The organism is Pseudomonas sp. PGPR N4, assembly GCF_059693665.1.
On the sequence record NZ_JCAUKV010000002.1, the window covers coordinates 171,994 to 229,664 of the forward strand.

Sequence of the window (57,671 nt, forward strand, 5' to 3'; positions counted from 1 at the left end):
ATTAACAGCTGGGGCAGGTAAGTCGGGGCTGCTTTGCAGCCCTTTTTTGCTGTGCCGCAGGCGGTTATTCCTTCGGCTCGTCCATCTTCAAGGTACCGTCCTCGAAGATATTGAGCTTCTGCCGTAGCTCACGCGGCTGCATCGGCGCCTCGCCGGCACCAGCGGGCGCTGCTGCACCTGGCGCTGCCGAGCCTGGCGCCGCGGGTGCGTCAGATGCCGGCGGTGCATCCGGAGTGCCCTGCTCGCCCTCGATATTGCGCTGGGCCTTCTTGGTCAGAACGATGATATCGATGCGCCGGTTGACCGGGTTGAACGGGTTCTTGCGATCGAACAGCGACGACGAGGCATAACCCACCACCCGCGCCACCTGATCATCCGGATAGCCACCCGCCACCAGCGCACGTCGCGCAGCGTTGGCACGGTTGGCCGACAGCTCCCAGTTGCCGTAGTCACCGCTGCCGGCATAGGCCTTGGCATCGGTGTGGCCGCTGACGCTGATCTTGTTCGGCACCGCCTTGATGGTGTCGGCCATGGCCAGCAGAATGTCCTCGAAGTACGGCTGCAAACGCGCGCTGCCGATGTCGAACATCGGCCGGTTCTCGGCATCCATGATCTGGATACGCAGGCCGTCCTGGGTGATCTCGAACAGGATCTGATCCTTGAACTTCTGCAGTTGCGGGTTTTCTTCGACCTTGTTCTGCAGCTCCTGCAAGAGCAGGTTCAGGCGTTCCTTTTCAACCTGCTCGGCCATGGTCTCGACCTGATCCTTGTCCAGCTGCACACTGGTGTCGGGCGTCGGCTCGGACTTCACCTCAGGGTTGATGGTCTTGTCCGGCGCCAGCTCCGGCGAGCCACCCAGGTCAATCACATAGGGCGTGCCGCTTTCGGAGAAGCCGATCGGGTCCTTGAAGTAGCCGGCGATGGCGATCTTCTGCTCTGGGGTGGCCGTCGACATCAGCCACAGCACCAGGAAGAACGCCATCATCGCCGTCGCGAAGTCGGCAAAGGCGATCTTCCAGGCGCCGCCATGGTGACCGCCGCCAAAGCGCTTGACGCGCTTGATGATTATCGGCTGATTGTTTTCCATGAATCAGCGACCGCGAACTGCTTGTTCCAGCTCGGCGAAGCTCGGACGGTGCTTGGGGTACAGCACCTTGCGCCCGAATTCCACGGCCAGTGACGGCGGCATGCCCGAGGCCGAAGCCACCAGCGACGCCTTGATCGACTCGTACAGATTGACCTCTTCCTTGGCATCGTGAGCCAGGCAGGTAGCCAGTGGGCCGAAGAAACCGTACGCAGCAAGAATACCGAAGAAGGTACCCACCAGCGCCGCACCTACGTGCATGCCGATGGCAGCCTGGTCGCCCTCACCCAACGAGGCCATGGTGACGACGATACCCAGTACCGCCGCAACGATACCGAAGCCAGGCATGCCGTCGGCGATCCCGGTGACCGCGTGCGAAGGGTGGTCGAGTTCTTCCTTGAGGCTCAGCAGCTCCATGTCGAACAGGCCTTCGAGCTCGTGCGGAGCCATGTTGCCGGTGGACATGATGCGCAGGTAGTCACAGATGAACGCAGTCATGCGCTCATCACCCAGCACTGCCGGGTACTTGGCGAAGATCGGGCTGGCCGAGGCGTCTTCGATATCGCCTTCGATCGCCATCATGCCTTCGCGGCGGCTCTTGTTGAGGATCTCGTAGACCAGGCCCAACACCTCCAGGTAGAAGGTATGGGTGAAGCGCGAGCCGAACATCTTCATCGACTTCTTGATCACGTGCATGGTCATGTAGCCAGGGTTGGCCTGCAGGAACGCGCCAAACGCAGCCCCGCCAATGATGAGCACTTCGAACGGCTGGATCAGCGCCGCAATCTTGCCGTGGGAAAGCACGTAGCCTGCGATCACGCTCGCGAAGACGACGATGATGCCGATAATTTTAGCCATAGGTTCAAAGCACTTGAAGTCGAGGTCAGGGTCGGGGACGGGAGCTTGAAAACTCTTCTTCTACTTATCGGCAGAACTGCGCCAGACTATAGCCACTCCAAGTGAAAAGCCAGTTCGGACTGATGTCAAAATGCCAATTGAAACCAAGGTACCAAGTCAGACGCCACGCACTTTAGACCGCTGGATAAAACTGCTGGATGACGTGCGCCTGCCCGTGCCCAAGGAAAGCCACGACCGGGTACTGGCGGCCATCAATGACAACCGTCGGTCATTGCGCGACATCGCCGAACTGATGCAGGACAGCCCCGCCTTGGTGCTGTCGGTCATGCGTGAGGCCAATCACTCGGCCAACGCCAGCCAGGCCGAGCCGGCCGAGAGCCTCGAAGTTGCCCTCAATCGCCTCGGACTTGAGCGCAGCGCACAGCTGCTGGCGCGCCTGCCGGCCTTGCCCGGCGATGACATTCCGCCGGTACTGCGCCAGTTTCTGTTGATCAGCCAGCATGCCGCGCAGCAGGCCAGTGGCCTGTTCGCCAGCCGCCTGGCGCGGCTGTGGCAGGAGATTCACTGGGGCAGCCTGCTGTTCCTGTCGCCGCTGTGGCCGATGGCCGTGACCTACCCCAAGCTGCTCGACACCTGGGAGCTGCGGGTTATCCACAAGGGCGAAAACGCTGCCGAGGTCGAGATCGAGCTGTTTGGCGTACGCCTGATGGAGCTGTGCCAGGCGGTCGCCCTGCACTGGCGCCTGCCGGAGTGGGTAACCCAGGGCTACCGCCTGCTTACCAGCGAACGCGAACAATTGGCTCAGGTATTCAACATTGCCCGCGAGACGGACAGCCTCGAGCAGCAGCATCGGCTGGATGAAGAACCAGGCCTGCGCCGCTGGTTCAACCAACCGGCCAACACCGTATTGCTGGCCAACGGCCTGGCACTGGCGGCGCAAGTCGGCTGGGACAACCCGCACCTGCTGCGCTGGCAACTGCTGACCGCGCTGTATTTGCAGACCTCGCTGGACGACGTCCAGCAGCAGGTTCACCAGCAAGCCGCAGCGAGTGCCCGCCATCACGCCCGCCACGCCCTGTTCCACCCGGCCGAAGCGTTGATCTGGCCATGGCAGCAGCGCCGTCCGCACCCGGACATGCTCACACCACCGCCGCCGCCTGCAGAAAACCTGGAGCGCTGGCGCTCGCTGTGCGCCGAAATGCTGGCCCAGCCCAGCCGCTTCAGCAATGCCGTGCACCTGGCTACCCACGCCCGCGATGCACTGCTCGCCTGCGGCATGCAGCGGGTACTGCTGCTGACCTACGACAAGGCTACTGATGCCTTGCGCGTGCAGCAGACTGCTGGCCTGCCCAAGGAAGCAGCTGCACTGAACCTGGCAGTCAAACAGAACAAACTGTTAAAACGCTTGACCAGTCAGGCCGGGCAATTGCGCCTGACGCCGGACAACCACGCCCAGTTCGCCGCCCTGCTGCCAGCGCCGATCAATGCCCTGTTCCCCAGCGAGCACCTGCTGCTGCGCTCGCTGGCGGTCAATGGCCAGGTGATCATGCTGCTGCTTGCCGATCAGGCGGGCCGCCCGCTGGCCGACGTCAGCGTGCAGGCACTGGGCAAGACCGCCCAGTGTATCGAGCGCGCTCTGGCTACCTTCGCCACCCGCAGTAGCTGAGCCTTACGCTACAATCGCCCCCTCGCGTTCCACCTGGAGACTGTGGATGACTGATTTTTCCGGCTTGCCGCTGGTTATCGAAGCGCAAGACCTGTTGCCACGCCTGGGTTCGCCCGCGCTGATCGTGGTCGACCTGACCAGCGCCAACCGCTATGGCAGCGGCCACGTACCCGGTGCGCGCTTCGTCGACCCCAAGCGTAGCCAGCTGGGCCAACCGCCGGCGCCTGGGCTACTGCCGGCGCGCGCCGACCTGGAAAAGCTGTTCGCCGAACTCGGCCATCGTGACGATGCCGTCTATGTGGTTTACGACGACGAAGGCGGTGGCTGGGCCGGGCGTTTCATCTGGCTGCTGGATGTCATCGGTCATGCGCAGTATCACTACCTCAACGGTGGTATCCAGGCCTGGCCGGCTGATCAGCTGTCGACCGAGACGCCCGCCAGCGCCACCGGCTCGGTCAGCCTGACCATAAACGACGAGCCGACCGCCACCCGCGAATACCTGCAGAGCCGCCTCGGCGCTGCCGACCTGGCCATCTGGGACGCTCGCGCGCCGGGTGAATATCGGGGCGAGAAAGTGCTCGCGGCCAAGGGCGGGCACATCCCCGGCGCCGTCAACTTTGAGTGGACCGCAGGCATGGACATGAATGACCACCTGCGCATCCGCAAGGACATGGCCGAGATCCTGCAAAATCTGGGTATCACTCCCGACAAGGAAGTGATCACCCATTGCCAGACCCATCACCGTTCAGGCTTTACCTATCTGGTGGCCAAGTCCCTCGGCTACCCCCGGGTCAAGGCGTACGCCGGCTCGTGGGGCGAATGGGGCAACCATCCGGACACGCCCGTAGAGGTTTAAGGAAATTCAATGAAATCGCGTTTGTTCATCATCAGTCAGTACCTGCTGCCGCACCATCTGCTGTCACGCCTGGCCGGTTGTGTTGCCGAGTGCCGCGCGCGCTGGTTCAAGAATGCCTTCACCGCCTGGTTCGCCAAGCGTTATCAGGTCGACATGTCCGAAGCGCTGGTCGAAGACCTCAGCGCCTATGAGCACTTCAACGCCTTCTTCACCCGCGCCCTGAAGCCAGGTGCGCGCCCGCTGGATGAAACTCCAGGGGCCATTCTGTGCCCGGCCGATGGTGCCGTCAGCCAACTCGGCCCGATCGAGCACGGCCGCATCTTCCAGGCCAAGGGCCATGGTTACAGCGCGCTGGAGCTGCTCGGCGGCGATCCGGCGCTGGCCGCACCGTTCATGGGCGGCGAGTTCGCCACCATCTACCTGTCGCCGAAGGACTACCACCGCGTGCACATGCCGCTGGCCGGCACCCTGCGCGAGATGGTCTACGTGCCAGGCCGGCTGTTCTCGGTCAACCAGACCACTGCCGAAAACGTACCGGAGCTGTTTGCCCGCAACGAGCGCGTGGTCTGCCTGTTCGATACCGAGCGCGGGCCGATGGCCGTGGTGCTGGTCGGGGCGATGATCGTGGCTTCGATCGAAACCGTCTGGGCCGGGCTGGTCACGCCGCCCAAGCGTGAGCTGAAGACCTTCCGCTACGACGAAGCCAGCCGCACACCGATCCACCTGGAAAAAGGCGCCGAACTGGGCCGTTTCAAGCTGGGCTCCACTGCCATCGTGCTGTTTGGCCCGGAGCAGGTGAAGTGGGCTGAAAGCCTCGGTGCCGGCTCTGCCGTGCGCATGGGTGAACTGCTGGCGGTACCGACCGCAGTCTGATCCGCCGCCTAATAAAAGGCCCCGCATGGCGCAAACCATGCGGGGCCTTTTAGTTTGTCGGAGCCGCAAAAGCGGCCCCTTACAGCCTCAGATCAGCCGCGAGCGTCGCGGTCGCGCAAGCCGAGCAGATACAGCACTCCATCCAGACCAAGGGTCGAGATCGCCTGTTTGGCCGACTGGCGCACCAGTGGTTTGGCGCGGAAGGCCACGCCCAGCCCTGCCAGCGACAGCATGGGCAGATCGTTGGCGCCGTCGCCTACAGCGATGGTTTGTGCCAGTTGCAGGCCTTCCTTGCTGGCCAGCTCCTGCAACAGGTCAGCTTTACGCTGGGCATCGACAATTGGCTCGATGGCCACGCCTGTGACCTTGCCGTCGACCACTTCCAGCTCGTTGGCGAACACATAGTCGATACCCAGCCGCGCCTGTACCTGCTTGGCGAAGTAGGTAAAGCCACCGGACAGGATGGCGGTCTTGTAACCCAGGCGCTTGAGCTCGGCGAACAGGTTTTCGGCGCCCTCGGTCAAGCGCAGCGATGCGCCGATCTCGTCCAGTACCTTAACGTCCAGGCCTTTGAGCAACGCCATGCGCTCCTTGAAGCTGGCGCGAAAATCCAGCTCGCCGCGCATGGCCCGCTCGGTAATGGCGGAAACCTGCTCGCCGACGCCGGCGGCCTTGGCCAGCTCGTCGATGACTTCGGCTTCGATCAGCGTCGAATCCATGTCGAACACCGCCAGCCGGCGGTTGCGGCGGAACAGGTCATCCTTCTGGAAGGCGATATCCACGGCCAGCTCTTCAGACAACGTGAAGAACGCGGCACGCAGGGCCTGAGCATCACTCGGCTCGCCGCGCACAGAAATCTCCAGACACGCTTTGCCGTGCTCGCTGTCGGCGTTCAGCGCCACCCGCGCCGACAGGCGTTCGATGCGCTCGATGGTCAGGCCATACTGGCTGATGATCGCACTGACCCGCTGCAGCTGCTCGGGGGTGACCTTGCGGCTGAGCAAGGTGACAATCTGCCGGGCGTCGCCCTGGCCATCGGCCCAGTGCTGGTAGTCAGCCTCGGAAATCGGTGTGTAGCGTGCCTGCAGATTGAGCTCGTGGGCCTTGCTCTGCACGCTGTGCAGCAACTGCGTGGCGACTTCGTTATCCGGGATATCGACGAGGATGCCGAACGACAAAGTGCCGTGCATCACGGCCAGGCCGATGTCGAGAATGTTCACACCGCCCTGGAGCAGGACGCCGGTGATGGCGGCAGTGAGACCTGGGCGGTCTTCACCGGTGATGTTGATCAGAACGATTTCGCGCACAACCTGGCTCCGACTTCGATGAAAAATGCGCATTCTACCGACTTTCGGTGACTATCGGGCGCCACTTGCACTTTGCCGACAAATGCCGGGTCGCTATACTGCGCAGCACTTTCTCGTCATAAAGAGCCGCGCTCTGTGAACCGGCCCACGCCAGTTAAATCCGATAACTTCTTCCTGATGCTGTTCCATGCTCTGCGCCAACGCCGCGTACCCTTGGCATTGCGTATCGCCAGCACCAATATTTTCCTGGTGGCCATGGCGCTGGTGATCTATGCCTGCGTGATGGGCCTGCAGTTCAAGCAGGCCATGCATGAGCAGGCGGACGCCCTGGGGCAGAGCCTGACCATCCAGACGGCCACCTCGGCGACCGAACTGCTGGTGTCCAACGACATCCTCAGCCTCAACGTGCTGCTGGGCAATCTGGTGAAGAACCCGCTGGTGGCCCACGCCGCCATCTACAGCGTCGACAACCGCATCCTCGCCGAGGCCGGTCAGCGCCCGAAAAATACCCTGCTGGGTGAAGCCGAAGGCCTGTACCAGACCAAGATCACCTTTCAGGACGTGACCGCCGGGCAACTGCGCATCAGCCTGGACATGAGCGAGTTCCAGCAACCGATGCTGATCAGCTTGCAGAGCATGGGTATTCTGGCGGGGATCCTGCTGGTCTTGGCCCTGACCCTGAGCCTGCGCCTGGGCCGCTACATCTCCACGCCGCTGCTGCAGCTGCGGGTCTGGCTGCGTGATCCCCACCCGTACACCCCGGCCATCGATCGTCAGGACGAGATCGGCGACCTTGCCCGTCAGTTGCATGCCCGCCTCGCGCCACCGCCGCCGCCTGAGCCGGAAGAAGAGGAAGAGCACGACGACGAGCATGACTTCGCCGACCTTGATCACGCCCCGGCAACCACCAGTGTCGCTGCCCGCAGCCGGGCTATTGCCCAGCAGGATGAGGAAGACGATGAAGCCTTTGCCGGCCTGATCGACGTCGAGCAAAGCAGCGCCAAGCCGGTTGTGGCCGCGCCCGTCTCGACCGAACCGCAGTACAGCGCCGTACTGGCCGTACAGCTGGGTTCGCAGGAGCAACTGCGCCGCCTGCCGCGCACGCGCCTGACCGAGCTGCTCGAACGTTATCGCGACTGCCTCGAGCAGGCTGCTTCGCTGTATGAAGGTGAAACCTTCACCCTGACCGACGGCAGCACCTTGCTGCTGTTCCACAGCCGCGAGACGGGTGAAGACTACCTGACCAATGCCATCTGCTGCGGCGAGCTGCTGCGCGCCCTGGGCCATGCCCTGCAGATCGAAGTGGCCGATAGCGGCATCACCTTGCAGCTGCAACTGGGGCTGACCGTGGGTGATGACCTGCAAGGACTCGAGCAGGTCGATCTGCTGATGACCGAAAAAGCCCAGGATGCCCTGGCCCTGTCGCAGCACAGCCGCAACCTGCTGTTGGTCGAGCGCAAGATCACCGATGATGCGCTGGTCCGCCAACGCGCCCGCATCCGCCCGATTGCCAGCCCTGAGGGTGCATGCTGTGTCGAGCGGTTGATGGAGCCGTACCCGTCGATGCTGGAGCGGCAACTGGCGCGCATGCACGAGCGCCGGGCCTGAGGATTGGTCCACCCTGTGGGAGCGGGTGAGCCCGCTCCCACAACCCGCACAAACAAAAAGGCCGCCCCCACAGATCTCTTCAGGGGCGGCCTTTGCAAGCGCCTCGATTCAAACTCAGAACCTGAACACTTCCATATCGGTACGCACCGGCGAAGCAATCGGGATCTTCGACTTCTCTGGGGTCTTCTTGACCTGCACCGGCGCCGCCGGCTTCTTGCGGGTTTCTTCAGCCAGGGCCGGCTGATTGGCCAGCGGCTTGACCGCGTTGCTCAACTGCTCGGCCAGCTTCTGCAACAACTGCCCTTGCGCCTGCACCTGGGAAGACTCGCTGCCCTCATGCGGTTGCTCAAGGTGCACTATGCGGTTGTCACGCACATTGCCGCGGCGATCCAGCAGGCGCCACTGTGCATCCAGAATGGCCGGCTGATCCTTGCCCGAATCCAGCCGAGTGATCGACAGCAGCACCTGCACGTCCGGCGCAAAACCACTGCTCGCCGGCGCCAGCACCACCCGTTGGCTGTCCAGACGCCAGGCCAGCTGGCGCACCAGCAGCTGGTCAATATCCGAAGACAGGCTGCCCGCCCAACGACCGTCCGTCGCCGAAGTCAGGCTGCCGTCTGCCTGGCGCTGCAAAAAGGTCTCGCGCTGCAGGTAGTCAGCCACCGAAACCGGGCCCAGCACCACAGCCATACCGGCACTCTGCGAAGGCTGGCCAGGTTCACCACTGTCCAGCTGATACAGGGCTACCGGCTGGTGCACACTGCACCCGCCCAGGCCCAGCAGGCCGGTCATCAACAGCGCAAATGGAAAGCGCGGAAATTTCATCATCCCATCCAGGTGGCAGCCATTCGGCATACCGCAGTGATACACATGTAGAGTCTTTGGGGCGCTCGGCCACGCCGGCGCCGCGAGCGCCTATCATCCGCGAAAAGGTCGTCCGACTCCAGTAGTTCCGCCGCGAACAACGCCGAAAGTGCCGGTTCAGACGACTCGCCTGGTTAGCTCGAAGCTTCCACCAGCAGCCCATCGACGCGCTGGAAGCCGCGGGGCAGCTTGCTGCCTCGCCGACCGCGTTCGCCCTTGTAATGCTCCAGATCATCTGGTTTGAGCGACAGGGTACGCTTGCCAGCCTGCAATACAAGGGTCGACCCCTCGCTGATGACGGCCAGGTCGGTGACGTACTCCTCGCGACTGGCAACCCGGTCGCCCGGTACGCCAATGATCTTGTTGCCCTTGCCCTTGCCCAGCTGCGGCAGGTCGGCGACCTTGAACACCAGCAAGCGGCCTTCGGTGGTCACCGCTGCCAGCCAGTCCTGCTCGCGGTTGCTCACCGGCCGCGGCGGGATCACCTTGGCGCCGTTGGGCAGGCTGAGCAAACCCTTGCCGGCCTTGTTCTTGGCCTGCAGGTCTTCGCCCTTGACCACGAAGCCGTAACCCGCGTCGGAGGCCACCACATACAGGGCGTCGTCCTCGGGCAGCAGCACGCACTCGAAGGTCGCCCCCGGCGGCGGTGTCAGCCGCCCGGTCAGCGGCTCGCCCTGGCCACGGGCCGAGGGCAACGTGTGCGCGGCCACCGAATAACTGCGCCCGGTGGAGTCGATCAGCACGGCAAACTGGTTGGAGCGCCCCGCCGCAGCGGCCTTGAAGCCGTCACCGGCTTTGTAGGAAAGCCCGGTGGCATCGATGTCATGGCCCTTGGCGCAACGCACCCAGCCTTTTTCCGAAAGCACCACGGTGACCGGCTCGGTCGGCATCAGCTCGTTTTCCGAGAGTGCCTTGGCTTCGCTGCGCTCGACAATTGGCGAGCGACGGTCGTCGCCATACTTCTCGGCATCTTTGATCAGCTCGCTGCGCACCAGCTTTTTCAGCTTGGCGTCGCTACCCAGCAGGGCTTGCAGCTTGGCCTGCTCTTTAAGCAGTTCGTCCTGCTCACCGCGGATTTTCATTTCTTCCAGGCGAGCCAGCTGGCGCAGGCGCGTCTCGAGGATGTATTCAGCCTGGATTTCGGTCAGCTCGAAGCGGGCAATCAACGCCTGCTTGGGGTGCTCTTCGGTACGGATGATGTGGATAACTTCATCCAGGTTGAGAAACGCCGTGAGCAAGCCGTCCAACAGGTGCAGGCGCCGCTCGACCTTGTCCAGGCGGTGCTGCAGGCGCCGGCGCACGGTGCCGACGCGGAACTGCAACCATTCCTGCAGCAACAGCCGCAGGTTTTTCAGTTGCGGCCGGCCGTCGAGGCCGATGATGTTGACGTTGACCCGGTAGCTGCTTTCCAGATCAGTGGTGGCGAACAGGTGCTGCATCAGCTCGTCGGCATCGACCCGATTGGAGCGCGGGATGATCACGATTCGGCATGGGTTCTCATGATCGGACTCGTCGCGCAGGTCAGCCACCATTGGCAGCTTCTTGGCCTGCATCTGCGCAGCGATCTGCTCGAGCACCTTGGCCCCGGAGACCTGGTGCGGCAAGGCGGTGACGACAATGTCGCCATCCTCGACGCGGTACACCGCACGCATGCGGATCGAGCCTTTGCCGCTCTCGTACATCTTCAAGATGTCGGCACGCGGCGTGATGATCTCGGCTTCGGTCGGATAGTCCGGGCCTTGAATGTGCTCGCAAAGCTGCTCGATGGTCGCTTTCGGCTCGTCGAGCAGGCGCACACAGGCGCTGGCGACTTCGCGCAGGTTGTGCGGCGGCACATCGGTGGCCATGCCCACAGCAATACCGGTGGTGCCGTTGAGGAGGATATTCGGCAGCCGCGCCGGCAGAACCGACGGCTCCTGCAGAGTGCCGTCGAAGTTGGGCACCCAGTCGACCGTGCCCTGGCCGACTTCGTCGAGCAGCACTTCGGAGTAGCGCGACAGGCGCGCCTCGGTATAACGCATGGCCGCGAACGACTTCGGATCGTCCGGCGCACCCCAGTTGCCCTGGCCGTCGACCAGGGTATAGCGGTAGCTGAACGGCTGCGCCATCAGCACCATGGCTTCATAGCAGGCCGAGTCGCCGTGCGGGTGGAACTTGCCGAGCACGTCGCCGACGGTACGCGCCGACTTCTTGTGCTTGGAATCGGCATCCAGACCCAACTCGCTCATGGCATAGACAATGCGCCGCTGCACAGGCTTGAGGCCGTCGCCGATATGCGGCAGGGCGCGGTCCATGATCACGTACATGGAGTAGTTGAGGTAGGCCTGTTCGGTGAAGTCAGCCAGGGAACGGCGCTCGACGCCGTCGAGACTGAGTTCCAGTGAGTCGCTCATGCGGGCCTCGTCATTTCAGGTTCTGGCGCAACAGCATGCTGCCGCCGCGCTGGGTAAATTCAAGTTGTTTGAGGGCGCTCATGCCGAGCAGCACGGTTGTGCCGTCAAGGCCGGGCACCACCAGGGCGCGTACGCCCTGCAGGCGGATATCACCCAGTTGCAGGCTGTCCAGACGGGTCCGGTAGCCTTCAGTGCGGCCATTGGCGGTACTCACCAGCACAGGCGCACCGCGTTGCAGCTCAAGGCCTTTGGCCAGCGACTCGGGGATGGCGACATCGGTCGCGCCGGTGTCGAGCATGAAGTGTGCGGTCTGGCCGTTAATTGCGCCGTCGGCGACGAAGTGGCCCTGACCATTGCTCAGTAAGCGAACTTCGATGAAACCGTCACCATGGGCCGACTCGGGTTGCGCATTGGGGTTGCGCTGCTGATCCTCCCAGACGCCAAAAAAGCGCGTGGCAAGAAACATCGCCGCCGCCCAAGCGAGAATCATCAGCACCCTGCCCGCGCGCTTGCCGGCCGGCTGGCTCATGGTTTGCCACTCCAGCCGCCTTGTGGCGCAGCAAAGCGCCAGACGATCGGCCGTACTTCGCCATCGCCGCGGGCGCCGTTGTTGTTGTCCACGCCAATCCAGGCGCCCTCGTTATCGATGATCAAGGCTTCGGCGACGCCAAACAGTTGGTCATAGCGGCGCGCCTCGGTCAGCGCATCGGCGGCAAACGACCAGCAGCGTTCGACGGCGCCGCTGTCCACGTCGCGCCGGCATACCCGGTAGGCATTACGCTCCAGGGTAAACAGCTTGCCGGCATACAGCGCCAGGTCGGCAAAATCGCGCGACACCGGCCGCGGCTTGTCCACTTGCGGCGGCTGCATCTCGACCCCAGCCTCGCTGAACAGCACACAGCTGCGCACGCAGGTCCACAGCGACTGCTGGCGTTGCAACGCAACCAGGCCGCGCCGTTCCCGTTCGGCGGCCAGCCATAGGCGATCGCCCGCAGGGTTGATCACCAACCCCTCGAACAAGCCATTGAAGCGCAGCAGCATGCCGCTGGCACGTGCCCGGCCAACCATCAACGGGTCGATCTTCAACCAGTTCGGCTCACCTTGCAGCGGCAGCTGCAGCACCGCCGCATGGGATTCGCTGACCAAGTATAAGTTACCCGCCTGATCGCAGCTGATACCTTCAAAGTCCAATTCACCACCGCGCACTGCGGCGACCGCCCAACTGCGCACCTTCAAGCCTAATGGCAAGCCACTGTCAGGCACCGGCGGCGCGCTGAAGGGCATCGCTTCGGCCTGCCAGGCGCCATCGCGCTGCTCGAAGCGGTAGATCCGGTCGTCATCGCGGTCGGATACACCCCACAGCGCGCCACGGCACATCGCCAGGCCCGAGAGGTTGCCGCTGGGCATACCGTCAATGGCGTGCTCGCTGCTCAGCTTCAGCTCCGGCCAGTCGCTCGCCAGACTCGGCAAAGCGACCAGGGCCAGTACTGCGGCAAGCAACCGAACAATCAAACCATGACCTCAGCCAGGTTGCCTTTGGTTTCCAGCCAGCTCTTGCGATCACCGGCGCGCTTCTTCGCCAGCAGCTTGTCCATCAGCTCGCAGGTGGCCTCGACGTCATCCAGAGTCAACTGCACCAGGCGCCGGGTGTTCGGGTCCATGGTGGTTTCGCGCAACTGCGGCGGGTTCATCTCACCCAGGCCCTTGAAGCGGGTGACCTGCGGCTTGCCGCGTTTTTTCTCGGCGACCAAACGGTCAAGAATGCCGTCACGCTCCGCTTCGTCGAGGGCGTAGTAGATCTCCTTGCCCAGGTCGATGCGGTACAGCGGCGGCATGGCGACGTAGACGTTGCCCGCCTCGACCAACGGCCGGAAGTGCTGCACGAACAAGGCGCAGAGCAAGGTGGCGATGTGCAGGCCGTCGGAGTCGGCGTCGGCGAGGATGCAGATCTTGCCGTAGCGCAGCTGCGACAGGTCGGTGGCACCCGGATCGACACCGATGGCCACGGCGATGTTGTGCACTTCCTGGCTGGCCAGCACTTCGCCGCCGTCGACTTCCCAGGTATTGAGGATCTTCCCGCGCAGCGGCAGGATGGCCTGGAATTCCTTGTCTCGCGCCTGCTTCGCCGAACCGCCGGCGGAGTCACCCTCGACCAGGAACAGCTCGGAGCGCATCGGGTCCTGGCCAGCGCAGTCGGCCAGCTTGCCGGGCAGTGCCGGGCCCTGGGTAATGCGCTTGCGCTCGACCTTCTTGCTCGCCTTGAGGCGGCGACCCGCGTTGCTGATGGCAAGCTCCGCCAGCTGCATGCCCAGTTCGGGGTGCGCGTTGAGCCACAGGCTGAAGGCATCCTTGACCACGCCGGAGACGAACGCCGCCGCCTCGCGCGAGGACAGGCGCTCTTTGGTCTGGCCGGAGAACTGCGGCTCCTGCATCTTCATCGACAGGACGAAGCTGATCCGCTCCCAGATGTCTTCCGGCGCCAGCTTGACCCCACGCGGCAGCAGGTTGCGGAACTCGCAGAACTCGCGCATGGCATCCAGCAGGCCCTGACGCAGGCCGTTGACGTGGGTACCCCCTTGCGCCGTCGGGATCAGGTTGACGTAGCTTTCCTGCACGCTGTCGCCGCCCTCGGGCAACCACAGCAGGGCCCAGTCGACCGCTTCCTTGTTACCGGCCAGGCTGCCACAGAACGGCTCGTCGGGCAGCCGCAGGAAGTCGCTGACCGAATCGACCAGGTACGATCGCAGGCCGTCTTCGTAGTGCCACTCGACTTTCTCGCCGCTGGCCTTGTCTTCGAAGCTGATCGACAAGCCCGGGCACAGCACGGCCTTGGCCTTGAGCACATGCTTGAGGCGGCTGATGGAAAACTTCGGCGAGTCGAAGTACTTCGGATCTGGGCTGAAATACACGCTGGTACCGGTGTTGCGCTTGCCGACCGTACCGATCACTTCCAGCTCGGTGGCCTTGTAGCCGTCGGCGAAGGTCATCTGGTATTCGTTGCCGTCACGCTTGACCCGCACCCGAACCTGGGTCGACAAGGCGTTGACCACCGAGATACCAACGCCGTGCAGACCACCGGAGAACTGGTAGTTCTTGTTCGAGAACTTGCCGCCGGCGTGCAGTTTGGTGAGGATCAGTTCGACACCCGAGACGCCCTCTTCTGGGTGGATGTCGACCGGCATGCCCCGGCCATCGTCGCTGACTTCCAGCGAGTGGTCGGCATGCAGGATGACCTGCACCGAGCGGGCGTGGCCGGCCAGGGCTTCGTCGACACTGTTGTCGATGACTTCCTGGGCCAGGTGGTTGGGCCGGCTGGTGTCGGTGTACATACCGGGCCGTTTACGCACCGGATCGAGGCCGGAGAGGACTTCGATGGCGTCGGCGTTATAGGCGCTAGCGCTGGGGTTGGCCATGGGTTCTCGTCGTCAGTCTGGTGAATGCGAAAAATCAAAATACAGAAAAATCGAGCGCCGCATATTGCTCGCGGGCAATGCCGGCAAAAGCCAGCAACGCCGGCAGGCGCTTGGTGAAGCCCTGGAAACTGTGGTCGCCACCGGCTTCGATACGCAGCGCGCAGGCCTGGTAGTAGGCAGCGGCGTGGCGGTAGTCGAGGGTTTCATCGGCGGTCTGCAACCACACCTGGTAGCGCGCGGCGTCGGTTGGCGGCGCCACTTCGAGCTCGGCCAGGGCCTGCACGTGGTCCAGGGTCAGCTCCCAGGGCTCATCGGTATACAGGTTGCGCTGGGTGCCCAGGTAGCCGTCGAACAAGCGGTGCGGCGCTACCGCCGGGTTGATCAGCAGGGCCTTGAGGCCATGCCGCTCGGCCAGATGGGTCGCATAGTAGCCGCCCAGCGAACTGCCTACCAGCAAGGGGGCGCCCAGCTCGGCAATGGCGGCTTCGAGCTGGCCAATCGCCTCACGCGGATGATGGTGCAGCGCGGGGATGCGCAACTGGCCAGCCAGGCCCAGTTGCTGCATAACAGCCTCAAGCTGGCGCGCCTTGGTCGATAGCGGCGAGCTGTTGAAGCCGTGTATATAAAGGATGGAACCCGACATGCTGCCCCCAGTGTCTGCTGCGGCGCGCCCGCCAGTTGGGGCGCAGGGACGCGCAGTGTAGCGTGTTCGCCGAGCATTGGCGCTGCTTCGGGATTTTCGTAATACATTGTTCAAGGTCGCTGGGGGCTGCGCGCTCAATAACCGGGGCTGTTGAAATCCAGCTGCAGCACATAATCCAGCGCCCGCTCTACGCCTGTTTCCAGCTGACCGTCTGCATGCAGGCGCAGCCAGCGGTATCCCGGCAACTCTTCACTGACCTTGAAGTCAACGCTACCCGGGGCGAACTGGATGCAGGTCGACGGTGTGGCCATGTAGCGCACGCCGTCACGCGTCTGCTCGAAGGCTTGGTGCACATGCCCCCAGAGCACCGCGCGCACCTGCGGGTGAGCCTGCACCCGTTGCAGCAACTCATCGCTGTTGCGCAGGCCGATCGGCGCCATCCAGGCGCAGCCGATGTCCACCGGCTGGTGGTGACAGCAGATCAGGCAATGGCGCTGGGGGACACTGTTCAGGGCTTGATCGAGGACGGCAAGCTGCGCCGGCGCGAGCAGGCCATGGGTCGCGCCCACCACTGCCGAGTCGAGCATGATGATGCGCCAGTTGCCCACATCGGTTACCGACTGCAACAAATCCGTACCTTGCGCCACCTCGGCCATCACTCGCGCCTGATCATGGTTGCCCGGTAGCCAGCGGGCTGGCGCGCGCAGCGTCGCCGTCATCTCGGCAAAGGCGCGATAGGCCGTCGCGCTGGCATCCTGCGACAGGTCGCCGGTGCACAGCAGCAAGTCGATTGCAGGTTGTTCGCGATGCACCTGGTCGATCACATGCTGCAGGCTGCCGCGGGTATTCAGGCCCAGCAGGGTGCCTGCCGGATCAGCAAACAGATGGGCGTCGGTCAGTTGCACGACATTGATCGGTGCGTGGGGATGGTTGGGCTGCGGCAACGGCCGTCTCCTCGAGCGAGTTCTGCGCGATTATCGCCGCTGACAGCTTTCACGCAAGCCGGCGAAGCCGACTCGCATCACATTTTCAGCGTACTGCCGCCAGTTCATGGCCGCAGGCCAGGCAGTGACTCAGCCATTCGCCGAGAAACAGATTGAGCTGGGCCTTCTCGTCGGGCTGGTGCATGGCTTCGTTGGGGTACGGGTAGATGCTGCGAAAGCGCCGTGCATGCTCGGCGCTGACCACTTCGGCCATGCGCGCATCGTGGTACACCTGCACTTCCAACTGCGGCACCGGCAGCCAGGGCAGGCTATGTTCCTGACGCACGCGCAGGGTGGTGGTGTATGGGCACGTCAGCAGCACGTCCAGCACCAGCACGCCAAGCATCTGGTCGCCCTGGGTCATACCGATGCGCCGCGAGCTCTGGGTAGTACGCATGTCCGGCAGCAGGCGCATCAAGCGAGCGTAGTTGGCCTCGCAGGCACTTTGCAGTCCGACCAGATCGACCCGATAACGCTCGCGCAGCAGGTTCACTTCCACATCCCCCGTACTTCGTCGCGGTTCAGCGCCAGCCATTGCAGGCCGATGATGCTGGCCGCGTTGCAGATGCGCCCGTCACGTACCGCCTGCAGGGCGTCCTCGAACGACCAGGCGCGCACGCGGATATCCTCGCCCTCTTCCTCCAGCCCATGCAAGCCGCCGGCACCTTCGCTGACGCAGCGGCCGAGAAACAGATGCACGAACTCGTCGCTGCCGCCCGGCGATGGGAAGTAGCGGGTCATCGGCCACAGGGCCGAGAAGGTCAGGCCGGCTTCTTCTTCGGCTTCGCGATGGGCAACCTCTTCAGGCTGCTCGTCCTTGTCGATCAGGCCCGCGACCATTTCAATCAGCCAGGGATTGGCCACCTTGCCCATGGCGCCAGCGCGGAACTGCTCGATCAGCACCACCTCGTCGCGCAGCGGATCGTACGGCAGCACGCACACTGCATCGTGGCGCACGAACAGCTCGCGGCTGATCTCACGGCTCATGCCGCCGGCGAACAGCTCATGGCGCAGGTGCAGCTTGTCGAGCTTGTAAAAGCCCTGGAAGCAGTTCTCGCGCTTGACGATCTCAACCGTCTTGGGCACCGAATTGGACGTGTCTGTCATGGAAATCCTCATTACCTCAACTACCGCATCGCGCCATCCTACTCTGCGTTTGACCGGGTTTCACCCCTTTCCGTTGACCGTTCAGGCTGCTGGAAGCGGGTGCGTCATGTCTGTTAGCTTAGTGGCGAACCGACGGCTTTGCCGACGGTCCAAGGCCGACTATCCAAGTTCTGCAAGGATCATCATGACGCTAGTCAAACTGACTTCCGTGGCTGTGCTGGCGGTGGCACTGAGCGCCTGCCAGAGCCTGTTCGCGCCCAATTACCGGGCCCCACTCGAGGTCAAGCGCGATGCCTGGGAGCACGTCAAGCCGGGCTGCAGTGCCAGCGACTGCCCGCTGGTGAACATCGACACCGTGCACTTCCCGGCGCTGCCCAAGCTCGATGCCATCGTCGAAAGCCGCCTGCTGCAACTGACCACCGACAACGCCCGCAGCAGCGCGCCGACCTCGCTCAAGGCCTACGAGGATCAGTACCTGGCCAGCGCCGACAAGCGCAACAGCAGCTACCTGCAAGCCAAGGTACGTGAACAGCATGACGGCTTGGTGATCATCGAGCTGTCCAGCTACCTCGACAGTGGTGGCGCCCACGGCATGCCCGGCCGCGCGTTCATCAACTACTCGCGCAAGCAGGACAAGGTCCTGACCCTGCAGGACATGCTGGTGCCAGGCCAGGAAGACACCTTCTGGAAAACCGTCGAAGAGTCGCACCGCGCCTGGATGATCAGCACCGGCATGGACAAGGACGCCGAATTCGTCAAGACCTGGCCGTTCAAGAAGTCCCCGCACATCGCCCTGACCTACGGTGCGGTCGTGGTGAAGTACGAGGTGTATGCCATCGCGCCCTACTCCATGGGCCACGTCGAGCTGAAGATCCCCTACCCGCGCCTGAATGGCGTGATCAAGCCTGAGCTGTTTCCCGGCCGCGGCTGACACTCAATAGCCCGTACAGCAGCCCTGCCAGCACCAACGCCGGCAGGGTTGCACCGACCTCCGGGGCCAGATTGGCAATGCCATGATAGGCCGCGACGCCCACCGCCCAGGCCAGCAGCGCCTGCCAGTGCAAGCCGTCGACACGGGTCGGCAACTGGCGCTGGCGGATCACGAAGTGGTCCGTCAGCACCACGCCGAACAGCGGCGCGAACACCGAACCGATCAACAGCAGGAAGTTCTCGTACTGGGCCAGCGGCGCCAGGCAGGCGATCAGCGTGCACAGCAGGCCGATCGCCAGGGCCAGGTGTTCGACCTTGATCGGCAGCAGCAAGCCGGTGGAGACCGCGCCGGAATGGATATCGGCAAAAGCGTTCTCGGTCTCATCCAGCAGAATCAACAACAGCGGGATACCCAAGCCGGCGCCGGCCAGCGCCAGCAGCAGGGCATTGGCCTCACCGCTTGGCGCAAAGGCCAGGGTGTAGGCAACGCCAAGGCTCATCAGCCAGGCATTACCAAGCAGATAACCGAGCACGGTGCCACTGAACACGCGGCCCGCATGCTGGGCGAAGCGCGAATAGTCGGCAATCAACGGCAACCACGACAGCGGCATGGCGATGACGATGTCAAAACCGACTGCCAGCGACATCGAGCCATCGCCGGCACGCTGCCAGATAGCGCTCAGATCGGCCTTGGCAAACAGGTTCCAGGTCAGCCACAGGCAGGCGCCGATCAATAGCCAGATACCCCACTTGCGCAAGATCTTGCGCACGAAGGTCAGCGGGCCGCAGATTGCCAGCAGCGTTGCCAACGCGCCAAAGCACAGCGTCCACAGTAGCGGGTTGGTCCAGGCACTATCGGCTCCGAACGCCCGCGCGCCGAGCAGGCTGGCGGCGTCGCGCATGACGATGATTTCGAACGAGCCCCAGCCAATCAGCTGGAGCAAGTTGAGCACTGCCGGCAGGCGCACGCCGTGCCGGCCAAGGCTCAAGCGCAAGGTGCCCATGGCCGACAGGCCGGTGTCACTGCCGATCACCCCGGCGGCAGCCAGCAGCAGCACGCCAACCGCAGTGCCGAGCACGATTGCCAGCATCGCGCCGGCCAGGCCCAGGCCTGGAGCAAGCATGGCGCCGACCTGCAGCACCATCAAGCCAGTGCCAAGGGAGAACCACAGGACAAACAGGTCCCGCCCGCCAAACAGGCGCTGGCTGGCGGGGATCGGCTGATCGGGGGAGAAGTTGCTGGGGGTGGTCATAGTTGATGCTCGCCGGAGTTATTGTGGAGATGCGAGGGCTTCGCGCTCGTTCGCGGGTAAACCCGCTCCCACAAGGTTTTGCAGCGCCGCCTAAACCTGTGGGAGCGGGTTTACCCGCGAAGGGCTGCAAAGCAGCCCCAGTTGCATCACACCTTCTGGTACAGCTGGCTGCCGGTCTGACGGAAGCGCTCGGACTGCTCGCGCATGCCCTCCTCGACCGACATGTCGACCGCCTCGATACGCTGATTGGCAGCGTACTCGCGCACTTCCTGGGTGATCTTCATGGAGCAGAACTTCGGCCCGCACATCGAACAGAAGTGAGCGACCTTGGCCGACTCCTTGGGCAGGGTCTCGTCGTGGTAGGCACGGGCGGTGTCCGGGTCCAGGCCAAGGTTGAACTGGTCCTGCCAGCGGAACTCGAAGCGCGCCTTGGACAGCGCGTTGTCGCGGATCTGCGCGCCGGGGTGGCCCTTGGCAAGGTCGGCGGCGTGGGCGGCGATCTTGTAGGTGATGATGCCGGTCTTGACGTCATCCTTGTTCGGCAGGCCGAGGTGTTCCTTGGGCGTGACATAGCAGAGCATGGCGCAGCCAAACCAGCCGATCATCGCCGCACCGATCCCCGAGGTGATGTGGTCGTAGCCCGGCGCGATGTCGGTGGTCAGCGGGCCGAGGGTGTAGAACGGCGCCTCGTCGCAGCATTCCAGCTGCTTGTCCATGTTCTCCTTGATCAACTGCATCGGCACATGGCCGGGACCTTCGATCATGCACTGCACGTCGTGCTTCCAGGCGATCTTGGTCAGTTCGCCCAGGGTCTCCAGCTCACCGAACTGGGCGGCGTCGTTGGCATCGGCAATCGAGCCCGGACGCAGGCCGTCGCCGAGCGAGAAGCTGACGTCATAGGCCTTCATGATTTCGCAGATTTCATCGAAATGAGTGTAGAGGAAGTTCTCCTGGTGATGCGCCAGGCACCACTTGGCCATGATCGAACCACCACGGCTGACAATGCCGGTGACGCGCTTGGCGGTCAGTGGCACGTAGCGCAGGAGCACGCCGGCATGGATGGTGAAGTAGTCCACGCCCTGCTCGGCCTGCTCGATCAAGGTGTCGCGGAACAGCTCCCAGGTCAGGTCTTCGGCAACGCCGCCGACCTTTTCCAACGCTTGGTAAATCGGCACGGTGCCGATCGGCACCGGCGAGTTGCGGATGATCCACTCGCGGGTTTCATGGATGTGCTTGCCGGTGGAGAGGTCCATGACCGTGTCCGAACCCCAGCGGATGCCCCAGGTCAGCTTGGCCACTTCTTCTTCGATGGACGACCCCAGCGCGCTGTTGCCGATGTTGCCGTTGATCTTCACTAGGAAGTTACGGCCGATGATCATCGGTTCGAGTTCGGTGTGGTTGATGTTGGCCGGGATGATCGCGCGACCACGGGCGATTTCGTCGCGAACGAACTCTGCGGTGATTTCCTTGGGCACGCTGGCGCCGAAGCTGTGGCCGGCGTGCTGCTGCTCAAGCAGGCCGGCAGCGCGGGCCTCTTGCAGCTTCATGTTTTCGCGGATGGCGACGTATTCCATCTCGGCAGTAATGATGCCCTGCCGCGCGTAGTGCATCTGCGTAACGTTGGCGCCGGCCTTGGCCCGGCGCGGATTGCGCACGTGGGCAAAGCGCAGCTTGGTCAGTTCGGCATCGCTCAGGCGCTGCTGGCCGAAGTTCGAGCTCAGGCCCTCCAGGCGTTCGGTGTCGCCCCGCGCGTCGATCCAGGCCGAGCGGACATCGCCCAGGCCCTTGCGCACATCGATGCTGACAGCAGGGTCGGTATACGGGCCCGAGGTGTCGTACACCAGCACCGGCGCATTGGCTTCGCCGCCAAAGTCGGTAGGGGTGTCATCCAGGCTGATTTCGCGCATGGGGACACGGATATCCGGGCGCGAACCCTGGACATACACTTTGCGCGAACGGGTGAAGGGTTGCACAGACTGCTGATCGACTTGCGCCGATTCGCTGAGGTTGATCGCTTTTTCTTGTTTGCTCATCACAGGCTCCAGACAGCTTCCTAGCGGCGGAATGTCGGGGAGAACCTGAATGACGCGGACACACCCTTGATGGGTGCAGTGCCGGATACCTGGAATGCCAATGCGCGGCTGCGCTGCTCGACAAATCCCGGACCTGACACAAGAGACTCGCCGGGAAAGCGAGAAATCTTGTTCCCTACGCAGGCGCTAACCTGATCAGGTTCAACGGGATCCGGAAACTTCCGATCTCAGCCTTTGCATCAAGGCACCCCGACAAGAACATGCGCAGTCTAGACTGGAGTTGCGCGCAAAGCCAAGGGTGCTTGCAGCGCGGCGATCAAAGGCGCCAATCAGCGATTGTTGCCGGCCGTGCGCAGCCTTACACTGGCGCACCGATACTCAACGGTTCAGTAATTAAAACTCGTACAAGGATTGCCCTATGCTGCGCAAACTTTCACTGGCGGTTGCCGTGTCTTGTGCGTCCAACGGAGTGGTCTGGGCGGCTGACCTGCCCGCGCCGGTGAAGACCGACCTGATCAGCGTCTATCAGGAAGCGGCCAGCAACAACGCCGACCTTGCCGCTGCCCGCGCCGACTATGGCGCACGCCGCGAAATCGTGCCGCAGGCCCGCGCCGGGCTGCTGCCGAACCTGTCGGCGGGTGCCGAAATGATGAACACCCGCACCAAGCTCGACGAGCCGGCGATCACCTCCAATCGCAGCGGCAATTCGTGGAGCGCGACCCTGTCGCAGCCGATCTTCCGCGCCGATCGCTGGTTCCAGTTGCAAGCCGCCGAAGCGGTCAACGAGCAGGCGGCGCTGGAGCTGTCGGCCAACGAGCAGAACCTGATTCTGCAGACCGCCGAGAACTATTTCTCGGTACTGCGCGCACAAGACAATCTGGCCTCGACCAAAGCCGAGGAAGCCGCCCTCAAGCGCCAGCTGGATCAGTCCAACGAGCGCTTTGACGTCGGCCTGTCGGACAAGACCGACGTGCTCCAGTCGCAGGCCAGCTACGACACGGCGCGGGCCAACCGGATCATCGCCGAACGCCAGGTAGCAGATGCCTTCGAGGCATTGGTAACGCTGACCAACCGCGACTATGGCTCGTTGCAGGGCGTGGTCCACAGCCTGCCGATCCAGGTGCCGATGCCCAACGATGCCAAGGCCTGGGTCGAGACCGCCGCACGGCAGAACCTCAACCTGCAGGCGACCAACTACGCTGTCGATGCCGCCGAAGAAACCTTGCGCCAGCGCAAGGCCGGCCATGCCCCGACGGTCGACGCGGTGGCGCGTTACCAGAAGGGTGACAACGATGCGCTGGGCTTTTCCAACCCGGCACCGCAGCCCGGCGTGCGCTACGGCGGCGACGTCGAACAGACCAGCATCGGCCTGCAGTTGAACATCCCGCTGTACAGCGGCGGCCTGACAAGCTCGCAAGTTCGCGAGGCCTATCAGCGCTTGAGCCAGAGCGAGCAGCAGCGCGAAAGCCTGCGCCGCCAGGTGGTGGAAAACACCCGCAACCTGCACCGCGCGGTGAATACCGACGTTGAACAGGTGCAGGCGCGCAAGCAGTCGATCATCTCCAACCAGAGTGCGCTGGAGGCGACCGAAATCGGTTATCAGGTCGGCACCCGCAACATCGTCGATGTGCTCGATGCGCAGCGCCAGCTGTACACCTCGGTGCGTGACTACAACAACAGCCGCTACGACTACATTCTGGATAACCTGCGCCTGAAGCAGGCGGCCGGCACCTTGAGCCCGCAGGACCTGTCCGACCTGGGCCGTTATCTGAAAGCCGATTACAACCCGGACAAGGACTTCCTGCCGCCGGATCTGGCAGCAGCGGCGGCGAAGAACTTCGAACGCCGGCCCTGATCTGCGACTGCGGCGCCGGGCTCGCTCGGCGCCGCGATCTATCGCTAGCCCAGCAGCCGAGCCAGGCCATCCAGCAAGCGCTGCAACGCGCCCTGGTTGGCCTGCATCACCGCCCTGCCCGCTTCGCCCATGCGCTTGGCGTCCTGCGGCAACTCGACCAGCCGCTGCACGGCGGCGGCCAATGCCTGGCTGTCGTCAACTGAGTGCAACGCGCCGGCATCTTTCAGCATTGCGCTGATATCGAGAAAGTTGAACACGTGTGGGCCGCTGATCACCGGCAAGGCCAGCGCGGCCGGCTCCAGCGGGTTGTGCCCGCCTGTTGGCACCAGGCTGCCGCCAACGAAGGCGATGTCTGCCAGCGCATAGAGGAACAGCAGTTCGCCCATGGTATCGCCGAGCAGCACCTGGGTTGCGTCGGTGACCAACTCGGCGCTGGAACGGCGCACGGTAGCGAACTGTTCGGCACACAACGCATGCACCGCGTTGAACCGCTCAGGGTGACGCGGCACCAGAATCAGCAGCGCATCGGCATGCACCTGCAGCAGGCGGCGGTGCGCCTCGAGTACCTGCGCATCCTCGCCTTCATGGGTGCTGGCTGCGATCCAGACCGGGCGTTGGCTGGCCTGCCATTGCTCGCGCAACTGGCGGGCACGGGGCAGCAGCTGTTCGTCGAGCTTGAGGTCGAACTTGATCGAGCCGGTCACCTGCACGCATTCAGGCCGCGCGCCGAGGCTACGAAAGCGCTCGGCTTCGGTTTCGGTCTGCGCCGCGATCAGGCTCATCTCGGCGAGCATTGGCCGGGTCAGGTTGGCGAAGCGGCCATAGCCGCGCGCCGACCGCGCCGACAAGCGCGCATTGGCCAGCGCCACCGGGATGCCGCGCTTGGCGCACTGGTGGATATGGTTGGGCCACAGCTCGGTTTCCATGATCACGCCCAGCCGCGGCCGCACATGGTCGAGAAAACGCGCCGCCGCCCAGGGCAGGTCATACGGCAGATAGCAATGCTGAATGCGTGGCTCATCGGCAAACAGCGCGCGAATCCGCTCCGAACCGGTAGGGGTCATGCAGGTCACAGTGATCGCCAGCTCGGGGTAGGCCTTGAGCAATGCGCGCACCATCGGCGCCGCCGCGATGCTCTCGCCGACCGACACTGCATGCACCCAGATGCCGCCCTGACGCATCGGCGGCAGCTTGATGGCAAAGCGCTCGGCGACGCGCTGGCCGTAGGCCGGCGCCTTGCGCGCACGCAGGAACAGGCGCAGCGCTACCAGCGGCAGGCCCAAGTGAAACAGCAGGGTATAAAGGGTTCTGTTCATGGCGGCGCAGTTTACTAGGAACTGCCTGAAAAGGCCTGCCCATGTCCGCCCAAGCCATAAAAGCGGCGGACACAGCGTGAAAGCTGGCAAGCGGATCGCCTAGAATGGCCGCCAATCAATCGAGGAATGCAGCGTGAACGCATATGTTTATCTGGCCATCGCCATTTGCGCCGAGGTCGTCGCCACCGCTTCGATGAAGGCGGTCAAAGGCCTCAGTACGCCGCTGCCGCTGTTGCTGATGATCGCCGGCTACACCGTGGCGTTCTGGATGCTGACCCTTGTGGTACGCAGCATTCCGGTAGGTATTGCCTACGCCATCTGGTCGGGGCTGGGCATCGTCCTGATCAGCATCGCCGCTTGGCTCATCTATGGGCAGAAACTGGACCTGCCGGCCGTGCTCGGCATGGCCATGATCGTCGGCGGCGTGGTGGTCATTCAGGTATTTTCCAACAGCAGCGGGCACTGACCGCTGCGTTGCGCGGTCAACGGCAAAGACATCAGCCTGTATACTGCTGGCCTGTCCCTGTCTTTGAGGTGCCCGCATGCCATCTGCCATTTCCACTGACGTACTGATCGTCGGCGCCGGGGTCGCAGGCCTCTGGCTCAATGCCCGGCTGCAGCGCCTGGGCTATTCGACGGTGCTGGTGGAACGCGCAAGCCTGGGCGGCGAGCAGACCATCAAGTCGCAGGGGATCATCCACGGCGGCATCAAGTACGCTCTGCACGGCAGCCTGACCGGCGCCTCCGAGGCGATCGCCGACATGCCGCGGCGCTGGCGCGAGGCGCTGGCCGGCAGCGGCGAGCTGAACCTGGACAAGGTACGCTTGTTGTCCGATGCACATTACCTGTGGTCGCCGGGCGGCCTGCTTGGCAATGTCACCAGCTTTTTTGCCAGCAAGGCCATGCGCGGCCGGGTCGATCAGGTCAAGGGCGAACAACTGCCGCCGGCCCTGCAAGACCGCGCTTTCAAAGGCAAGGTCTATCGCCTCGCCGAGCTGGTCATCGACGTGCCCAGCCTGCTCGCCAACCTCGCTGCGCTGGCCGGTGACAGCTTGCTCGCCGGCGAGCAGATCGAGCCGTTGCGCGAAGGCGATGAACTGGTCGGCCTGCGTGTCGACGGGCGCGAGATTCACGCCCAGCGCATCGTGCTGAGCGCCGGTGGTGGCACCGCCGAGCTGCTTCAGGCCCTCGGCCTGGACCAACCGGCCATGCAGCGCCGACCGTTGCACATGGTTCTGGCCAAGGGCCCCAACCTCAAGCCTTTGTACGCGCACTGCCTCGGCGGTGGGCCCAAGCCGCGCATCACGGTCACCACTCATCCCGGCGCGGATGGCCAGTGGGTGTGGTACCTGGGTGGTGATTTGGCTGAAGCCGATGGCGTTGCCCGCGAGCCAGCGGCGCAGATCGCTGCCGCGCAGAAAGAAGTCGCCAGCCTGTTGCCATGGGTAGATCAAAGCCAGCTGCGCTGGGCCACCCTGCGGGTTGATCGGGCCGAGCCAGCGCAGTCTGGCCAGGTGCGGCCGGACAACGCCTTCCTCGCCGAAGAGCAGCGCCTGCTGGTCGGTTGGCCGACCAAACTGGCGCTGGCGCCGGACTTCGCCGATCACGTGCTGGCCAAGCTCGAACGCGATGGTATTCGCCCTCAAGCCAAGCCTGACTTGTCCGGCCTGCCCCGGCCTGCGCTCGGCGTACCGGCCTGGGAGCAACTGCTGCCATGAGCCTGCCCGATCTGCATGACCTGCACCGAGCGCTGGGCAGCACTGGCCTGATGGTTTCGCCGCTGGGCCTGGGCACGGTCAAGCTGGGCCGTGATCAGGGCGTCAAATACCCCACCGGGTTCACCATCCCAGGCGACGACGAGGCACGCATGCTGCTGGCCCAGGCGCGTGAACTGGGGATCAACCTGATCGATACCGCGCCGGCCTACGGTCGCAGTGAAGAGCGCCTCGGGCCGCTGCTGCGCGGTCAGCGTGACGAGTGGGTGATCGTCAGCAAGGTCGGTGAAGAGTTCAACGACGGCCAGTCGCACTTCGACTTCTCTGCTGCGCACACCCGGCGTTCGGTCGAACGTAGCCTCAAGCGTCTTGAAACGGATCGAATCGAGCTGGTGCTGGTCCATTCAGATGGTAATGACCTGGCGATCCTCGAGCAGGAAGAGGTCTACCAGACCCTCGCCGCGCTCAAGCAGGAAGGCAAGATTCTCGGTTTTGGCTTGTCTGGCAAGACCGCCGCAGGTGGGCTCAAGGCGTTGCAGGAGGGTGACTGTGCGATGGTTACCTACAACCTCAACGAGCAAACCGAACGCCCGGTACTGGACTACGCCGCCGAGCATGGCAAAGCCATTCTGGTGAAGAAGGCACTGGCCAGCGGGCATGTCTGCCTGGCGCCGGGGGTGGATGCGGTGCAGGCCAGCTTCGAGCTGCTGTTTGCCCACCCAGGCGTGAGCAGTGCTATCGTCGGCACCATCAACCCGCTGCATCTGGCCCATAACGTGGCCACCGTTGCCCGTATCTTGAGGCAGCAATAGGGCCGCTGGCACGGCTACACAAGCGCAAGGAGGAGCCTCGTGGCACGTACGCTGATCCGCAAGAACCCGAGCAACTTCAAAACGCTGCCGCTGCATGTCGAAGCCACTGCCGAGGGCCTGAGTTATCAGACCATCGGCATGCCGCTGAACTTCGCCCAGACCCTGCAACGACGCAAGGCCGTGCAGGTGGCAGACAGCGAGCGCTTCGTGGTTGAGCTGGCCAACCTGGGCGTGTCGGTGCGGCTGACGCTGCAGTGGCAGAACCGCGAATACTGGGTGCTGGTGCGTCAGCGCCGGCAAGACCGTGGCGATGTGGTGCTCAAGCTGATTTCTGGCTATGTGCCGGCGCAGGAGCTGAACCTGCCGCTGCATACCGCGATTCAGGAGGTAGCCGAAGAGTGCCTGATGGAGACGCCAGAGGGCTGGCTGGGCGGGCGCTTCAACGATACCTGGTTGCCCGCGCCCTACGCGGCGGCGCTGCATTATCGGGAGGCGTTGCCGTTTGTGCTCACCTCACAGGCGACGGCGGCGCGGCCGGTGCAGTCGGGCAACCTGGTGTTGATCGAACAGCCGCGGGCCTATGTGCATTTGCCTACAGCGTCGTTGCAGCTGATCTATGACTTGCGCTTGCAGGTGCCGCGGGAGGCCAAGTCGCTGAGTCTGTTTCATGTGGATGAGCGGCTGGAAGGGGATCAACTGGTGGCGCGGCTTAATCGCAAGCGGCCTGATCTGTACTTGATGCCGTTGGTGGATGGGCGGCCTACGGCTGAGCTGTTCACGCTGAAGAAGGATACCCTGGTGCCGGCCAGTACCCGTGGGATCTGGCTGGCCGAGAGTTTTGCCCGGCAGGAAGGCTGGGTGGTGCGTGACGAGCGAGTGCGCTGGAAGGATTGGCTGCGCCAGCAGGGGCTGGTGGAGCCTAGGCCGGCTTCGCGGTTGCAGCGGCTGACGGGCAAGGCGCGGGCTCTGCTGGCTCGGGCGCGGACTTCGCTGCATAAATAGTTACGCGGACTGCTCTTTGTAGGAGCGGCCTTGTGTCGCGAGAGGCCCGCAAAGCGGGCCCAGCAATGTCGGCGGCGGAGCTGAAATTTGGGGGGCGCTTCGCCCCCCCCTTCGCGACACAAGGCCGCTCCTACAGGGGATCGGGGCATGCCGAGAATGAAAAGGGCCGCTAAGCGGCCCTTTTTCAGTTCTTGCGGATCTTTTCCACTATTGCAGTGGTTGAGCTGTTTTCCACAAGGCCGAGCACTTTCACCGTCCCGCCGTAGCTGGTAACGATGTCGGCGCCGACCACTTGATCGATGCCGTAGTCGCCACCTTTGACCAGCACATCAGGCTTGACCTGGCTGAGCAGGTTTTCTGGAGTGCCTTCCGGGAAGCTGATGACCCAGTCGACGGCGCCCAAGCCTGCGAGAACTGCCATGCGCCGATCGACGCTGTTGATCGGGCGGCCAGGACCCTTCAGGCGACTGACCGAGGCGTCGTCGTTGACGGCGACGATCAGGCGATCACCTTGAGCGCGGGCTTGCTCCAGATAGGTCACGTGGCCGGCATGAAGGATGTCGAAACAGCCGTTGGTGAACACGATCGACTCGTTGTGCGCGCGCGCATCGTCGATCGCCAGCAACAACTGTTCGATGGTCAACACGCCGCGCTCCGAACCTTCTTCGCGCTGAATCGCACGGCGCAGTTCAGGGGCGCTGATCGCCGCGGTACCGAGCTTGCCGACCACGATGCCGGCGGCAAGGTTGGCCAGGGCCACGGCATGGGGCAGGTCTTCGCCAGCAGCGATAGCGGCGGCCAGGGTCGAGATGACCGTGTCGCCGGCACCGGTGACGTCGAACACTTCACGGGCCCGGGCCGGCAGGTGCAGCGCCGGGTGGTCGGCGCGCAGCAGGGTCATGCCATGTTCGCCACGGGTCACCAGCAATGCCCCCAGATCCAGCTCCTGCATCAATTGCAGGCCTTTGCCGACCAAGTCGGCTTCATCGACGCAGCGGCCGACAATGGCTTCGAACTCGCTCAGGTTGGGCGTGATCAGGCTCGCGCCGCGGTAGATCGAGAAGTCCTTGCCCTTGGGGTCGGCCAATACCGGAATACCGCGGGCACGCGCCGCCTGGACCAGGCTCTGGTGGTTTTTCAGGGCGCCCTTGCCGTAGTCGGACAGGACCAACACCTTGACCCCATCCAGCAGCTTTTCAACCTCGACACCCAATGACAGCGGGTCGGTGGCGAACGGTTCTTCGAAGTCGATACGCAGCAGTTGCTGATGACGGCTCATGACCCGCAGCTTGACGATGGTCGGCTGGTGGGCAATGCGCTGGAAGATCGAGCGTACGCCCGCAGCCTGCAAGCTGTTGCTCAGGCTCTCGGCCGCCTCGTCCTGGCCGGTCACACCGACCAGCGAGGCCGGCGCGCCCAGGGCGGCAATGTTCAAGGCCACGTTGGCCGCGCCGCCGGGACGGTCTTCGATCTGTTCGACCTTGACCACAGGCACCGGCGCCTCCGGGGAAATACGTGAAGTACCACCATGCCAGTAGCGGTCGAGCATGACATCGCCGACCACCAACACCGGGGCTTGATCGAAACTCGGCATGGACAACTTCATGGGCAACCCATATGGAAAAATTAACAGGGGCAGGATATTAGCACAGGCCAGACGATGGCTTTAGCGCCAAGCTGGCCTGGACAATTCCGGTGACAATCGGGGCCGGATCGGCCCCGAAACAGCCGACTCAGGTGATATCGACTTTCTCTGGCTGATCAAGGCCCATCGCGTGCAGGCGGGCATAATGGCCATTAGCCTCAAGCAGTTCGGCGTGAGTACCGCGCTCGACCAGACGGCCTTGGTCCATGACCAGGATCATGTCGGCCTTTTCGATGGTCGACAAGCGGTGGGCGATGACCAGCGTGGTGCGACCTTGCATAACATGATCCAGCGCGGCCTGGATGTGCCGCTCCGACTCGGTATCGAGCGCCGAAGTGGCCTCGTCAAGAATCAGCAGCGGGGCGTTTTTCAGCAAGGCCCGGGCAATCGCCAGGCGCTGGCGCTGGCCGCCGGACAACAGCACACCGTTCTCGCCGACTTCGGTGTCGAAGCCCTTGGGCAACTGATCAACGAATTCCTTGGCGTAGGCGTCGGCGGCGGCAGCCTCGATGGCCTCGCGCGGCGCACCAGCCAGATCGCCGTAGGCAATGTTGTTGGCGACGGTATCGTTGAACAGGGTGACGTGCTGGGTGACCTGCGAGACATGCCGGCGCAGGTTGCGCAACTTGTACTCTTCGATCTCCACGCCATCGAGCAGAATCTGCCCTTCATTGTGGTGATAGAAGCGCGGGATCAGCGCTGCCAGGGTCGACTTGCCACTGCCGGAGCGACCAACCAGGGCGATCATCTGCCCAGGCTCTGCGGTAAAGCTGATGTCGTTCAGCACCTGGCGCTCGGTACCTGGGTAGGTAAAGCTCAGGTTGCGCACCACCAGACGACCCTCGACGCGGTCCTTTTCAACCGTGCCAGCGTCCACTTCGGCAGGCTCGTCGAGCTGCTCGAAGATACTCTCGGCACCGGCCAGGCCTTTCTGGATGGTCGAGCTGACTTCCGAAAGCTGACGAATCGGCTTGGGCAGCAGGCCAGCGGCAGTAATGTAGGCCACCAGATCGCCGGCCGAAGCGTCGCCGCGCAGGAACAGCACGAGGAACATCAGCGACGCCATGGCGGTGTAGATCACCAATTGCAGCGCCGGCGTGTACAGCGCGCCAGTCTTGGTCATGCGCAGCTGTTTGTCGGTGTTGCTCTGGCTGGCCGCGTTGAAACGGCGCTGCTCGTAGGCTTCGCCGCCGAAGCTGCGCACCACACGGTAGCCTTGAATAGTCTCGGAGGCGACATGGGTCACATCCCCCATCGCGACCTGGATCTTCTTGCTCTGCTTGCGGAATTTCTTGCTGGCAGTACTGACCATCACCGCGATGATCGGCAGGATCGCCAACATCACCAGGGTCAGTTTCCAATTCATCCACAGCAGGTAGGCGAACAGGAACACCACCGTCAGGCCTTCACGGATCACCACCTTGATTGCATCGGTGGCAGCACCGGTGACCATGGTCACGTTGAAGGTGATGCGCGAGATCAGGTGGCCCGAGTTGTGGCTGTCGAAATAGCGGTTGGGCAGCACCAGCAGCTTGTTGAACAGCTCGACGCGCAGGTCGTGGACCAGGCCCAGCGAGACCTTGGCCAGAAAGTAGTTACCCAGAAACGAACCAAGGCCCTGCCAGGCGGCGATCAGAATGATCAGCAGCGGCACTGCCTGCAGCAGTTTCAGGTCGCGCAGGTAAGGCACGGAGGGGAACAGCACGGCTTGAGAATCGCTCAGGCCGTCGACGAAATACTTGAGGATGCCGGCCAGCATGGGCTGGGTCGAAGCAAAGATCACGAAGCCGAGGATGCTGAGCATGAAGATGCCGAGATAGGGCTTCACATAGCTGAGCAGGCGGAAATAGATCTTCAGGCTCGAGGGCGCGGACGATTCGGGAACTGTCATGACAATCCGTCGGGTGAAAAAGAGTCGGGATTATACCACACGCGGTGTTGCCGACCGCCTGCTGCAGGTAAGATAGGCGGCTGCCCTGCCCTTGGCCACACTCTGGAGACTTGATGCAAGCGCTTGAACAGGCACGTTATCTCGCACTGCGCGAAGGCGCCACTGTGCTCGAAGCCGACGGCACCGGCGACAAGGTCCTGCGCCTGGCCGATGGCAGCATGCTCAAACTGTTTCGTCGCAAGCGCCTGCTCAGCTCTGCTGCGTGGTATCCGTATGCGCAGCGCTTTGCCGACAACTGTCGGCATCTGCAGGAGCGGCAGATTCCGTGTCCAGTGGTGAAGGCGGTATACCGTATCGGCGCAATCGAGCGCGATGCCGTGCACTATGCGCCACTGCCTGGGCAGACCTTGCGCCAGGTGCTTGAACAGCCTGCCGATCACGACCAACTGCGTGCGCAGCTGGGCCGGTTCATCGCGATTCTGCATGAGCGCGGGGTGTACTTCCGCTCGGCGCACATGGGCAATGTGGTGCTCACGCCTGAGGGTGAGCTGGGCTTGATCGACATCGCCGACCTGCGCATCTTCCGCCGGCCGCTGCGCAAATCGCAGCGGCTGCGCAATTTCAAGCACATGCTGCGCTATCCTCAGGATCGCCAGTGGCTACTCGACGCCGGCGACAGCAGCTTTGTCGACGGCTATCTGGCCGCTCAGCAGCTGTGTAGCCGCGAAGAGCTGACCAGGGTTCTGGCCTGAAACCGCGCAAACCTTGAATTCACCGCGACCTGTAGGAGCGGCCTTGTGTCGCGAAAGGCCAGCGTAGCTGGCCCGCGAAGTCAGCGGCGATGCTGAAGCCGTCGGGCCCGCTCTGCGGGCCTTTCGCGACACAAGGCCGCTCCTACAGGGATCGCGCAAGCTTCCAGCGCTCACGCTGTTGTTGCTGGACAACCCTGCCCAACACCATCGCTGCCGGCAACAACACCAGCGGCCAAAGCTCATCCGGGTTGCCGATCAGCTTGCTGCCATCGAAATTGAGCATCACCAGCGCGCACGCCAGGTACATACCCCACGGATCGCGCAGGCGAATCGCTTCGATCAGGGTCATGGCCATGACGATCAGGAACAGCACCAGCGAAACGCCACCGGTGTACAAGCCCATCGCGACAAAGATGTTATGCGGATGCTGAATCGGCATCACGCCGCTGAGCAGCTTGTCGGTCTGGAACTCTACGCCACAGCCAAGCAGCCAGCCGCAATTGCGCCACTCGCCGACCATGATCTGGAACAACTCGATGCGATACGAGTCGCCGCGCGCAAACAGGTTATGGAACCACTGCGCATCCTTGACCAGCCACAGCGCTATCGCCCCCATCACCCCACACGCCAACAGCCAAGGCCCGGCAACCCGGGGGAAGCGCCACAGCGCGTAGCACGCCCAGGCCGCGAACAGGAAGGCTGCACCGACCAGTGCAGTGCGCGTCTGCAAGACGAAACTGACCGCCACCACCGATAGCACTACGGCAGCACAGGCTTCCACCCAGCGGCGGTTCTTGACCCACGCTGGCATGGCCAGGGCCAGCGCGCAGAACAACCAGATGCTGGCATAGATCACGTTCTCAAGCCGCGCGGGCAGGATCCCTACTCGCGCGCCGAAGCGGAACTCGCCAGACTGGTAGGCATAGGCCGCACAGCCATAGATATACAGGCACAGCGCCCAGAACAGGGCTCGGGTGAATGCCTCGGAGCGGAAGAAGTCCGGATTGAGCAGCCCGCCCAGAATGAACACGAACAAGGTCACATAGAGGATGTGCTTGTAGAACTGCCCATCGCCAGCCACCGCCGCTGGCACCAGGAACCACAGCAGAAACACTACCCAGGCCCAGCCCAGCTTGTTTGCAAACAATCCCGCGCCGCGCTCCTTTATCAGGAACACCAGCCCAGGCAACGCGACGAACGCGTAAAAAATGTTGTTGGTCCACTTCGAGGACGTCATCAACACATAGCTGAGCAGAAACACGATCAGTGCTGCAGCAAAGTATTGCCTGCTCATTGCGCCCTCCTTGCCTATCTTTTCAAACATCCTTCAATATCCATCCAACCAGCAGTCCAATAACGAGCGCAGCCATCAATTTGATGCGCTCCATACGCTTGCGCCGAAGCTTCTTGACCTTCTCTTCGGGCATTTCCACGTGCTCACCGAAACCGGTGTGCAATACAGCGTCGTTCTCAAGAATCAGTGCGTAGCGGTTGGCGTCGGCATACAGCCGCGACAGGCTCTTCTCGCCCGAATGCGAGGCATACGGCGCGTGCGCCTGGTAATCAGCCAGCCGGCGCAGGCCCGGATTGAAGGAGAACCCCTGCCATTCCGGTTTGTTCGAACCCAGCTGGTAGAACGGGATGCCGGCGTGCACCTGACGCTCGTGCAGGAACACATACGGGCTGTGCACCTGCAGGTCATGGGCAAAGCTGCGCAGCCAGACCTGCAAGGCCTGTGGATCGGCCTCAAGCAGGGCCATGGAGTCTTCGATGAAGCCCGGGCGGTAGAACGCCCAGTCATCTTCACAGTGGAACACCCAGAACGTCTTGATCTGCGCGTACGCGGCGTCAACCGAACGCAACTGGCCCAGCTTCGGGTTGTTGACGATAAAGGTCGTGTGCGCACGCCAGTGTTCGGGGATGCACTCGCGCACGGCTTCGTCGCCGGCGTCTTCGGTGATGAACACCTCGCGGAGGGGCGCGGTGTTGAAGCGGTCGAAAGTCTCGAGCGTGCGCTTGAGCAGATCGAACCGACCGCAACTGGTCACCATCAGCGTGATCTCGCTGCTTTCACTGAAAAGCATGGTTGTCCTCGATGGTTTAGGGTCGGGCGTTATAGACCCAGGGCGCGACGCAGACGTTGCCACGGGCCCGGGTTGTCACGCTGACGCAAAGGGGGACGCATGGCCTCGACGATCGCCTGGCCGATGGCGTGGAAGCTGAAGCGCTGCTCTGCCAGTGCCTGGCCATTGCGGGAAATACGCTCGGCCAGGGCGCTGTCGGCACGCAGCACCGCGAGTTTTTCACGCAATTGCGCAAGGTCGCGGTACAGCACGATGTTGTCCATGTCGACAAAGCCCAGGGCGCGGTTTTCTTCATCACCCTGGTCGTAGGCGAACAGCACACAGCCACAGGCCATGGCTTCGAAGTTCTTGATCATGTACTCGCCCATGCCGACATCGGCACTGACGAAGTAGCGAATGCGGCTGAGGGTCTGGCTGTACTCTTCGCCGGACTTGGTGCGGGTGATGATCAGGTTTTCCACCTCGGCCAACGAGTCGAGCATGGCCTTGCGCCCGGAATAGGCAACGCTGCGCAGGCTGCCGACAAACGCCAGTTCGATATCGCGCTCGCGGTTCTCGTTGCGCAGCAGCGCCTGGTCATAGCCCTTGGGCACGAACACCGCGTCAAAGCCTTCGTCCTGCAGACGGCGGGTGACCACCGCACCAGAGGTGATCACCCGCGCCCACGGCAGGCGGCGGTAATGCGCGCTGAACTTGCCGGTGTACTTGCAGGGGATGTAGTTCTGGTAGGCATCGTGCTCAAGGATGACCAGATTGGGTATCTGGCTGATGAAGCGAACCTGACGGATCTCCTTTTTGAAGCGCAAGAAGAACAGGATGCGGTCGTACTGTTCGACCTGCACATGCTGCTTGAAGTAACCGCGCAGGTCGTCCTGTTCGGTGTCGGTCAGCCAGCGGATATCACACTCGCAACTGGCGGCGATGCCTTCATACAGCCGATCAAGGATGGCGCGCTGCTCTTTCTGGACCAGAAACAGGACTTTCACTGTGGTTTACTCTTGTCGACCAGTGTCTCGACCCAAAACAGTTCGTGGCGACGCACTGCCTTACGGAAGAACTCGTTTTTACCAAATAGCGGCCAACGGCGACCAGCCAGATACTGTTGCAGCAGGCGCCGAACCCGCCTTTTGAGCGGCGCCGGCGGCTGCAGGTCGTGCATCATAGCCAAAGACATGGCCTTTTGCCTCTGTCGCTCAGGCGAGACTTGCAGTGCCCACGGGCACATCCCCGGCTGCGCCTCGAACAACGGCGGCAGGGCCACGCCGTCACCCGCCTCGCCCATCGGCCAGCGGTCGTTGTCATGAAGGTGGTTGGCGTACAGCAACAGGGTCTGCGGCTGCCACTGGCACGCGGCCAGCGCCTCGCGCAGTGCGTCGTGGGCGCAGACATGATCGGGGTGCGGGTCGAGCTGCGGATGCGGCAGCACTACGGTGTCCGGTCGCGCGCGCTCGATCAGCTCGCACAGGTCAGCCACCAGGGCCTGCCAGGTCGGCTGACCGTGTGCATCACTCTGAAGGGTGCATTCGTTGAAGCGGCGAAACGGACGCGTGTCGACCAGATCGGCCTCACGGGACGCCACTGCTGCCTGTGGATCGGCCTGCATCGCGCTCAATTGCATGCAGAAGTAACCGAGTTGCACACTCTGCGCCGATGGCACCCCGGCCCAGCGCGGCACGGCGACGCTGTCCCAACTGCGCAGCTCGCCCTTGAGCCGGGCTGCCTGCACGGTGTCCAGGGCCAGTGTGTCGCGGTAGTACTCATTTTCAATTTCGCCAGCGGTCAGGGTGACGATCCAGCTCTGCTCGGCCTGGGCATACGCTGCAAAGGCCGCCAGCTCGGCATCATCGGCATGCGGCGCGATCACCATCAGGGTGCCGGCAAGGTAGTCGGCGTGGCCGATAACCAGCAGCTCCACTTCAGCTGCCAGCCGGCAGTGGCGCCCGCGCAAACGCAGTTGCCCAGCTGCCAATGCAGCCTCTTGACCACTGAGATTGAGGTAGCGCACGCCCTTGGCGCCGCGCTCGAAGCTTTGCTTGTCGGCGTTGCCGCCTTCGATGACAACGGCAGGGTCAAGCAGCCGACCCAGCAAGCTGGCGCGCAGTTGCACCCGCAGCAGCAGGGTCTGGCTGGCATCCAGTACGCAATCGGCAGGCAGCGTCAGCAGGCCGTCGCGGCTGTGCAGCGGGTAGCGCGCGCAGCCTTGCAGGTCGTACTCGTAATCACTGGCGGCCACGTAGAACAGGTGATCGGAAAACCAGGCTTCATGGCCGACCCACAGCAGCAGCGCGAGTACCGGAGGCAGCCACCACAGCCACAAGCCCGACAGCAACAGAACGCACAACAGCACCAACACAACCAGCCGTTTGCGCTTGCGATGACGATTGAGTAACTGCTGCTTGCGTGCGCTCATGGTCAGACCTGATACACCGGCACCGGCGTGCACCAACGCTCCTTGTACTCCCGGTCAGCACGACCGAAGGAGAACCGCAGGGCCTTGTTGCGCGCGCGGGCATCTTCCCAGGCGGCCTGGGTATTAAGGAAACTCAGCACGCTACCGGGGCTGAACGCCTTGGTCTCGGGGTCGACGCCGCCGTTGACGTACTCGACGCTGACCCACTCCGGGGCCTCGACACGGTAGATCAGCTGGATGGCAATCGGTGCACCTTCAAGCAATACCACCGAACCGATCAACAGCTCGCGCAGGCGCTCGAGCACTTCAGGCATATGCTGCGCGCCGGTGGCGGCGAAGCCCCAGCGGCGCTGGAACAGGTCGCAATACATGCTGGCGATCTGCGCCGAGGTAAAATCGCTGATCGGCTGCACCTGCCCGCCGGCTTCTTCCAACAGGCGCAGTTCACGGCGCTGGTTGTAGCGAAACTTCTTCGACAGGTCTTCCGGCGCGCGGGCCATGGCCAACTGTTCAGCTTGCGCCTGCAGGCCGCTGAAGCGCCCGTGGTTGAGCTCTGACAGGTAGCGCCCGGCGTGCCGCAGCGGCGCCTCGGCAGTGCTGGACGCCGGCAGAATCAGTTCGGCATTGCCCAGGTCGAACAGACCCTTTTTGCCGTGACGCTTGAGCACGTCCTTGGACAATGCCAGGTGGCGCCCCCAGGTCGGAATGGCCGCCTGTAAATCACCGCCCTGCTCCCACCCCAGATAGCGGACCGGGATCTGCGCAAGCTCAGCCAACTGTTCGAGCACCCGCGGATGGGTCGCGACGCTGCCGCCGAAGCGCTGCCAGGTCTCGGCATAGGCGGCGGCATCGATGACTTTCCAGCCGCGCTCGCGCACAGCCGGGATGCGGTTGAAGATCACGGCTGCACCGCCAACGCCTGTGCTTGCGGCAACTGCCAGAAGGTCTCGGCGACGGCCTGGTCACTGAAGCGCTCGCGCAAGCGTTGCAGCATGTGCTCGGCACACGCCTGACGCTGCTGGTCGTCCAGCCTGGCCATATGTTCCAGGCCCTGGGCCAACTGCCCGGCATCGCCCAGCGGGAACAGCATGCCAACGCCCTCGACCACTTCGCGGGCACCGCCACAGGCCGTGGCCAATACCGGAACGCCGGCGACCATAGCCTCCAGCAGGACCATGCCGAACGGCTCGTGGTCCGAGCTCAGCGCAAATACATCGAACGCCTTGAAGTAGCGCCGCGCATCCGCCACCAGGCCAAGAAAGTCGACCTGAGCAGCAATACCCAGCTCGACCGCCAGGGCCTTGAGCTGTGGCTCCAGGCGGCCAGTGCCGAGGATCGCCAGGCGAGCACCGGCAGGCAGATTCGGCAGCGCCTGGGCAAATCCTTTGAGCAAGGTCGCCTGGTCTTTGTCCGGGTGCAGACGGCCAACATTGCCGACAATCCACGCCTGCGGATCGAGGCCAAGCACCCGCCGGGCTTCTTCAGCCGGCACCAGGCTGGCCTGCAGTGCATCGACGTCGATGCGGTTGTACAGGGTTTGAATACGTTCGGCCGGCCACTGCGTCAGGCAGCGGCGCATATCGTCACGCACCGCGTCGGACACGCCGAGCAAGCTCAGGCGCTGGCGGAACAGATTGGCGAAAAGCCGGCGGCTGTTGCGCTGATAGTCGCCGAACGCGTGGTGCACGCCGATCACCGGCAGATCGGTGCCGAGCAAGGCGACATAGATCGGCTTGAAGCGGTGGGCGATGCACAGGGCAAAGTTGCGCTCGGCAGCGATCCGCCGCAGCGCACGTATCGCCCCCAGCTTCAGGCCGCGCACGGCCTTGGAGCTGAATTCGAGAAACAGCACTTCGTCCGAAGCACAGCCCGCGGCTACCTGCGGATCGGCCTCGCCGGTGAGAAACACCGTGGTGACCTGATAACCGCGCCCCTGAAACAGGCTGGCGTACTGACGGGCGCAGTCGAGAAACGGCCCGTCATAACCATGGCAGAACTGCAGAATGCGCGGTTCAGAGCGGCTGGTCATAAGGCGCAGCGCCATCCTTCACGACCAGGATGTCTTCCATGATCAGGTACTGCAGGTCCGAGCCGAAGAACATGTTCAAGGCGTCGGTCGGCGAGCAGATCATCGGTTCGCCACGACGGTTCAGCGAGGTGTTCAGCGACACGCCGTTGCCGGTCAGGTCTTCCAGCGCTTTCATCATGTCGTAGTAGCGCGGGTTGTATTCGCGCTTGAGCACCTGGGCACGCGAAGTGCCGTCCTCGTGGACCACTTCCGGTACACGGGTTTTCCATTCATCCGACACTTCGAAGGTGAAGGTCATGAACGGCGCAGGGTGATCGATCTTGATCATCTGCGGCGCAACGGTGTCGAGCATCGACGGGCAGAAAGGCCTCCAGCGCTCGCGGAACTTGATCTGGTGGTTGATCCGGTCGGCAACCCCGGCAACGCTTGGGCAGCCGATGATCGAACGGCCACCGAGCGCGCGCGGGCCAAACTCCATGCGGCCCTGGAACCAGGCCACCGGGTTGCCATCGACCATGATCTTGGCGATCTGCTCGGGCATGTTGTCCAGCTTGCGCCACTGCGGCTGGCTCGGATGGCGAGCGCAGGCGGCAATCACGTCCTCGTTGGAATACGACGGGCCGAGGTAGACGTGTTCCATCTTCTCGACCGGGACGCCACGGGCGTGCGACACGTAGGCAGCAGCGCCGACCGCAGTACCGGCGTCACCGGAGGCCGGCTGCACGAACAGCTCCTTGACGTCCGGGCGGGCGATGATCTTCTGGTTGAGCTTGACGTTCAGCGCGCAACCGCCAGCGAAGGCCAGCTTGCCGGTCTGCTTGAGGATGTCGCCCAGGTAATGGTCGATCATCTGCAGCGCAAGCTTCTCGAACAGCGCCTGCATGCTCGCCGCGTAGTGGATGTACGGCTCGTCGGCGATATCGCCTTCGCGCTTGGGACCCAGCCACTCGATCAGTTTTGGCGAGAAGTAGAAGCCCTTGCCCTTTTCTTTATAGCGACGCAGGCCGATGACGTTGGCGTACTCGGTGTTGATCACCAGCTCGCCGTTTTCAAAGCTGGCCAGGCGCGAGAAGTCATATTTGCTGGCATCGCCGTATGGCGCCATGCCCATGACCTTGAACTCGCCGTCGAGCATTTCGAAGCCGAGGAACTCGGTGATCGCGCCATACAGGCCGCCGAGCGAGTCCGGATCGAAGAACTCCTTGATCTTGTGGATCTTGCCGTTTTCACCGTAGCCAAAGAAGGTCGTGGCGTATTCGCCCTTGCCATCGATGCCGAGGATCGCGGTTTTTTCTTTAAAGCCCGAGCAGTGGTAAGCACTGGAGGCGTGCGCCAGGTGGTGCTCGACCGGCTCGATCTTGATCTTTTTCGGATCGAAGCCCAGTTGCTCGAGGCACCAGACGATCTTGTTGCGATAGCGCTTGTAGCGACGGTTACCCATCAGCAGCGCGTCGAGGGCGCGGTCCGGGGCATACCAGTAGCGTTTGGCATAGTGCCAGCGGGCCTTGCCGAACAGGCTGATCGGGGCGAAGGGTATGGCGACCACATCGACGTCCGACGGCTTGATGCCGGCCTGCTCCAGGCAGAACTTCGCCGATTCGTAGGGCATGCGGTTCTTCGCATGCTTGTCACGCACGAAGCGCTCTTCTTCGGCGGCGGCAATCAGCTTGCCGTCGATGTACAGGGCCGCGGAAGGGTCATGGCTAAGGGCGCCGGACAGGCCAAGAATCGTCAATGCCAAGGGTCTAGCCTCTTCATTCGGTAGAGATGCGCGGTCGGCCTCACGGGCGGACGGCGGCTAAAGGGCGGGATTATAACGCAAAGCTCCATCGCGCACCGCCCCTGTGTGGAGCGGGCCCGGGGCGGCGAGACAGGATCGGATTATTCCGCAATCAGCCAATCGAGGCGCCAGCTACCGTCAGTCTGGGCGAGCTCTTTGGCCAGCAGCGGCAGCAACTCGCGCAGCTCTTCTTCCAGACCCCATGGCGGGTTGGCAATCGCCAGGCCGGAACCGTTCAGACCCTGCGGGCTGTCCTGATGATGCACATACAGCTCGGCGCGCAGCAGCTTCGGCGCGCCGGTGCTGGTCAGGTCCTGATAGTAGCGAGTCAGCAAGCGCTGGTCCTTGATCGGGTACCAGATCACCGCCACCGTCTGGCGCATGCGCCCGATCGCTTCCTTGACTGCAACGGTGCAGCGCTTGAGCTCGTCGGCCTGCTCGAACGGCGGATCGATGAGCATGATCGCGCGCTTTTCCTGCACAGGCAGCAGCGCCCGCGGCACATGCCAGCCTTCACCCAGATGAACGGTGACGCGCGGGTCCTTTTTCATGTTCTCGCGCAGCAATGGGCCGTCTTCCGGGTGCTTTTCGTTGAACAGCGCACGGTCCTGCTGACGCATCAGCCGGCGCGCCAACTCGGGCGAGCCCGGGTAATAGCGCAGCTCACCTTCTGAATTCAGGCGCTTGATCACGCGCAGGTAGTCGGCGGTGATCCCTGGCAGATCGTCACGGCCCCACAGCCGGGCAACGCCCTCCAGGTACTCACCGGTACGGCTCGCCTGGTCGCCGTGCAGGTCGTACAGACCGAGGCCGGCGTGGGTATCGATGTAAGCGAACGGCTGCTCCTTGCGCGACATCAAGGCGATGAGGCGGGTCAGCACGATGTGTTTGAAGACGTCGGCATGGTTGCCGGCGTGGAAGGCGTGACGATAGTTCATGGCAACTCCTGCGCAGGCGGCAAGTTTACCTTGTCAGGCTGGAGCCGTCAGGCCTGCGTATGCGCCAGGCGACTGCAGGCCTGCCTTGCAGCGGGCAAGAAAAAGCCCGCACCTAAACAGGCGCGGGCTTTTTCATACAGCGGTCAGGGCAACATTACTTACCGATGTGATAAGCCTCGTCAGCCTTCTCGAAGCGCGAAACCATGCTCGAGGTCGGTGCGCCCAGCTTGCTCACCAGCACGATGGCGATGGTGGCAAACAGGAAGCCCGGGATGATTTCGTACAGGCCGGTGTCCAGCTGCTTCCAGAAGATCACGGTCAGTGCGCCAACTACGATACCGCTCAGCGCGCCGTTGCGGGTCATGCCCTTCCACAGTACCGACAGCAGGACTACCGGACCAAACGCAGCACCGAAGCCAGCCCAGGCGTACGCCACCAGACCAAGCACGCGGTTTTCCGGGTTGGCTGCCAGGGCGATGGCGATCAGTGCCACGGCCAGGACCATCATCCGGCCGACCCAGACCAGCTCGACCTGGGAAGCGTTTTTACGCAGGAAAGTCTTGTAGAAGTCTTCGGTCAGGGCGCTGGAGCAGACCAGCAGCTGGCAGCTCAGAGTGCTCATCACCGCCGCCAGAATGGCCGACAGCAGCACACCGGCGATCCACGGGTTGAACAGGATCTTCGCCAGCTCGATGAACACACGCTCGTGGTTCTCGGTAACCGGGCCAGCCAGTTCAGGGTTGGCCGAGAAGTAGGCGATACCGAAGAAGCCCACGGCGCAAGTACCAGCCAGGCACAGGATCATCCAGGTCATCGAGATGCGACGAGCATTGGCGATCGACTTGACCGACTCGGCAGCCATGAACCGCGCGAGGATGTGCGGCTGGCCGAAGTAGCCCAGGCCCCAGCCCATCAGCGAGATGATGCCGATGAAGGTCGCCCCTTTGAACATGTCGAAGTTGGCCGGGTTCTGCGCTTCGATGGCGAGGAAGGTGGTGTCGAAGCCGCCCGTCGAGATCAGCACGATGATCGGCGTCAGGATCAGCGCGAAGATCATCAGCGAGGCCTGCACGGTGTCGGTCCAGCTCACTGCCAGGAAACCACCGACGAAGGTGTAGGCGATGGTCGCAGCAGCGCCGGCCCACAGCGCGGTTTCGTACGACATGCCGAAGGTGCTTTCGAACAGGCGAGCACCAGCCACAATGCCGGAGGCACAGTAGATGGTGAAGAACACCAGGATGACGATCGCGGAGATGATCCGCAGCAGGCCGCTCTTGTCTTCAAAGCGGCTGGCGAAGTAGTCCGGCAGGGTCAGCGCGTCGCCGTTGTGCTCGGTCTGCACACGCAGACGGCCGGCCACGAACAGCCAGTTCAGGTAGGCACCAACGGTCAGGCCGATGGCGATCCAGGCTTCGGACAAGCCGGACATGTAGATGGCGCCTGGCAGGCCCATCAACAGCCAGCCGCTCATGTCGGAGGCACCTGCGGACAGCGCGGTGACAACGCTACCGAGGCTACGTCCGCCGAGAATGTAATCGGAAAGGTTGTTGGTGGAGCGATAGGCGGCGAAGCCGATCAGTACCATTGCTGCGATGTAGACCACGAAGGTGATCGTCAGAGGATTGCCCATGGTTGTGCCCTGGCGTTTGTTTTTATTTCATGCAACCTGCCGACAAAGCGGTTGCACCCAGGCGGCGCATGCTATGCAACAACATGAACCGGGTGCAACCATTTTTCATTTGCCAGTTGCACCCTGAAATGCGTTTACACAGAAAACGTCGCTTTTAGACACTTTTGTCGCAAACGCCGCGTTTATCAAAGGAAAACGCACCACAATCGAGCAGCGCGACGACCTGAAACCACGCGCCAGACGAGTTGCACCTCAAACTATAAAAAAACGGGTTGCACCAGGTTGCACCCGCAATGGGCTAGCGCTAATCTTGGCCTCAGCTAAAGCCACAGCAAGTGGCAATAATGAGGATAAGAAATGGCGACGACCACCCTTGGGGTCAAACTCGATGACCCTACCCGTGAGCGACTCAAGGCAGCTGCGCAGTCGATTGACCGCACGCCGCATTGGTTGATCAAGCAGGCTATCTTCAATTACCTGGAGAAGCTCGAGGGTGGCGCGACCCTGCACGAAATCAATGGCCATGGTGCCAACCTCAGTGACGACGCCGGCGAGGTACAGCCTGAGCATAGCCATCAATGCTTCCTCGAGTTCGCTGAAAGCATCCTGCCGCAATCAGTACTGCGTGCTGCCATCACTTCGGCCTACCGTCGCCCCGAGCAGGAAATGGTGCCGATGCTGCTGGAGCAGGCGCGCCTGACCACTGCCCAGGCCGAAGCCACCAACAAGCTCGCCTCGGGCATCGCCGAGAAGCTGCGTAACCAGAAGAGCGCCAGCGGTCGTGCCGGTATCGTTCAGGGCCTGCTGCAGGAGTTTTCGCTGTCGTCGCAGGAAGGCGTTGCACTCATGTGCCTGGCCGAAGCCCTGCTGCGCATCCCCGACAAAGGCACCCGCGACGCGCTGATCCGCGACAAGATCAGCACCGGCAACTGGCACCCGCACCTGGGCAACAGCCCGTCGCTGTTCGTCAACGCAGCAACCTGGGGCCTGCTGCTGACCGGCAAGCTGGTCTCGACCCACAACGAATCCGGCCTGACTTCGTCGCTGACGCGCATCATCGGCAAAAGTGGCGAGCCGATGATCCGCAAGGGCGTCGACATGGCCATGCGCCTGATGGGCGAGCAGTTCGTCACCGGCGAAACCATCGCCGAAGCCCTGGCCAACGCTAGCCGCTTCGAGTCCAAAGGCTTCCGTTATTCCTACGACATGCTCGGTGAAGCCGCACTCACCGAGCATGACGCACAGAAGTACCTGGCCTCCTACGAGCAGGCGATCCACTCGATCGGCAAGGCCTCCCATGGCCGCGGCATCTATGAAGGCCCGGGCATCTCGATCAAGCTTTCCGCCCTGCACCCTCGCTACAGCCGCGCGCAATACGAGCGGGTGATGGACGAGCTGTACCCGCGCCTGCTGTCGCTGACCTTGCTGGCCAAGCAGTACGACATCGGCCTTAACATCGACGCCGAAGAAGCCGACCGCCTCGAGCTGTCGCTGGACCTGCTCGAGCGCCTGTGCTTCGAGCCATCGCTGACTGGCTGGAACGGTATCGGCTTTGTCATCCAGGCTTATCAGAAGCGTTGCCCGTACGTGATCGACTCGGTCATCGACCTGGCCAAGCGCAGCCGCCATCGCTTGATGATCCGCCTGGTCAAGGGCGCCTACTGGGACAGCGAAATCAAGCGCGCCCAGGTCGAAGGTCTGGAAGGCTATCCGGTCTACACCCGCAAGGTGTACACCGACGTTTCCTACATCGCCTGCGCACGCAAGCTGCTGTCGGTGCCAGAAGCCATCTACCCGCAGTTCGCTACCCACAACGCCCACACCCTGTCGGCCATCTATCACATTGCCGGGCAGAACTACTACCCGGGCCAGTACGAGTTCCAGTGCCTGCACGGCATGGGCGAGCCGCTCTACGAGCAAGTGGTGGGCAAAGTTGCCGATGGCAAGCTGAACCGTCCGTGCCGGGTGTATGCCCCGGTCGGTACCCACGAGACGCTGCTGGCCTATCTGGTGCGACGCCTGCTGGAAAACGGCGCCAACACCTCGTTCGTCAACCGTATTGCCGACCACTCGATTTCGATTCAAGAGCTGGTCTCCGACCCGGTCGCCAATATCGAGCAAATGGCGGCCCAGGAAGGCAGCATCGGCCTGCCGCACCCGCGCATCCCGCTGCCGCGTGACCTGTATGGCAGCGAGCGGGCCAACTCGGCCGGTATCGACCTGGCCAACGAACATCGCCTGGCGTCGCTGTCCTGCGCGTTGCTGGCAACCGCTCACACCGAGTGGAAAGCCGCACCAATGCTGGGTTGCGCCAGCAGCCAGGAAGTGGCGGCAGCCGTGATCAACCCGTCCGATCATCGCGACGTCGTCGGTCATGTGCAGGAAGCCACCGTCATTGATGTCGACAACGCCATCCAGTGCGCGCTGAACGCTGCGCCGATCTGGCAAGCGACCCCGCCAGCCGAGCGTGCAGCGATCCTCGAGCGCAGCGCCGACCTGATGGAGGCCGAGATCCAGCCGTTGATGGGCCTGCTGGTGCGTGAGGCCGGCAAGACCTACGCCAACGCCATTGCCGAAGTCCGCGAAGCGGTGGACTTCCTGCGTTACTACGCAGTACAGGCCCGCAACAACTTCAGCAACGACGCCCACCGCCCACTGGGCCCGGTGGTGTGCATCAGCCCGTGGAACTTCCCGCTGGCGATCTTCAGCGGCCAGGTTGCCGCGGCCTTGGCTGCCGGTAACCCTGTGCTGGCCAAGCCTGCCGAGCAAACTCCGCTTATCGCTGCGCAAGCGGTGCGCTTGATGCTTGAAGCCGGCATCCCTGAAGGTGTGCTGCAACTGCTGCCAGGCCGCGGTGAAACGGTCGGCGCCGGTCTGGTCGGTGACGAGCGGGTCAAAGGTGTGATGTTCACTGGCTCGACTGAAGTCGCCCGCCTGCTGCAACGCAATATCGCTGGCCGCCTCGACGCTCAAGGCCGGCCGATCCCGCTGATCGCCGAAACCGGCGGGCAGAACGCGATGATCGTCGACTCGTCGGCCTTGACCGAGCAAGTGGTGATCGACGTGGTTTCCTCGGCGTTCGACAGCGCCGGCCAACGTTGCTCGGCCCTGCGCGTCCTGTGCCTGCAGGAGGACTCCGCCGACCGCGTCATTGAAATGCTCAAGGGCGCCATGGCGCAAAACCGCCAGGGCAACCCGGAACGACTCTCGGTGGACATCGGCCCGGTAATCGACGCCGAAGCCAAGGCTGGCATCGAGAAGCACATCCAGGCCATGCGTGAAAAAGGCCGCGCCGTGTATCAGGTGGCCATCGCCGATGCTGCCGAGTGCAAACGCGGTACCTTCGTCATGCCGACCTTGATCGAGCTGGATAGCTTCGACGAACTCAAGCGCGAGATCTTCGGCCCGGTACTGCACGTAGTGCGCTACAACCGCCGCAATCTCGACCAGTTGCTCGAGCAGATCAACGCCTCCGGCTACGGCCTGACCCTGGGCGTACACACCCGCATCGACGAAACCATCGCCAAGGTTGTGGATACCGTCAACGCCGGCAACATGTACGTCAACCGCAACATCGTCGGTGCCGTGGTCGGCGTGCAGCCGTTCGGTGGTGAAGGCCTGTCCGGCACCGGCCCGAAAGCCGGCGGCCCGCTGTACCTGTACCGCCTGCTCTCAACCCGCCCGGTCGACGCCGTGGCTCGCCAGTTCAAGGAGGCCGATGCTGCCAGCAAGGTCGACAGCGTCCTGCGCGAGCAACTGATCAAGCCGCTGCACAGCCTTAAAGCCTGGGCCGAAAGCAACCAGCTGAGCGACCTGGCCAGCCTCTGCGAGCAGTTCGCAGAGCAATCACAGAGCGGCATCACCCGCCTGCTGCCGGGCCCGACCGGCGAGCGCAACAGCTACACCATCCTGCCGCGCGAGCATGTGCTGTGCCTGGCAGACAATGAAGCTGACCTGCTGGCTCAATTGGCTGCGGTACTGGCCGTAGGCAGCTCGGCGGTATGCGTCGACGGCGAGCCGGCCAAGAGCCTGCGTGCGCGCCTGCCTAAAGAGCTGCAAGGCAAGGTCAAGCTGGTGGCCGACTGGACCAAGGATGAAGTAGCGTTCGATGCTGTTATCCACCACGGCCACTCGGACCAACTGCGCGCCGTGTGCGAGCAGGTAGCCAAGCGCGCCGGGGCGATTGTCGGTGTGCACGGGCTGTCCAGCGGCGATCAGCAGATTGCCCTGGAGCGTTTGGTGATCGAGCGCGCAGTGAGCGTCAACACCGCTGCGGCGGGGGGTAACGCGAGCTTGATGACGATCGGCTGACACCGACACGGCAGTAACCAAAAAGGAGAGCTTCGGCTCTCCTTTTTTATGACTTTCAGATACAACTTGCTGCCACTTGCATCGCCTGATTCCAGGTCGGCGTCGCCTGTATTGGGGCTGCTCCTACAGTACCGCGCATGGCGGCGGGCGAGGCGTCTGGCGCGCCTATGCCGACTGGACGCGATCCCTGTAGGAGCGGCCTTGTGTCGCGAAAGGGCCGCGAAGCGGCCCCGACATCAGCAGCAGTTACACCAAACTACGTCCAATAGCCGGCCGTTGGCGCACCGCAGCGCAATCACCGCCGCATCCCCAACTCGGCATCATCCATCAGCGCCTTGGCCAGCGCGCTCAAGTCATGTGAAGCCCTTCGAGGAAATGGGGACTGCGGGGAGCGCTCTCAAGATCCAGCGCCGCCCGCGCGGCGCATCGCGACACAAGGCCGCTCCAGAAGCCCGTGACATGCACTTAGTGGCCGCAATTCGCCACCCCTCCCCCACACCATCACCTCAATCAATGATGCTGGCCTCACCCACTCCTCGTTCCTAGACTCGCCTTAAGCCCCTCACCACTGGACCCGCCAGCATGTCCGAAACCCTGCTCAGCTCCCGCAACCTGGCTTTCGAGCTCTACGAAGTACTCGACGCCGAGGCCCTGACCCAGCGCCCGCGCTTCGCCGAGCACAGCCGGGAAACCTTCGATGCGGCGTTGGCCACTGCGCGCACCATCGCCGACAAGTACTTCGCCGGGCACAACCGCAAGGCCGATGAAAATGAACCGCGCTACGTCGATGGCCGGGCCGAGTTGATTGCCGAGGTGAAGCCCGCGGTCGATGCCTTTTTGCAGGCGGGTTTCCTCAATGCCAACCGCGATTTCGAGGTCGGTGGCATGCAGTTGCCGAGCCTGCTCTCGCAAGCCTGTTTCGCGCACTTCCAGGCAGCCAACGCGGGCACTACGGCCTACCCGTTTCTGACCATGGGCGCCGCCAACCTGATCGAGAGTTTCGGCAGCGATGAGCAGAAGCGCTTGTTCCTGCAGCCGATGATCGAGGGGCGCTACTTCGGCACCATGGCCCTGACCGAACCCCATGCTGGCTCGTCACTGGCGGATATCCGCACCCGCGCCGAACCGGCTGGCGATGGCAGTTACCGGATCAAGGGCAACAAGATCTTCATCTCCGGCGGCGACCATCAGCTGTCCGAGAACATCGTCCATCTGGTGCTGGCGAAGCTGCCGGACGCGCCCGCCGGGGTGAAGGGCATTTCGCTGTTTATCGTGCCCAAGTACCTGGCCAATGCCGATGGCAGCCTGGGCCCGCGCAACGATGTGCTGCTGGCCGGGCTGTTCCACAAGATGGGCTGGCGCGGCACCACCTCGACGGCGCTTAACTTTGGCGACCAGGGCAACTGCGTGGGCTATTTGCTGGGCCAGCCGCACCAGGGCCTGGCCTGCATGTTCCAGATGATGAACGAGGCGCGGATCGGCGTCGGCATGGGTGCGGTGATGCTCGGCTATGCCGGCTACCTGTACTCGCTGGAGTACGCGCGCCAGCGGCCACAGGGGCGTTTGCCGGACAACAAGGATCCGCTCAGCGCGGCAGTGCCGATCATCGCTCACAGTGACGTGAAGCGTATGTTGCTGACGCAGAAGGCCTATGTCGAAGGTGCGTTCGATCTGGGCCTGTATGCAGCGCGGCTGTTCGACGATACCCACACCGCGCCCAGCGACAGCGAGCGCCAGCAGGCCCAGGCATTGCTCGACCTGCTGACGCCGATCGTCAAGTCGTGGCCCTCGGAGTTCTGCCTCAAGGCCAACGAGCTGGCGATCCAGATCCTCGGCGGTCACGGCTACACCCGCGAGTATCCGGTCGAGCAGTATTACCGCGACAACCGCCTGAACCCGATCCATGAAGGCACCCACGGCATCCAGTCGCTCGACCTGCTCGGCCGCAAGCTGGCGCACAATGGCGGCGCCGGGCTCAAGCAGTTGATCCGCCTGATCGCCGCAACGGCCGAGCGCGCCAGCCATCACCCTGCCCTCGATGACCTGCGCCAGCCGCTTGAGCAACTGGTCAATCGGCTGCAGGCGGTGACCTTGGCGCTGCTTGGCGATATGGCGGCGGGCAAGGTCAGCACTGCGCTGGCCAACTCGGCGCTGTACCTCAAGGTATTTGGCCATTGCGTGATTGGCTGGCGCTGGCTGGAGCAGGCGCTGCATGCCGAGCGCGGGCTGGTCAACGGCGCGGCGGCCGACCACCACTTCTATCGTGGCAAGTTGCAGGCGGCGCGTTATTTCCTGACTTGGGAAGTACCGGGCTGCCATACTGAGCTGGCACTGCTCGAGGCCCGCGATGACACTTGCCTGAGCATGCACGAAGGGTGGTTCTAGGGGGAGCCGCCGCGTTCACGGAGTTCTGCCCATGTTCGATTCCAGCGCCCTGCTGCGCCAGCGCTTTGCCTCGCTGCGCAGTACGGCCGAGGTGTTTTCGCTGCGCCACGTCAAGCAGTCCTATCAAGGCCTGGCGGTGCGCCGCAATGTTGCCCAGCCACCGTTCTTCAATCAGGACGAAGGCGCCATGCTCACCGTGCGCATCAACGGTGTCGAGGCCTATGCGGCCACCGCCGATCTTTCGCAAAGCGGCTTGCAACGGGCGCTGGAGCAGGCCGAAGCGCTGGCCCGGCAGATCGCCCGGCACAGCCTGCTGGACTTGAGCACGCAAGCGGTGCCGAGCGAGCGCCATGACCATGTCTCCCCCAACTTCATTCAGCCGCTGCCGAACCTGGCCGATTGCCTGGGCCTGCTCGCCGCCGAATCGGCCAGCGTGCCGACGGATGACCGCCTGGTCGATTGGCAGGCGAGCCTGGGTATCAGCGAAGTCGAGCAGACCTACTTGAACTCGGCCGGCGCCGAACTGCGCCACGCCCAGCGCTTTTTGTTCCCGGGCATGGGCGTCACTGCCAGCGACGGCCAGGACAGCCAGAGCCGCAGCCTGGGCCGGGACAATTTTGGCCAGCAGGGCGGTTTCGAGATCATCGAGCGCTGCGGTCTGATCGGTGCCGCGACGCAGGTTGCCGATCAGGCCTTGCAACTGTTGCTGGCGCCCAACACGCCGAGCGGCAAGCGCGACCTGTTGCTGATGCCTGACCAGATGATGCTGCAGATCCACGAGTCGATCGGCCACCCGCTGGAGATGGACCGAATTCTGGGCGACGAGCGCAACTACGCCGGTACCAGTTTCGTCAAAGCCAGCGACTTCGGCGAGCTGCAATATGGCTCGAGCCTACTCAATGTGACCTTCGACCCGACCATCGCCGAAGAGCTGGCCAGCTACAGCCACGACGATGACGGCACGGCCGCCAGCAAGCAGTTCCTGATCCGTCAGGGCAAGCTGTTACGCCCGCTCGGGGGTGCGCTGTCGCAGTTCCGCTCCGGGCTTGATGGGGTCGCCAACAGCCGCGCCTGCAGCTGGAACCGCGCGCCGATCGACCGCATGGCCAACCTCAATATCGAACCCGGCGAGCAGTCGCTGGCGCAGCTGATTGGCGGTATCGAGCAGGGCATCCTGATGCGCACCAACCGCTCGTGGTCGATTGACGATGCGCGCAACAAGTTTCAGTTTGGCTGCGAGTGGGGCCAGCTGATCGAAGACGGCCAACTCAAGGGCGTGGTCAAGAACCCTAACTACCGCGGTATTTCGGCGCAATTCTGGCGCGACCTGTCGGCAGTCGGCGACCGCAGCACTTTCGAGGTACTCGGCACCCCCAACTGCGGCAAGGGCGAGCCCAATCAGGTGGTGCGGGTCGGCCATGCGTCGCCGGCCTGTGTGTTCAGCCAGATCGATGTATTCGGAGGAGACGCCTGATGCGCGCCACACCCCAGGAGCAATTCCAGCAGCTGCTGCAAACCTTGCGTGCAGCCCTGCGCGACGGCGAGCAGTTCACCCTCGGTTTCAGCGCCGAGCAGTCGCAGTTCATTCGTTTCAACCATGCCAAGGTGCGCCAGGCCGGTGTGGTCAGCCAGGCCAGCGCCCAACTGCGGCTGGTCGACAATGGCCGCCAGGCCGAGCAGCAGTTCACCCTGTGTGGCGATGCCGAGCTTGACCAGCAGCGCCTGCACGATGCCCTCAAGCAATTGCGCCAGACCTTGCCGCTGCTGGCCGTCGACCCGTACCTGAGCCTGGACGACAGCGCCTGGCATTCGCACAGCCTGCAACAACAGGCGCTGCCGGACCCAGCCGAGGTGCTGGCGCTGGTCGAGCGCGAAGCTGCCGAACTGGATTTGGTCGGCATCTACGCCGCCGGCCCGATCTGCCGCGGCTTTGCCAGTTCGTTCGGGGCGTTTGGCTGGCATGAAGCGGTCAGTTTCAACTTCGACTGGAGCCTGTTCCACGCCAACGGCGAGGCAGTCAAAGCCAACTATGCCGGCCAGAGCTGGGACGCTGCTGCCTTTGTCGAGCGTTTGCGCCTGGCCCGCGAGCAACTGGCCTATCTGGGCCTGCCTGGGGTGCTGCTCAAGCCCGGCAGCTATCGCGCTTACCTGGCGCCAGCGGCCATGGATGAAATCGCCGGCATGCTCTGCTGGGGCGGTTTTTCCGCGCAGGCACTGGCCACCGGCAACAGCGCCTTGCAGCGGCTGTACAGCGGCGATGCGCAATTGAGCCCGCTGGTGAGTATCAGCGAGCAGGTCAGTGGCTCGTTGAGCCCGGCGTTTTCCGACGAAGGTTCGCAGCGCCAGGACCTGCAACTGATCGCCGAGGGTCGCGGCCTGCAGCGCCTGGTCAGTGCCCGCAGCGCAGCGGAGTTCAAGCTGGCCGCCAACGGCGCCGACAGCTACGAGTCGCCCTGCGCGCTGAGCCTGGCACCGGGCAAGTTGGCCACCGCCGACATCCTCCAGCGCCTGGGCACCGGCCTGTACATCAGCAACCTGTGGTACCTGAACTACTCTGACCTGCCAGCAGCACGGATGACCGGCCTGACCCGCTTTGCCACCTTCTGGGTCGAGAACGGCGAGATTCAGGGGCCGGTCAGCACCATGCGCTTCGACGACACCCTGTACAACCTGCTCGGCCAGCAGCTCGAAGCCTTGACCGCCGAGCGTGAGCTGATCCTTTCGACCAGCACCTACGGCCAACGGCAAACCGGATCGAGTCATTTGCCGGGCGCACTGGTCAAAGCGATGACCCTGACTCTGTAACACCGCCGCCTGGAAGGATTTGAGGCCGCCATGACCGATCGCGCACCGCTTGACCCTGTCACCGCCCGCTGGATCCCGTGGGTGGTGGCGATTGCCTTTTTCATGCAGTCACTCGACGGCACCATCCTCAACACCGCGCTGCCGGCGATGGCGCGCTCGCTCGAAGAAGACCCGCTGCGCATGCAAGGGGTGATCATCGCCTACATGCTCACCGTGGCCTTGCTGATCCCGGCCTCGGGCTGGATCTCCGACCGCTTTGGCACCAAGCGGATCTTCTTCAGCGCGATCCTCTTGTTCAGCTTTGGCTCACTGCTGTGCGCCCTGGCCAACAGCCTCGGTTTCCTCATCGGGGCGCGGATCATTCAGGGCCTGGGCGGTGCCTTGATGCTGCCGGTCGGGCGGCTCGTGGTGCTGCGCGCCTACCCGCGTTCAGAGCTGGTGCGGATCATGAGCTTCATCACCATCCCCGGCCTGCTCGGCCCGCTGCTGGGGCCGACCGTCGGTGGCTGGCTGGTAGAAATCCTCAGTTGGCACTGGATCTTCTTGCTCAACCTGCCGGTGGGTGCGCTGGGCTGTTGGGCGGTATGGAAGTTCATCCCCGACCTGCGCGGCAGCGAGCGCACGACCTTCGATACGCCAGGGTTCCTCCTGTTTGGTGCAGCGATGGTGCTGATCACCATTGCCATGGAAGGCCTGGGCGAGCTGCACATGCCGCACCTGCGGGTGATGTTGCTGCTGTTTGCCGGCATGGCATGCCTGGCGGCCTACTGGCTGCGCGCCGGGCGCGATCCCGAGCCGCTGTTCTCGCCCAGCCTGTTCCGCGTGCGCACCTTCGCCATCGGTATTCTCGGCAACCTGTTCGCCCGTCTGGGCAGCGGTGCCCTGCCCTTTCTGGTGCCGCTGCTGCTGCAGATCGCCCTGGGCTATTCGCCGTCCCAGGCCGGCATGAGCATGATCCCTCTGGCAGCAGCGGCGATGGTTGCCAAGTCGGTAGCACGGCCGCTGATCGAGCGGCTCGGCTACCGCATCATCCTCACCGGCAATACCGTGCTGCTGGGCATCCTCCTGGCGAGCCTGGGCCTGGTCGATGAGCAGACGCCGTATGCTTTGTTGCTGGTGCAGCTGTCGTTGCTCGGTGCAGTCAACTCGCTGCAGTTCACCGCGATGAACACGGTGACCCTGATCGATCTCGACGATGCCAGCGCCAGCAGCGGCAACGGCTTGCTTTCGGTGGTTGCGCAACTGGCCTTGAGCCTGGGCGTGGCCTGTGCCGGTGCCCTGCTCGGCGGCTTCACCGCGGCTGGTAACGGCGATGGCGTTGAGAGCGTGCTGGGGGCCTTCCAGCTGACCTTCTTCACCATCGGCCTGATGTCGATGCTGGCAGCGGCGATCTTCCTGCAACTGGCGCCAAGCGACGGCAGGCGTGCCCGTCGTCCGGAAGCCGAGATCGAACCTTAGGGGGAATGGCCACGAGGCTGGTAGACTATCGGGCATTTTTCGCTTTGCTACCCAGGCCCGCCTCGTGACCACCGAATCCACCGCATTTGCCTCTTTGCCCTTGTCTGCCGCCATGCTGGCCAACCTGGAGGCGCTCGGCTATGCCGCGATGACCCCGATCCAGGCCCAGAGCCTGCCGGTGATCCTGCGTGGCCAGGACCTGATCGCCCAGGCCAAGACTGGCAGCGGCAAGACTGCCGCCTTCGGCATCGGCCTGCTCAATCCGCTCAATCCGCGCTACTTCGGCTGCCAGGCACTGGTCCTGTGCCCGACCCGCGAGCTGGCTGACCAGGTGGCCAAAGAACTGCGCCGGCTGGCCCGGGCGGAAGACAACATCAAGATCCTGACCCTCTGCGGTGGGGTTTCGCTCGGCCCGCAGATCGCCTCGCTGGAGCACGGCGCGCACATCATCGTTGGTACTCCGGGCCGGGTTCAGCAGCATCTGGACAAGGGCACGCTGGTCCTCGACGGGCTCAACACGCTGGTGCTCGACGAAGCCGACCGCATGCTCGACATGGGCTTCTTCGACGCCATTGCCGCGATCATCGGCAAGACCCCGTCGCGCCGGCAGACCTTGCTGTTCTCGGCCACCTACCCGAGCGGCATCGAGCAACTGGCCGCTGACTTCATGCGCAAGCCGCAGCAGGTCAAGGTCGACGCGCTGCACAGCGAAACCCAGATCGAGCAGAGCTTCATCGAGATCGACCCGCAGCAGCGCCTTGAAGCGCTGACCCGCGTGCTCGCGCACTACCGCCCTGAATCGTGCGTGGCGTTCTGCTTCACCAAGCAGCAGTGCGACGAAGTGGTCAACCACCTGACTGCCAAGGGCATCGTTGCCCAGGCGCTGCATGGCGACCTGGAGCAGCGTGACCGCGACCAGGTGCTGGCGATGTTCGCCAACCGTAGCATCTCGGTGCTGGTTGCCACCGACGTTGCCGCGCGCGGCCTGGATATCGACGGCCTGGACATGGTCATCAACGTCGAACTGGCGCGTGATGCCGAAATCCACGTACACCGAGTCGGCCGTACCGGCCGTGCTGGCGAAAAGGGCGTCGCCGTCAGCCTGGTCGCTCCCGCCGAAGGCCATCGCGCCCAGGCCATCGAGCAGCAACAGAAGCGCCCCCTGCGCTGGGAACAGCTGGACAACCTCAAGAGCCAGGGCGGCGAGCCGCTGCTGCCGGTAATGGTCACTCTGTGCATCGGCGCCGGGCGTAAAGACAAGCTGCGCCCGGGTGACATCCTCGGTGCACTGACCGGCGACGCCGGCATCCCTGGCAAGCAGGTCGGCAAGATCGCCATCTTCGACTTCCAGGCCTTGGTTGCGGTCGAGCGAGCATTGGCCAAGCAGGCCGTGCAGCGCCTCAACAGCGGCAAGATCAAGGGCCGTGCGCTGAGAGTGCGCATCCTCTGATAGCTACAGCAACCCTGTGCCGGCGGCGCAGGGTTGGCCTCACCTTCTGTTCAACTGATTCCAGGTAACTCCCGTGCACTCCACCGACGTGATCATCCTCGGCGCTGGCGCCGCCGGCCTGATGTGCGCTCAGCTCAGCGCCAACCGTGGCCGCCGCGTGCTGCTGCTCGACCATGCCAACAAACCGGGCAAGAAGATCCTCATGTCGGGTGGCGGGCGTTGCAACTTCACCAACATGTACACCGAGCCGAGCAACTTCCTCTCGAACAACCCGCACTTCTGCAAATCGGCGCTGGCCCGCTATACCCAGTGGGACTTCATCGAACTGGTGGCCAGGCACCAGGTGCCGTATCACGAGAAGAAGCTCGGTCAGCTGTTCTGCGACAACAAGTCCAGCGACATCCTCGATTTGCTGCTGGCTGAATGCGACGCTGCCGGGGTGGACCTGCGCATGGACACCAGCATCGAGACCATCGAGAAAACCGCCGAGGGTTATCGGCTGCAGACCAGCGCCGGCCCGTTCGCCTGCCAGTCGCTGGTGATCGCCACCGGCGGGTTGTCGATCCCGACGTTGGGCGCCAGCGGCTTCGGCTACCAGGTGGCGCGCCAGTTCGGCCACACCTTGCTGCCAACCCGTGCCGGGCTGGTGCCGTTCACCATCACCGAGCCGCAGCTCAAGGCCATGTGCACCGAGCTTTCGGGCACCTCGCTGGACTGCACCGCCAGCTGCAACGGCAGCAGCTTCCGCGAGAACCTGCTGTTTACTCACCGCGGCCTGAGTGGCCCGGCGATTCTGCAGATTTCTTCGTTCTGGGAGGCCGGCGACAGCGTCGAGATCAACCTGCTGCCTGACCGTGACGCGCTGGACTGGCTGCAAAGCCAGCAAATCGAGCGCGCCAACAGCGAGCTGAAGACCGTGCTCGGCGAGGTGTTCACGCGCAAGCTGGCAAACCTGCTGGCCGAGCAGTGGTTCGAATCCAAGCCGATGAAGCAGTACACCCCGGCTGAGCTGGCACAGATCGCTGACAAGCTGGCCTGCTGGCAGGTGGTGCCGGCCGGCACCGAAGGTTATCGCACGGCCGAGGTCACCCTGGGCGGCGTCGACACCCGCGAAGTGTCGTCCAAGACCATGGAATCGCTGAAAAGCCCTGGGCTGTATTTCATCGGTGAAGTGCTCGATGTCAGCGGCCATCTCGGCGGATTTAATTTCCAGTGGGCCTGGGCTTCTGCCAACGCCGCGGCGCAGTTCGTGTAATGTAGAATCCTTTCAGCAATGCCCTGAAAGGTTCTCATCGATCACTGCCAGCAGGCCACTATGTCATCGAGCTCGTTTCGTCATTCTCTGCGTCGTTTGTGGGGCCAGGACAAGTTCAGTTATGCCATCCGGGTGACCATCGCCCTCACCGGCAGCATGGCCTTGTGTTGGTATCAAGATGAAATGAAGCTGTTGATCCCGCTGTTCCTGGGGATCATCGCCAGCGCCCTGGCCGAGACCGACGACGGCTGGCAGGGCCGCCTCAGCGCCCTGCTGG

46 protein-coding genes and 1 riboswitch (2 of these 47 only partly in view) are annotated in these 57,671 nt (G+C 63.4%); of the genes, 20 read left to right on the forward strand and 26 right to left on the reverse strand.

The window, feature by feature from the left end; translation table 11 throughout:
- A protein-coding gene (gene rsgA / locus AC58X1_RS10450; protein WP_150571116.1) for a small ribosomal subunit biogenesis GTPase RsgA crosses the window boundary here: on the forward strand, window positions 1-5 show its 3' end. The gene continues 1,027 nt to the left of window position 1, outside the view; the window shows 5 of its 1,032 coding nt (coding positions 1,028-1,032); its start codon lies beyond the left edge, outside the window; the stop codon is at window positions 3-5.
- A gap of 59 nt (window positions 6-64) precedes the next feature.
- Here the strand turns inward: rsgA and motB are convergent, their stop codons facing one another.
- Window positions 65-1,087, reverse strand: a complete 1,023-nt coding sequence (motB, locus tag AC58X1_RS10455; protein ID WP_259074421.1) for a flagellar motor protein MotB — start codon at window positions 1,085-1,087, stop codon at window positions 65-67.
- A 3-nt stretch (window positions 1,088-1,090) separates the two neighbouring features.
- Window positions 1,091-1,942 (reverse strand): flagellar motor stator protein MotA, encoded by an 852-nt coding sequence (gene motA, locus AC58X1_RS10460; protein ID WP_101315887.1) that lies wholly within the window; start codon window positions 1,940-1,942, stop codon window positions 1,091-1,093.
- Window positions 1,943-2,072: 130 nt separating this feature from the next.
- Between motA and AC58X1_RS10465 the strand changes: the two genes are divergently transcribed.
- From AC58X1_RS10465 to asd, 3 genes are read left to right on the forward strand one after another with little or no spacing between them, the layout of a single operon-like run.
- A complete protein-coding gene (locus tag AC58X1_RS10465; RefSeq protein WP_497428816.1) occupies window positions 2,073-3,608 on the forward strand; it encodes an HDOD domain-containing protein in 1,536 nt (511 codons plus the stop codon).
- 46 nt (window positions 3,609-3,654) lie between these two features.
- On the forward strand, window positions 3,655-4,464 hold the full coding sequence (locus tag AC58X1_RS10470; protein WP_497428817.1) for a rhodanese-like domain-containing protein: 810 nt from the start codon (window positions 3,655-3,657) through the stop codon (window positions 4,462-4,464).
- A 9-nt stretch (window positions 4,465-4,473) separates the two neighbouring features.
- Window positions 4,474-5,337: an archaetidylserine decarboxylase gene (asd, locus tag AC58X1_RS10475; RefSeq protein ID WP_186700664.1), complete on the forward strand. Its 864-nt coding sequence runs from the start codon at window positions 4,474-4,476 to the stop codon at window positions 5,335-5,337.
- A gap of 92 nt (window positions 5,338-5,429) precedes the next feature.
- Here the strand turns inward: asd and serB are convergent, their stop codons facing one another.
- Window positions 5,430-6,644, reverse strand: coding sequence for a phosphoserine phosphatase SerB (gene serB, locus AC58X1_RS10480; RefSeq protein WP_101315883.1), 1,215 nt, complete (start codon window positions 6,642-6,644; stop codon window positions 5,430-5,432).
- 135 nt (window positions 6,645-6,779) lie between these two features.
- On the opposite strand from serB, the gene AC58X1_RS10485 reads away from it, so the two are divergent.
- Window positions 6,780-8,252 (forward strand): histidine kinase, encoded by a 1,473-nt coding sequence (locus tag AC58X1_RS10485; RefSeq protein WP_101315881.1) that lies wholly within the window; start codon window positions 6,780-6,782, stop codon window positions 8,250-8,252.
- A gap of 114 nt (window positions 8,253-8,366) precedes the next feature.
- Here AC58X1_RS10485 and AC58X1_RS10490 read toward each other — a convergent pair whose 3' ends face one another.
- From AC58X1_RS10490 to AC58X1_RS10530, 9 genes are all read right to left on the reverse strand, one after another.
- A complete protein-coding gene (locus tag AC58X1_RS10490) occupies window positions 8,367-9,077 on the reverse strand; it encodes a PqiC family protein (RefSeq protein WP_101315879.1) in 711 nt (236 codons plus the stop codon).
- A gap of 173 nt (window positions 9,078-9,250) precedes the next feature.
- Window positions 9,251-11,509 carry a DNA topoisomerase IV subunit A gene (gene parC, locus AC58X1_RS10495; protein WP_101315877.1) on the reverse strand — a complete coding sequence of 753 codons (2,259 nt, stop codon included), beginning with the start codon at window positions 11,507-11,509 and terminating at the stop codon, window positions 9,251-9,253.
- 10 nt (window positions 11,510-11,519) lie between these two features.
- Entirely contained in the window at window positions 11,520-12,038 is a 519-nt protein-coding gene (locus AC58X1_RS10500) for a retropepsin-like aspartic protease family protein (protein ID WP_497428818.1), read from the reverse strand.
- On the reverse strand, window positions 12,035-13,018 hold the full coding sequence (locus AC58X1_RS10505) for an esterase-like activity of phytase family protein (protein ID WP_497428970.1): 984 nt from the start codon (window positions 13,016-13,018) through the stop codon (window positions 12,035-12,037). Before AC58X1_RS10505 ends, AC58X1_RS10500 begins: the two co-directional genes overlap by 4 nt.
- Complete coding sequence (gene parE / locus AC58X1_RS10510; RefSeq protein ID WP_101315871.1) at window positions 13,018-14,922, reverse strand: DNA topoisomerase IV subunit B; 1,905 nt, start codon at window positions 14,920-14,922, stop codon at window positions 13,018-13,020. Before parE ends, AC58X1_RS10505 begins: the two co-directional genes overlap by 1 nt.
- Before the next feature lie 34 nt (window positions 14,923-14,956).
- A complete protein-coding gene (locus tag AC58X1_RS10515) occupies window positions 14,957-15,565 on the reverse strand; it encodes a YqiA/YcfP family alpha/beta fold hydrolase (RefSeq protein ID WP_101315869.1) in 609 nt (202 codons plus the stop codon).
- Between the two features lie 134 nt (window positions 15,566-15,699).
- Window positions 15,700-16,509 carry a 3',5'-cyclic-AMP phosphodiesterase gene (cpdA, locus tag AC58X1_RS10520; RefSeq protein WP_188035213.1) on the reverse strand — a complete coding sequence of 270 codons (810 nt, stop codon included), beginning with the start codon at window positions 16,507-16,509 and terminating at the stop codon, window positions 15,700-15,702.
- A gap of 85 nt (window positions 16,510-16,594) precedes the next feature.
- Window positions 16,595-17,047, reverse strand: coding sequence for a DUF1249 domain-containing protein (locus AC58X1_RS10525; RefSeq protein ID WP_101315865.1), 453 nt, complete (start codon window positions 17,045-17,047; stop codon window positions 16,595-16,597).
- Entirely contained in the window at window positions 17,038-17,655 is a 618-nt protein-coding gene (locus AC58X1_RS10530; RefSeq protein ID WP_101315863.1) for an NUDIX domain-containing protein, read from the reverse strand. Before AC58X1_RS10530 ends, AC58X1_RS10525 begins: the two co-directional genes overlap by 10 nt.
- Window positions 17,656-17,839: 184 nt before the next feature.
- Between AC58X1_RS10530 and AC58X1_RS10535 the strand changes: the two genes are divergently transcribed.
- The gene (locus AC58X1_RS10535) at window positions 17,840-18,586 is read left to right on the forward strand and encodes an RsiV family protein (RefSeq protein WP_150571107.1); all 747 of its coding nucleotides are present in this window, start codon (window positions 17,840-17,842) and stop codon (window positions 18,584-18,586) included.
- Here AC58X1_RS10535 and cytX read toward each other — a convergent pair.
- Window positions 18,555-19,838, reverse strand: a complete 1,284-nt coding sequence (gene cytX / locus AC58X1_RS10540) for a putative hydroxymethylpyrimidine transporter CytX (protein ID WP_497428819.1) — start codon at window positions 19,836-19,838, stop codon at window positions 18,555-18,557. The genes AC58X1_RS10535 and cytX overlap by 32 nt on opposite strands.
- A 146-nt stretch (window positions 19,839-19,984) precedes the next feature.
- Window positions 19,985-21,871 carry a phosphomethylpyrimidine synthase ThiC gene (gene thiC / locus AC58X1_RS10545; RefSeq protein WP_101315857.1) on the reverse strand — a complete coding sequence of 629 codons (1,887 nt, stop codon included), beginning with the start codon at window positions 21,869-21,871 and terminating at the stop codon, window positions 19,985-19,987.
- Window positions 21,872-22,026: 155 nt separating this feature from the next.
- Window positions 22,027-22,133: riboswitch (TPP riboswitch) on the reverse strand.
- 156 nt (window positions 22,134-22,289) lie between these two features.
- Between thiC and AC58X1_RS10550 the strand changes: the two genes are divergently transcribed.
- A complete protein-coding gene (locus tag AC58X1_RS10550) occupies window positions 22,290-23,726 on the forward strand; it encodes a TolC family outer membrane protein (RefSeq protein ID WP_101315855.1) in 1,437 nt (478 codons plus the stop codon).
- Between the two features lie 44 nt (window positions 23,727-23,770).
- On the opposite strand, the gene waaA is transcribed toward AC58X1_RS10550, so the two are convergent.
- Window positions 23,771-25,042: a lipid IV(A) 3-deoxy-D-manno-octulosonic acid transferase gene (gene waaA, locus AC58X1_RS10555; protein ID WP_497428820.1), complete on the reverse strand. Its 1,272-nt coding sequence runs from the start codon at window positions 25,040-25,042 to the stop codon at window positions 23,771-23,773.
- Window positions 25,043-25,175: 133 nt separating this feature from the next.
- Between waaA and AC58X1_RS10560 the strand changes: the two genes are divergently transcribed.
- The 4 genes from AC58X1_RS10560 to AC58X1_RS10575 all read left to right on the forward strand — a co-directional run bounded on the left by AC58X1_RS10560 (window position 25,176) and on the right by AC58X1_RS10575 (window position 28,571).
- On the forward strand, window positions 25,176-25,508 hold the full coding sequence (locus AC58X1_RS10560) for a DMT family transporter (protein WP_103435831.1): 333 nt from the start codon (window positions 25,176-25,178) through the stop codon (window positions 25,506-25,508).
- Between the two features lie 76 nt (window positions 25,509-25,584).
- Window positions 25,585-26,760 (forward strand): FAD-dependent oxidoreductase, encoded by a 1,176-nt coding sequence (locus tag AC58X1_RS10565; protein WP_259074441.1) that lies wholly within the window; start codon window positions 25,585-25,587, stop codon window positions 26,758-26,760.
- Window positions 26,757-27,569 carry an aldo/keto reductase gene (locus AC58X1_RS10570; RefSeq protein WP_101315847.1) on the forward strand — a complete coding sequence of 271 codons (813 nt, stop codon included), beginning with the start codon at window positions 26,757-26,759 and terminating at the stop codon, window positions 27,567-27,569. Before AC58X1_RS10565 ends, AC58X1_RS10570 begins: the two co-directional genes overlap by 4 nt.
- Window positions 27,570-27,608: 39 nt before the next feature.
- Window positions 27,609-28,571, forward strand: a complete 963-nt coding sequence (locus tag AC58X1_RS10575) for a metal ABC transporter ATPase (RefSeq protein ID WP_312388668.1) — start codon at window positions 27,609-27,611, stop codon at window positions 28,569-28,571.
- 184 nt (window positions 28,572-28,755) lie between these two features.
- On the opposite strand, the gene hldE is transcribed toward AC58X1_RS10575, so the two are convergent.
- Window positions 28,756-30,177: a bifunctional D-glycero-beta-D-manno-heptose-7-phosphate kinase/D-glycero-beta-D-manno-heptose 1-phosphate adenylyltransferase HldE gene (hldE, locus tag AC58X1_RS10580; protein ID WP_101315843.1), complete on the reverse strand. Its 1,422-nt coding sequence runs from the start codon at window positions 30,175-30,177 to the stop codon at window positions 28,756-28,758.
- Between the two features lie 127 nt (window positions 30,178-30,304).
- Entirely contained in the window at window positions 30,305-32,107 is a 1,803-nt protein-coding gene (gene msbA, locus AC58X1_RS10585; RefSeq protein WP_103435826.1) for a lipid A export permease/ATP-binding protein MsbA, read from the reverse strand.
- Window positions 32,108-32,220: 113 nt separating this feature from the next.
- On the opposite strand from msbA, the gene AC58X1_RS10590 reads away from it, so the two are divergent.
- Window positions 32,221-32,859, forward strand: coding sequence for a BUD32 family EKC/KEOPS complex subunit (locus AC58X1_RS10590; RefSeq protein ID WP_220632966.1), 639 nt, complete (start codon window positions 32,221-32,223; stop codon window positions 32,857-32,859).
- Window positions 32,860-33,001: 142 nt separating this feature from the next.
- On the opposite strand, the gene AC58X1_RS10595 is transcribed toward AC58X1_RS10590, so the two are convergent.
- From AC58X1_RS10595 to putP, 9 genes are all read right to left on the reverse strand, one after another.
- Entirely contained in the window at window positions 33,002-34,153 is a 1,152-nt protein-coding gene (locus AC58X1_RS10595; protein ID WP_497428821.1) for an O-antigen ligase family protein, read from the reverse strand.
- Between the two features lie 22 nt (window positions 34,154-34,175).
- Window positions 34,176-34,943: a glycosyltransferase family 2 protein gene (locus AC58X1_RS10600; protein WP_497428822.1), complete on the reverse strand. Its 768-nt coding sequence runs from the start codon at window positions 34,941-34,943 to the stop codon at window positions 34,176-34,178.
- Between the two features lie 29 nt (window positions 34,944-34,972).
- A complete protein-coding gene (locus AC58X1_RS10605) occupies window positions 34,973-35,929 on the reverse strand; it encodes a glycosyltransferase family protein (RefSeq protein ID WP_497428823.1) in 957 nt (318 codons plus the stop codon).
- Window positions 35,926-37,353 (reverse strand): PIG-L deacetylase family protein, encoded by a 1,428-nt coding sequence (locus tag AC58X1_RS10610; protein WP_220632964.1) that lies wholly within the window; start codon window positions 37,351-37,353, stop codon window positions 35,926-35,928. The genes AC58X1_RS10605 and AC58X1_RS10610 overlap by 4 nt, the downstream gene beginning before the upstream one ends.
- Window positions 37,354-37,355: 2 nt before the next feature.
- Window positions 37,356-38,252: an antimicrobial resistance protein Mig-14 gene (locus tag AC58X1_RS10615; protein ID WP_150573091.1), complete on the reverse strand. Its 897-nt coding sequence runs from the start codon at window positions 38,250-38,252 to the stop codon at window positions 37,356-37,358.
- Complete coding sequence (locus tag AC58X1_RS10620; protein ID WP_497428824.1) at window positions 38,252-39,382, reverse strand: glycosyltransferase; 1,131 nt, start codon at window positions 39,380-39,382, stop codon at window positions 38,252-38,254. The genes AC58X1_RS10615 and AC58X1_RS10620 overlap by 1 nt, the downstream gene beginning before the upstream one ends.
- Window positions 39,366-41,123, reverse strand: coding sequence for a carbamoyltransferase family protein (locus tag AC58X1_RS10625; protein ID WP_101315830.1), 1,758 nt, complete (start codon window positions 41,121-41,123; stop codon window positions 39,366-39,368). The genes AC58X1_RS10620 and AC58X1_RS10625 overlap by 17 nt, the downstream gene beginning before the upstream one ends.
- Before the next feature lie 140 nt (window positions 41,124-41,263).
- On the reverse strand, window positions 41,264-42,100 hold the full coding sequence (locus tag AC58X1_RS10630) for a 23S rRNA (adenine(2030)-N(6))-methyltransferase RlmJ (protein WP_497428825.1): 837 nt from the start codon (window positions 42,098-42,100) through the stop codon (window positions 41,264-41,266).
- A gap of 154 nt (window positions 42,101-42,254) precedes the next feature.
- Entirely contained in the window at window positions 42,255-43,730 is a 1,476-nt protein-coding gene (putP, locus tag AC58X1_RS10635) for a sodium/proline symporter PutP (RefSeq protein WP_150571093.1), read from the reverse strand.
- A gap of 357 nt (window positions 43,731-44,087) precedes the next feature.
- On the opposite strand from putP, the gene putA reads away from it, so the two are divergent.
- The 8 genes from putA to yccS form a co-directional block, all read left to right on the forward strand.
- Window positions 44,088-48,041, forward strand: a complete 3,954-nt coding sequence (putA, locus tag AC58X1_RS10640; RefSeq protein WP_101315822.1) for a trifunctional transcriptional regulator/proline dehydrogenase/L-glutamate gamma-semialdehyde dehydrogenase — start codon at window positions 44,088-44,090, stop codon at window positions 48,039-48,041.
- A 582-nt stretch (window positions 48,042-48,623) separates the two neighbouring features.
- Complete coding sequence (locus tag AC58X1_RS10645; protein WP_497428826.1) at window positions 48,624-50,426, forward strand: acyl-CoA dehydrogenase; 1,803 nt, start codon at window positions 48,624-48,626, stop codon at window positions 50,424-50,426.
- A 31-nt stretch (window positions 50,427-50,457) separates the two neighbouring features.
- The gene (locus tag AC58X1_RS10650; RefSeq protein ID WP_497428827.1) at window positions 50,458-51,900 is read left to right on the forward strand and encodes a TldD/PmbA family protein; all 1,443 of its coding nucleotides are present in this window, start codon (window positions 50,458-50,460) and stop codon (window positions 51,898-51,900) included.
- Entirely contained in the window at window positions 51,900-53,231 is a 1,332-nt protein-coding gene (locus AC58X1_RS10655) for a TldD/PmbA family protein (RefSeq protein ID WP_497428828.1), read from the forward strand. Before AC58X1_RS10650 ends, AC58X1_RS10655 begins: the two co-directional genes overlap by 1 nt.
- Window positions 53,232-53,261: 30 nt before the next feature.
- The gene (gene mdtD, locus AC58X1_RS10660; protein ID WP_101315814.1) at window positions 53,262-54,689 is read left to right on the forward strand and encodes a multidrug transporter subunit MdtD; all 1,428 of its coding nucleotides are present in this window, start codon (window positions 53,262-53,264) and stop codon (window positions 54,687-54,689) included.
- Between the two features lie 64 nt (window positions 54,690-54,753).
- Window positions 54,754-56,139, forward strand: coding sequence for an ATP-dependent RNA helicase DbpA (gene dbpA, locus AC58X1_RS10665; RefSeq protein WP_101315812.1), 1,386 nt, complete (start codon window positions 54,754-54,756; stop codon window positions 56,137-56,139).
- Between the two features lie 73 nt (window positions 56,140-56,212).
- Complete coding sequence (locus tag AC58X1_RS10670; RefSeq protein WP_188035200.1) at window positions 56,213-57,394, forward strand: BaiN/RdsA family NAD(P)/FAD-dependent oxidoreductase; 1,182 nt, start codon at window positions 56,213-56,215, stop codon at window positions 57,392-57,394.
- 60 nt (window positions 57,395-57,454) lie between these two features.
- Window positions 57,455-57,671, forward strand: partial view of a YccS family putative transporter gene (gene yccS, locus AC58X1_RS10675; RefSeq protein WP_150571088.1) — the beginning only. It continues 1,967 nt past the right edge of the window; only the first 217 of its 2,184 coding nucleotides appear in the window; the start codon lies at window positions 57,455-57,457; its stop codon lies off the right edge, out of view.

What these genes read in the sequence shown, in the direction of transcription:
- AC58X1_RS10620 (WP_497428824.1), bottom strand. Translation starts at nt 39,382, where the DNA reads ATGACCAGCCGCTCTGAACCGCGCATTCTGCAGTTCTGCCATGGTTAT.
- AC58X1_RS10610 (WP_220632964.1), bottom strand. Translation starts at nt 37,353, where the DNA reads ATGAGCGCACGCAAGCAGCAGTTACTCAATCGTCATCGCAAGCGCAAA.
- putP (WP_150571093.1), bottom strand. Translation starts at nt 43,730, where the DNA reads ATGGGCAATCCTCTGACGATCACCTTCGTGGTCTACATCGCAGCAATG.
- AC58X1_RS10515 (WP_101315869.1), bottom strand. Translation starts at nt 15,565, where the DNA reads ATGTCGGGTTCCATCCTTTATATACACGGCTTCAACAGCTCGCCGCTA.
- AC58X1_RS10500 (WP_497428818.1), bottom strand. Translation starts at nt 12,038, where the DNA reads ATGAGCCAGCCGGCCGGCAAGCGCGCGGGCAGGGTGCTGATGATTCTC.
- AC58X1_RS10650 (WP_497428827.1), top strand. Translation starts at nt 50,458, where the DNA reads ATGTTCGATTCCAGCGCCCTGCTGCGCCAGCGCTTTGCCTCGCTGCGC.
- motA (WP_101315887.1), bottom strand. Translation starts at nt 1,942, where the DNA reads ATGGCTAAAATTATCGGCATCATCGTCGTCTTCGCGAGCGTGATCGCA.
- AC58X1_RS10550 (WP_101315855.1), top strand. Translation starts at nt 22,290, where the DNA reads ATGCTGCGCAAACTTTCACTGGCGGTTGCCGTGTCTTGTGCGTCCAAC.
- AC58X1_RS10490 (WP_101315879.1), bottom strand. Translation starts at nt 9,077, where the DNA reads ATGAAATTTCCGCGCTTTCCATTTGCGCTGTTGATGACCGGCCTGCTG.
- AC58X1_RS10655 (WP_497428828.1), top strand. Translation starts at nt 51,900, where the DNA reads ATGCGCGCCACACCCCAGGAGCAATTCCAGCAGCTGCTGCAAACCTTG.
- AC58X1_RS10565 (WP_259074441.1), top strand. Translation starts at nt 25,585, where the DNA reads ATGCCATCTGCCATTTCCACTGACGTACTGATCGTCGGCGCCGGGGTC.
- cytX (WP_497428819.1), bottom strand. Translation starts at nt 19,838, where the DNA reads ATGACCACCCCCAGCAACTTCTCCCCCGATCAGCCGATCCCCGCCAGC.
- parE (WP_101315871.1), bottom strand. Translation starts at nt 14,922, where the DNA reads ATGGCCAACCCCAGCGCTAGCGCCTATAACGCCGACGCCATCGAAGTC.
- AC58X1_RS10465 (WP_497428816.1), top strand. Translation starts at nt 2,073, where the DNA reads ATGCCAATTGAAACCAAGGTACCAAGTCAGACGCCACGCACTTTAGAC.
- AC58X1_RS10470 (WP_497428817.1), top strand. Translation starts at nt 3,655, where the DNA reads ATGACTGATTTTTCCGGCTTGCCGCTGGTTATCGAAGCGCAAGACCTG.
- hldE (WP_101315843.1), bottom strand. Translation starts at nt 30,177, where the DNA reads ATGAAGTTGTCCATGCCGAGTTTCGATCAAGCCCCGGTGTTGGTGGTC.
- mdtD (WP_101315814.1), top strand. Translation starts at nt 53,262, where the DNA reads ATGACCGATCGCGCACCGCTTGACCCTGTCACCGCCCGCTGGATCCCG.
- thiC (WP_101315857.1), bottom strand. Translation starts at nt 21,871, where the DNA reads ATGAGCAAACAAGAAAAAGCGATCAACCTCAGCGAATCGGCGCAAGTC.
- AC58X1_RS10595 (WP_497428821.1), bottom strand. Translation starts at nt 34,153, where the DNA reads ATGAGCAGGCAATACTTTGCTGCAGCACTGATCGTGTTTCTGCTCAGC.
- AC58X1_RS10535 (WP_150571107.1), top strand. Translation starts at nt 17,840, where the DNA reads ATGACGCTAGTCAAACTGACTTCCGTGGCTGTGCTGGCGGTGGCACTG.
- msbA (WP_103435826.1), bottom strand. Translation starts at nt 32,107, where the DNA reads ATGACAGTTCCCGAATCGTCCGCGCCCTCGAGCCTGAAGATCTATTTC.
- AC58X1_RS10590 (WP_220632966.1), top strand. Translation starts at nt 32,221, where the DNA reads ATGCAAGCGCTTGAACAGGCACGTTATCTCGCACTGCGCGAAGGCGCC.
- putA (WP_101315822.1), top strand. Translation starts at nt 44,088, where the DNA reads ATGGCGACGACCACCCTTGGGGTCAAACTCGATGACCCTACCCGTGAG.
- waaA (WP_497428820.1), bottom strand. Translation starts at nt 25,042, where the DNA reads ATGAACAGAACCCTTTATACCCTGCTGTTTCACTTGGGCCTGCCGCTG.
- AC58X1_RS10600 (WP_497428822.1), bottom strand. Translation starts at nt 34,943, where the DNA reads ATGCTTTTCAGTGAAAGCAGCGAGATCACGCTGATGGTGACCAGTTGC.
- asd (WP_186700664.1), top strand. Translation starts at nt 4,474, where the DNA reads ATGAAATCGCGTTTGTTCATCATCAGTCAGTACCTGCTGCCGCACCAT.
- motB (WP_259074421.1), bottom strand. Translation starts at nt 1,087, where the DNA reads ATGGAAAACAATCAGCCGATAATCATCAAGCGCGTCAAGCGCTTTGGC.
- AC58X1_RS10645 (WP_497428826.1), top strand. Translation starts at nt 48,624, where the DNA reads ATGTCCGAAACCCTGCTCAGCTCCCGCAACCTGGCTTTCGAGCTCTAC.
- parC (WP_101315877.1), bottom strand. Translation starts at nt 11,509, where the DNA reads ATGAGCGACTCACTGGAACTCAGTCTCGACGGCGTCGAGCGCCGTTCC.
- AC58X1_RS10570 (WP_101315847.1), top strand. Translation starts at nt 26,757, where the DNA reads ATGAGCCTGCCCGATCTGCATGACCTGCACCGAGCGCTGGGCAGCACT.
- AC58X1_RS10630 (WP_497428825.1), bottom strand. Translation starts at nt 42,100, where the DNA reads ATGAACTATCGTCACGCCTTCCACGCCGGCAACCATGCCGACGTCTTC.
- AC58X1_RS10530 (WP_101315863.1), bottom strand. Translation starts at nt 17,655, where the DNA reads ATGACAGACACGTCCAATTCGGTGCCCAAGACGGTTGAGATCGTCAAG.